The following is a 57,671-nucleotide window of genomic DNA, read 5'->3' on the forward strand; positions in this document are numbered from 1 at the left end:
TTTCCCGGCGGAGCGTTTCGGCAAGGACGATGGCATCATTGTGACCGGTTTCCGGAAGGAACAGAGAAAATTCTTCTCCACCCACACGGCCGATCAAATCGTTCTTTCTGCAAGTCTGCCTGATACATTTGGCAGCGCTTGAAAGGACCATGTCCCCCGCGCCGTGACCATAGGTATCGTTGATTCTTTTAAAATGGTCCAAATCCAGAAACAGAACGGAACAGGGGGCATCGGATACTTGCCCGGAAAGCAGCTTTTTTTCGGCTTCTTCGTAATAGGTGCGCGGGTTTAAGACGCCTGTCAAATCATCATATCTTGACAGGGAAAGGAGCTTTCGGTTTGTTTCCTCCAGCTGCTGCTCCAATTCTTTTGTCTTGGTAATATCCATCAATGCAACCATTTCCCCGATTGCATATCCGGTGTCGTTCCGCAGTGGGCGGACGGAGACATAGAAGGTTTTCCCCTCAATGACCACCTCATGGTCTGGGACCTCCTGATTGGCGTCAAACATACGAAAATCACGAATAATATTTCTGCCGCTCTCTTTGCTCATCTCTTCAACTTTTCGACCGATCAGCTCTTCGCTGCGGGAGCCGCTGATGGACGCAAGCGCTTGATTGACTGCTACATGTTCGCCATTTCGGTTGAGCAGCACCATTGCCACCGGCATGGATTCAAACAGCGTTTCAATTGAAATTGACGTATTCATAATTGTAATTTCTTTCATAACAGCACCCTTTTCCATTCGGTTCAAGGCTCATCAAAATTCCATTTATCGGCAGAAGTAAACGATTGCAATGATAAAAACGACTGTCAACCGTCATCTGAATGCTCTTATTCTACATCAATTCGGGAATGTGCGCAAGATTCGGAAATAATTCGTTGCTTATTTACGGATTGATCGCGCTGTATGACTGCGCAAAAAGGCTGTATGCAGCTCATTGCCATAAAAACCGGGCCGGGAGAAGCTCCCAATTAGAGAACTTTTCCCCGCCCGGCTCGCACTTACAGGGAGCAAACCGCGGCTTGCTCCTGCAATTCCGATATGCGGTGATACAGACCTCCCTGACGCATCAGCCTCTCCGGTGCGCCCGGGTCCACGTTCTACTGTGCAGGTGGCCCCATCGGAAATTGTACGTTTCAGAAGTTTCATGTGAATATAATTCCTCTTTCAACGGCAAGCCGTCCGGGGCTAAGACCTGTTACACCGCCGGTTGAATTGCCGCCATAAAGTAGCCCGCAAGCTCCTCCGGTGATTGCTCCATATCGTTTTTCAGCCACCACCGGACTACGCCCACAAAGCTGCCCGCGATGTGATCCATCAGAAAGTCTTCCGGCAACACAGCGCTCCTGCGCATACTCCCGCCGAGAATATGCCGGGTTACCAGCTCGTTGAAATACTCGTTAAAATAGCGCTGAAAAAGTTCCCCCTGCTCACAGGTTAAAAGAACTACCAGCATCCGCCCATGCTCACGCAGATGGTAGAAAAGATGGGTGACGATTGCCATTGGGTCACCCCGTGCCATGGAAAAATCGTGGGTTGGCTCCGCTTTGAGTGCTTTGGAAAAAACGTGGGCAAACATCTCTGCGCACATCTCCCGCAAAAGATCGTCCTTGGTGGGAAAATGCGCGTAAAAGGTGGTTCGGCCCACGTTGGCCCCGTCGATAATCTCCTGCACCGTAATCTGCGAATAGCTGCTGTGCAGCAGCAGCTCACTGAACGCATCAAAAATCGCATCTCTCGTTTTTCTCTGCCGTCTGTCCATATGTCCACCCTTTCGGAACAGTTTTATTGATTTATTCGGTAGCGCACATTCCGTAAAAACCGGTTCTTGTAACCGCCGTGTACGTTTGATACACTAACTAAAGAACAATCTGTTCGGTTACGAATTAATTGTACTGAAAATGAGTGGAATAATCAAGTGCCAATATAGGAGTGAGAGAATATGTTAAAAAAAACAAGTGATTTACTGACAGGATTAAAATGGACCCTTGTTTCCGGGGTATTTCTAGCATGCAGCCTGATTCTGCTGCTGACGAAAACGGAGCTTTCTGTGGATCCGGCGTGGGTAACGGTGGCGCTGTCCGGGTACCCGCTGGTGTATCAGGCGATTTTTAATCTCGCGTGCGAAAAACGGATATCCTCGGCGCTGTTGATTTCCATTGCTATGATTGCCTCTATTGCAATCGGAGAGGTCTTTGCCGCCGGTGAGGTGGCCTTTATTATGGCCATCGGCGAAATTCTGGAGGATAAAACCGTTGAACGGGCCAAAAAAGGCTTGAAAAAGCTGATTGGGCTGACGCCCGTACAGGGGAGAAGAATTCTTTCCAATGCGTCGGGAGACACGGAGGAGCTCATTTCGGCGGAGCAAATCCGCAAGGGCGATCTTCTTCGGGTTTTACCCGGCGAGGCCATTCCGGCGGACGGCGAAATCACGGTGGGAAACACCTCGGTTGACCAGTCCATTATGACGGGGGAATCCCTTCCTGTGGATAAAGGTCCGGGCGACAGCGTGTTTTGCGGAACCATTAACTGCTTTGGCGCGATTGACATTACCGCCGCCAGAGTTGGAGAGGATTCCTCTTTGCAAAAGCTGATTCGCATGGTGCAGGACGCGGAAAATAAGAAGGCGCCCATGCAGCGCATTGTGGACAAATGGGCGGCATGGCTTGTTCCTGCCGCGTTGGCCATCGCCGTGATTACCTTTATGGCAACGAAGGATATTATCCGGGCCGTGACGATTCTGGTGGTGTTCTGCCCGTGTGCGCTGGCACTGGCCACGCCGACCTCTATTATGGCCGCTGTGGGGCAGGCGACCAAGCACGGCGTGATTATCAAGTCCGGCGAAGCGCTGGAAAACATGGGAAAGGTAGACTGCATCGCTTTTGACAAAACCGGAACGCTGACCAACGGAAATCTTGTGGTGGCGGATATTCTCCCTCTGGTCGAAGAAGTCAGCCGGGAGAGGTTGCTGGAGCTGACCGCCGCCGCCGAGGCCTATTCCGAGCATCCGCTGGCAAAAGCGATTGTTGCCCACGCAAAGGAGCAGGGCGTTGTGGTGGAGAGCGCCGCTGATTTTCAAATGCTGCCCGGCAAAGGAATCACGGCCATGGTGGACGGGCAGGCACTGATTTGCGGCACCCTTGAGTTTTTGAAGGAAAAAGGCGTTTTGATGGACGAAGCCGTTGCCAGTCCGCTGGACGGGTTCTGCGCGCAAGGAAAGGCCGCCATTCTTGTTGGAAGGGAGCGGTCGCTGATCGGTGTGATTACCCTGTCGGATACCCTGCGGGAGTCGGCCCGGGATATGGTCGGAGAGCTCTGCGGTATGAATGCGGAGGTGGTGCTCCTCACGGGGGACCGTGCCCACACCGCGAAGTATTTTGCGGCGCAGGCCGGGATTCAGACGGTAAAAGCGGAGCTGCTTCCCCAGGGCAAGGTCGGCGCCATTGAGGAGCTGGAACGGCAGGGGCGAACGGTCTGCATGATTGGAGACGGCGTGAACGACGCGCCCGCGCTGAAAGCCGCCCGGGTGGGCGTTGCCATGGGCGGGATTGGAAGCGACATTGCCGTGGAGGCGGCGGATATTGCGCTGGTTGGCGACAACATTTCAAAGATTCCCTATCTCAAAAAGCTTTCCAACACCACGCTGCGGACCATTAAATTTAATATATCGCTGTCTATGACAATCAACCTCATTGCGGTGGTTCTCTCCATCGCCGCCGTGCTGAATCCGATTACCGGCGCGTTGGTACATAATGCCGGGTCCGTGCTGGTGGTGCTGAACGCGGCCCTGCTTTACGACCGAAAGCTTGCTTGAAACAGGGAAGGCAATGATAAACCTTTTCCCGCAGTTGCGGCTGACGGGTCCGAAAAATTTCTCACATACCGCAGGCAAGTGGGAAGGGAAGTCGGCACAAGTTGCGCCGCAGAAAAACGAAACCCGCCGCAGATATCAAAAAAGAAAGGAACCCTGATTTTTCAGGGCTCCTTTTTTATAAAGCTGGGTGCGGGAGAAAGGGTTTGTTATTGGAACAGATAGCTGGTCATGGAAAGCGAACCCAAGGTACAGGCGTCGTTGAAAACGGTCACGCGCTCCGCGTTTTCCGACGCGCCCAATACGTACAAAAGCGGCGCAAAGTGGTCCAGCGTTGGAACGGATATAGAGGCCGAAGAACCCGCCTGTTGATAATTGATCACGTTTTCATTTTGACGCGCCATCACATGTTCTTTAATATATGCGTCAAATTCCTCCGCCCAGGAATAGCCTCCATCCATGCCCCAATTCACCCGGGCAAGGTTGTGGACCACATTGCCGCTTCCAAAGATCAGAACGCCCTGCTCCTGAAGGGCGGAAAGCTCCCTGCCGATTTGATAATGCTCATGGGGGGAAATCCGGCTGTCGATGCTGAGCTGGAACACGGGGATATCGGCGTCCGGATAGATTCTGTGCAAAACGGACCACGTCCCGTGATCATGGCCCCAGGAATTATCAATCGTGACCTTGCGGGAGATCATGCTCTGGGTAAGGTGCGCAAGCTCCGGAGCGCCCTTGGCGGGATAGACAATTTTGTAAAGCTCGTCCGGAAAGCCATACATGTCATAGACGGTTCTGGGTGCCTGCGCGTCCGTGACCCGGCTGCCATTCGTAAACCAATGGGCGGACACGGCCAATATAGCGGTTGGCCGCGGAATTTTATTGCCAAGAGTTTTCCACTCTTCGACAAAGCGGTTTTCTTCAACTGCGTTCATAGGGGATCCGTGGCCGACAAATAATGCGGGCATTTACACACCATCTTTCTATACGATATACCAAAAGGGTAGCACAGATGAGTACAGAAATTCAAGCAGAAATTATGAACGACACCCCAATCGTTTCACAGTCTCCCATACTGAAAATAATGGAGGAGCCGTCCATGAAAGGGAGTGCCGTATAAAAAGCGCCGGTGCTGAATGAATGCGCGCCCTGTTCTGCGGAGTTGGAAAGAACGGCAGCGCGTTCAGCCCGGAAGTACCGGGACTTCTCAGCGCTTTAGCGATTACTTTATCGTATGTTCCAAAAGCGGAAAATACGCCGCTGCCGGAAAGGACTTGCCTGTCTACCCGGCCCAGCACCGTCCGGAGCATGGCGTAGGTCATGCCGCATCCTGTTTTTCCCATAGGGCGCCTCATTTCATGCCGGGTATTTCCGCTTGATCGGCCCGCTCATCCAGATAGTCTCGTTTGTAAAAGCCCAGTATCCCGGCAATCAGGGAAACCGGAAACATGCGGATTTCACGATTCAGCTTGGCCACGTTGTCGTTGTAAATCAGGCGGCTGGTGCGCACCATGCCCTCAAAGGTCTGCACCGCGCCCATGGTTTTGAGATAGCTCTGGTTTGCTTTCAGCTCCGGATATTGCTCCGTCACCGTGGAAATCCTGCCAAGGGCTTCAGAAATAACTCCCTCCTGGCGCTGCACCTCCTCCGGTGCAGATTTTGCCGTGATCACGTTTCTTTTGGATTTGATGGTTTCCATCAGCGTTTCGCTCTCATGCTTTGCATAGACCTTTGTCAAATGCAAAAGCGCCGTCAGCGCGTCGAATTGGCTGGACTGCTGCACGTCGATCTGGCTCATGGCGTTGCTGATATTTTCATCCAGCACCACCAGTCTGCGCTGGGTGGACACCGTCCATAAGACAAGCATTCCGGCAATGATAAGGACCGCGATGAACATTGACTGCATCGTGTGTTACCTCCCCGTTCTGTTTTTCAAAAGGCAGGGAGCCCATTGGACCCCCTGCCGGTTCCGGTCGGACAAAGACGCCGTCCGCAATATCTTTGCAGCCTGATTACGCGACGCCCATTGCGTCAAGGAAGCATCCCAGAGTTTCATCATAATCATCCGCCAGCGTGGATGCTGTTTCCAGCTTTGACGCGCCATTTTCCTTGCTGGCTTCATAGAGTATTTGCTGATATCCCGCAAGGGACTCTGCGCACGCGGTGAGCGCCGCCATCAGTACCGGTAATTTTTTACGTTTAGTCCTCCGTCTTCTATAAGGTCATGTATTGGAAATATTTTCTGACACTCAATTTATCAACTATTTTCCTGAGAATCCGCTTAGCGCATGAAACATGATTTTTTTGACATGAATCATTGTTTCGAAGCCTTGATTTTTAAAGGCGGAATCAAGCTGGAAAACAGAAGCACGGCAAAGGGGCGCTCCGCTGACGGAGCGCCCCTTTTATTTTGGGAGATGGGTATGTACTTCCGGTAGTCTGTTTAGCTGACGGGCTGGCCAATGGGACAGGAATCGTCGGCGAATAAAACCTTGCAGTCGTCCTGCTCCGGCACATCCACCGCAATCAGCATTCCCTCGCTTAAAATGCTGCAAAATTTGTGGGGCTTCAGGTTGACCAGCACAACGATTTTTTTACCCACCAGTTCCTCCGGCTTGTAATAAGAGCGGATGGTAGACATGATGGTGCGCCGGCGCTGCCCATCATCCACCGTGAGCTTCAAAAAGTTTCTGCTTTTCGCAACCTCTTCGCATGCGATGACTTGACATACCCGAAAATCGAGCTTCTGGAAATCCTCCAGTTCGATTTCCAGCTTAGTTTCCTCCAAAATGACTTCTTCCATAACTACCTCCAAGCGTTTATTTTTCCAGACGAGATTGGTCTATCTTGCGGTAAAGTGTACGAACGCTGATGCCCAGGGTCTGGGCCACCTGCGCTTTTCCGTTGGAATCCCAGCCATATTTATTCAGAAGATCGCGAATAACGCCCCCTTCGGCCTCTTTCAAAACCGGGAGGGGTTCCGCTTCCACTTCCCTGAGAAAATGCGGCGGCAGATCGGGCAGCTGCACAATGTCGCCGTCGGCCATATTGATACAGTACTCAACGATATTTTCAAGCTGGCGGATGTTTCCAGGCCAGCTATAACGGTTGAATTGCTGAATCACGCGTTCGTCAAATCCCTTCACGGATGCGTGGAGGCGATAGTTATATTTACTGAGAAAGGCGTCCAGCAGCTCGGGCAGATCTTCCATCCGGTCCCGCAGAGGCAGGACCTCTATGCTGATCACATTGAGCCGGTAAAAAAGGTCCGCGCGGAAGCGGTCCTCTTCAATTCGCTGCTGAATGTTCGCGTTGGAGGCGGAGATGATTCTGGTATTCAGGGCGATGTTTTTCGTCCCGCCCACATGCTCGAATTGCCGGTCCTGCAATACGCTTAAAAGCTTTGCCTGCATGCTCATGGGCATTTCGCTGATCTCGTCGAGAAATAGCGTGCCCCCCTCGGCAAGCTCCATTTTCCCGGACTTTCCGGTTTTCAGCGCCCCGGTAAACGCGCCTGCCTCGTAGCCAAACAGCTCGCTTTCAAACAGCGATTCCGGAATATTGGCACAGTTGATAATGATAAAGGGCTTGTCCCGGCGATTGCCCTCGTAGTGAACGGAGCGCGCCAGCACGCCTTTTCCCGTGCCGGTTTCGCCGGAGATAAAGACGGAAGAGGGGCTGTTCACAATCTTCCCCATCCGCCTGCGCACGCTTTCCATGTGAGGCCCGCCGCCGCGCATTTTTTCATACTCCGGGACCTTGGAGGCGGGGGAAAGAACCGCCTGCTTTGCAGTCAGGCGCACGGCAAAACCGCCGGAGTCTCCAAGAGGGCTGAAAACAGGCGCGGAGGAAAGAGCAACCGTCAGCCCCTGGCGAATTTCAACCGCCTGATTGACGACATGCCGCCCGCTCATCACTTCCTCGCTTAGCTCCGCTGGAAGAAAATCCCGAATGGACTTTAAACACGTGCCGCTGAGAATGTTCAGCGCGGCATCGTTGATGTCCAGAATATTGCCATCCACGTCCGTGGTCAGAAGACCGTCCGGGAACAGGGAGGATATGGCGGAAAACTGGTTTTTATCGGTTGGGAAGGCATTGCTTTTGGCGTTTTTCAAAACGGCAGCCAGTAAATTGGAAAAGTCCGCGATAATTTGCTTGAAGTAGTCAATCCGGGTGATGATCTCGTCATGCTCATCCTCTGAAAAAGCGGAGAAGGACAAAACGCCCACGGGGATGCCCTCGTTTGTAATCCGCTTAAGCAGCTCCAATGTGGCAGGACAGTTGCTGCTGAAGCGGCAGCCGATACAAGATTCCATCTTGCCGGGACACAGAACAGTGACCTCGTCGTTTTCGATGACCTCGGCAATGGAGGGCTTATGCACGGTGGTGCCCTTAATCTCCAAATATTTTTCGCTTCCGGCAATCAAGACCGCGCCGGTATCAAACACGGCAGCTTCGATTCCAAACAGGTGATGAATTGTTTGCAGCACCAAGGCAATTTCGGAAACATAGCCTGAAAGTCCCATAACGCAGCTCCTATCAAAGAAATGACGATCTTTTACTTAGTATAGCTGCGTTTTGTGATAAGTCAATCTCTGAAAACGAAATTTTGACAAACATGACAATAAAAATGACAAAACAGACAATTTTGCGGGCGGGTGACTTTCAGGAACCCCGCTTGGCGCAGTACAGCAGGCCTGCGATTTATGCATGTTGCTAAAAATGCGGGTGCGCATTTAACAAGATGTTGTGGTATCCGGATAAAGTAATAAATTAACTGCCGCTTTCTGAATTGTGGAGGGAAAATTGCTCTAATACCGGTAAGCGGCTTTACGACTTACGATTGCAGAAGGAAAAAGGAGGCGTAAAACATGGTCGATTTGAAGAACTATCTGGATTTATCCGGAAAAGTCGCGGTGATTACATGCGCCGGCAGCGGCCTACTGCGCGGTATAGGACGGCATTGCGTAGAAATCCTTGTTAATCCAGTATTCACAATAAGAAAGGAACATTGAGATGAGTGTAAAAGGATTTAAAAGTCATCCCTACATCCCAAACTCGGTGCCCGAGGTGGAGCAGGAGATGCTGCGGGAGCTGGGCCTGCATTCCATTGAAGAACTGCACGAGGAGGTGCCTGACGAAATCATATTAAAGGAAAACATGAAGCTGCCGGAGGCGTTTGGCTCGGAATACGAGTTGCGCCGCCATGTGGAGGGCCTGCTGAAAAAGAACAAAAGCTGCGCCGATTACCTGAATTTCCTCGGCGCGGGCTGCTATCAGCATTATGTACCCGCAATCTGCGACGAAATCAACGGCAAGGGCGAGTTCCTCACCGCTTACGGCGGCGAGTCCTACAATGACTTCGGCCGTTTTCAGACGCTGTTTGAGTTTGAAAGCATGGTTGCCGAGCTGGTGGATATGGAAGTGGTCAACGTCCCCACCATGGACTATTCTCAGGCTGCCGCCTCTGCAATCCGCATGGGCTGCCGCGTGGCAAACCGCACCGCCGTGCTGGTTCCTGCGGCGATGGACCCCGAAAAGCTGGCGGTCATTAGAAATTACTGCACGCCGGACCTTCTGATTGAGGAGGTTGCCGCGGACAATGAAACCGGCTGCATGGATTTAAGCGATCTCAGGGCCAAGCTCAGTGAAAGCGTGGGCGTTGTTTATTTTGAAAACCCTGCTTATCTCGGAATGCTTGAAGTAAATGCCCGCGAGATCGCGGAGGCGGCGCATCAGGCGGGCGCACAGTGCGTGGTGGGCGTGGACCCGATTTCCCTGGGTGTCATCGCGCCCCCCCGCGCGTATGGCGCGGATATCGTCTGCGGCGATGTGCAGCCGCTGGGCATACATATGAACTACGGCGGCGGGCAGTGCGGCTTTATGGCAACGATGGACGACCCCAAATACGTGCTGGAATTTCCGTCCCGCCTGTTTGGCATCTGCCGGACCAAGGAGCCCGGGGAGTACGCCTTCGGGGACGTTGCCTACGACCGCACCTCCTTCGGCCATCTCCGGGACAAGGCCAAGGAATACGTCGGCACCCAGACCGCCCTGTGGGGCATTACCGCAGGGGTATATCTGGCCACAATGGGGCCCAAGGGCATGCAGGAGGTGGGCCAGACCATCATGCAGAACGCACAGTACGCGGCGGGGCGGCTTGCGGCGCTCAAAAATGTCTCCCTGCGGTTTGACACGCCGTTTTTTGAGGAGTTTGTGCTGGACTTCGGCAGGACCGGAAAAACGGTGGCCGAGATTAACCAGGCGCTGCTTGCGCGGGGGATTTTTGGCGGAAAGGACCTGTCCCGCGAGTTCCCCCAGCTTGGACAGTGCGCCATGTATTGCGTGACCGAGGTCCACACTAAGGAAGATATGGACACGCTGGTTTCCGCGCTCAGCGAGATTCTGTGAGAAGGAGGAGAGACAGAAATGAAAAAGATTGACAGAAGCTCTAAGGTTCGCACCGGCTTTCATCAGGCAAAGTGGGACGAGCCGGTGATTTTTGAATTGACGCGGCCCGGCGAGCGCGGTATTCTGGTGGGCAAGGCTGGCCAAAAGGTAGTATCTTCCGTACAAGGCACCAAGGCGCTTCCCGCGTTTTTGCAGCGCAAAACCGCTCCGGCGCTTCCGGAGATTTCACAGCCCCGCGTGCTGCGCCACTATGCGAGGCTTGCGCAGGAGACGCTGGGCGCAGACGTGAACATCGAGATTGGACAGGGCACCTGCACGGTGAAATACAGCCCCAAGGTCAACGACCAGCTTGCAAATCTGCCCCAGCTTCGGGAGCTGCATCCGTTGCAGGATGAAAGCACCTGTCAGGGCATTATGGAGATCATGTATCAAACGAATCAGTACATGTGTGAAATCTCCGGCATGGACCGCTTTTCCTTCCAGCCCAGCGGCGGCTCTCAGGGCGTTCTGGCCATGGCGTCGCTGGTGTATTCCCATTTCAAGGCCCTTGGTGAGGAACAGCAGCGCAACGAAATCATCACCACCATCTACTCCCATCCGTCGGATGCGGCCGCGCCCCACGTCAAGGGATTCAAGATCATCTATCTGCACCCGGATAAGGACGGCTACCCGGATTACGAGGCATTTAAGGCGGCTGTGGGCGAGCACACCGCGGCGTTTTTCGTGGCGAATCCCGAGGATACCGGCGTTTATAACAAGAATGTCCTCAAGTTCACTCAGCTCATGCATGAAAAGGGCGGCCTGTGCGCCTACGATCAGGCCAACGCAAACGGCCTTCTGGGCGTGACCCGCGCCCGCGACGCAGGCTTTGATATGTGCTTTTTCAACCTGCACAAGACCTTCTCCACGCCCCACGGCTGCGGAGGCCCCGCCTGCGGCGCCATTGGCTGCGCACAGTTTTTGGAAAAATTCCTGCCCGCGCCGCTGCTGCAATTTGACGGGGAAAAATATTACTACGACTATGAAACGGCCAGCAACGCCGACGGCATTGGGAAAATCCGCCAGTTCAACGGGGTGGCCCCGGTGATTCTCAAGGCCTACGCATGGATTCGCTCCATGGGTCCGGACGGGTTGTATCAGGTAGCCAAGACGGCGGTGCTTAACAACAATTATCTCTTCAAAAAGCTGATGGAGCTGCACTGCGTGGACGCGCCCTATATCCCCGGCAAGCAGCGCATTGAGCAGTGCCGCTACACCATTGAAACGCTCTTTAAGGAAACCGGCGTGGGGACCGCCGACATCCAGCGTCGCATGATGGATTTCGGCCTGCATTACTGGACCAGCCATCATCCCTATTACGTCCCCGAGCCCATCACGCTTGAACCCACGGAAACACCGTCAAAGGAGGACATTGACGAGTATATCGAAACCCTCAAGTACATTTTCGACGAGGCGTATCAGAATCCTGGCCTGTTTCAGAACGCGCCGTACCGGAGCGTTTGCCACCGGCTGGACGAGTCCAACATGGACGACCCGGCGCAGTGGGCCGTAACGTGGCGCTGCTACCTTAAAAAGTTCCGGTGAAAACAGTCGGACTGATCGTCAACCCCATTGCCGGACTGGGAGGCAGCGTGGGATTGAAGGGAACCGACGGCGTTGCGGAGGAGGCAATCCGCCGCGGGGCGGAGCCGCGGGCGGCAGCGCGGACGGCAGTGGCACTAAAGCGGCTGCTTCCCATAAAGGACGAATTGCGGCTGCTGTGCCCCTCCGGCGAAATGGGCGAACGGCTTGCCCGGGAACTGGGCTTTGACATAGAGGTGGTGTATGTCTGCGGGGATAAAACGTCGCAGCGGGACACCTTGGGCGCGGCAAGGGCGATGGCAGGGGCGGACCTACTGCTGTTTGCCGGGGGAGACGGCACTGCCCGGGACATCGTGTCCGCCGGGATTTCCTGTACGGTGATCGGCATCCCGGCAGGCGTGAAGATTCATTCACCCGTCTATGCCACCCGCCCGGAGCGGGCCGGTGAACTGGCGCTGCGGTTTTTGCAGGGTGGCTGCTGCCATACCCGGGAGGCGGAGGTGGTTGACATTGATGAAGCGTCCTACCGCGACGGGCGGGTGTGTACCAGTCTGTACGGCTATTTAAAGGTCCCCGACGACCGGGATTTTTTGCAGCACGGAAAAGCGCCGTCACCTGTCGGCGAGCGGGCGGAGCAGGAGAGCATTGCGGCGGAAATGATGGGCCGAATGCGGGAGGATGTCTACTATCTCATCGGGCCCGGCTCCACTACGCGGACGCTGATGGACAGGCTGGGGCTTACGAATACGCTGCTGGGCGTGGATTTGGTCTGCACCCGGACGCTGGTACAGGCGGATTTGTCCGAGAGAGACATTCTTCGTCGGCTGGAGGAACGGGAAACACATCTGGTGCTCACGCCCACCGGCGGACAGGGCTATCTGCTGGGGCGGGGCAATCAGCAGCTCAGCGCGCAGGTGCTGGGAAAAATCGGCAAGGAGCGGCTTCACATTCTGGCCACCCGGGAAAAGCTGTTTTATCTTGAGGGAAGGCCCCTCCTCGTCGATACCGGCGACGCAGAAACCGACCGGATGCTCAGCGGGTATGCCCGCGTGATTGTGGGCTTTATGGAAGAACAAATGTGCCGCATCGGCGGCGAATAAAAAGGAGAACGTTTTATGTTAAAGCAGGATTACAAATTTGAGTCCCGTGCCCTGTATCCCGAGCTGAAAGGAAAGCGCGTTGTGGTGACCGGCGGAGCCTCCGGTATCGGTAAGGCCACGGCAAAGCGCTTTGCGCTGGAGGGCGCCAAGGTCGTTGTGTTCGACTATAACGAAAAGGCATTTGACGCGCTGCGGGAGGAAATTCCCGGCCTTGCCGGAGCCGTAAAGGTGGACGTGAGCAGCGAGGAAAGCGTAAAGTCCGCCTTTGTCCAAATGGATGAGCTTTTGGGCGGAATTGATATTCTCATTTCCAATGCCGGTATCTCCATCCGCAAGAAGTTTATCGAGACGGATTTTTCCCAGTGGAAGCGGGTGATGGGCGTCAATCTCGATGGAATGTGCCTGTGCATGTTGGAGGCCCTCAAGCGCATGCAGGGAGAAAAGACCAGGGACAACGCGGGCGTGATTCTCTGCACCGCGTCCACCAACGGCATGGAGGGGCATCCGTTCTATACGGACTACAACGCCTCCAAGGCGGCGGTGATCAACCTCGTGCGCAGCGTGGCCCTGGAGCACGCGCCGTGGGTTCGCTGCAACTGCATTTGCCCCGGCTATGTGCTGACGCCCATGCAGGAGGCTGAGTATACGCAGGAAATGTTTGATGAATGCAACAAGGGGATTCCCATGCAGCGGCACGCCGATCCTGCGGAGGTGGCGGCGCTGTATGCCTTCCTTGCCTCGGACGAAGCCAAATATATTACCGGTCAGCATATTCCTCTGGACGGCGGCGAAACGGCCTGATTGGTCCAAAGCATTGCCGCAAAAACACGTTGTTCAATACTTTTGACGTTCGGAAAAAACTGTTAGCAGGTGGGTGTGGGTTCTTGAAGTACAAGAAAGTTGAATGAAAACAACTGATAAGAGGAAGGAAAAATACTATGGAAGAAGCAAAAACGCTGTTCCGCCCGAAGCTTTGGGTAGCATTGGCAAGTATGGTATTCCTGATTGCGGCAATGTGCTGTGCGATTTTTTTGACCGGGCAGCAGCTCCACATCACTATGATGACCTGTCTTGGGTTCACCATCCTTCTGCTGGTACTTACCGGCTGCCCCTATGCCACCATTGAAGAAGCGATTCTTCACGGCGGCAAGCTTCTCATTCCCACACTGGTGATTCTTTACTGCATCGGTGGGCTGATGGGCTCGTGGATTGCCAGCGGCACGGTTCCCATGGTTATCTATTGGGGCCTCAAGCTGATCAGCCCCAAAATATTCCTGACCACCGCGTGCCTGGCCTGTGTCCTCACGTCCATGGCCACCGGCAGTTCCTGGTCCACGGCCGGAACCGTCGGCGTTGCCCTGATGGGCGTGGGCATGGGCCTTGGCGTTAACCCGGCATGGACGGCGGGCGCCGTGGTGTCCGGCGCTGCGTTCGGGGACAAGATGTCCCCCATGTCCGACACCACAAACGTTGCCCCGGCCGTTGCCGAGGCGGACCTGTTCGACCACATCAAGGCCATGTGCTACACCGGGGGACCCGCGATTGTGCTGGCGCTGATCGGCTTCACGATAATGGGATTTTCCACCAGCGGCAGCGTAAACAATGAGACAGTAAGCCAGATACTTTCTTCTCTTGACAGTATGTTTAAGATGAACTTTATCGAGCTGCTTCCTATCATTATCGTGCTGGCCCTCGCGTTTAAGCGCTTCCCCGCATTCCCGACCCTGCTGATTTCCGGTCTGGTGGCGGCGGCAATCGCCGTTTTGCATCAGGGTGTTTCGATTTCCAGTATCATGAGCATTATGGAAAGCGGCTTCGTCTGTGAAACGGGCATCTATGACATCGACAAACTTCTCTCCCGCGGCGGCATGTTTTCCATGAACTACACAGCATCTCTGTCGGTCATCGTCATGGTGTTCGGCGGCGTGATCGAAAAATGCGGCATCCTTGACGTGCTGCTGGAAAAGATCAAGGGCCTGACCAAAACGGTGGGTACGCTCGTACTTACCACCGTTCTTGTTGAGATTGCGCTCAACCTCGTCACCGCCTCCCAGTATATGACCCTGATTCTGGGCGGAAAGCTGCTCATGCCCGCGTACCGTGAAAAGGATATGCTCCCGCAGTGCCTGTCCCGCACTCTAGAGGATTCCGGAACCGTTACCTCTCCGTTGATTCCGTGGAACCTGTGCGGCGCATTTATCGGCGCGGCGCTGGGGGTCAACGCGTTCACCTATCTCCCCTTCGCCCTGTTCTGCTGGATCTGTCCGCTCGTCGCCATCCTGTGGGGCTTTATGGGGAAGTTCCAGTGGAAGACCGGGGAGATCCCCAGCAAGAGGACCTATCGTCCGGTGGAAGAAGCGGTTGTGAGCGAAAAGCAATAAATTTTGGGAAAGGAGTGACCAATGTTTAATTCTACGGCCTATATAAACGGCAAGGTATACACCATGGAGCGGGAGGGGGCGGTGTGCTCGGCATTCGCAGTGCGCGACGGTAAATTCATTTACTGCGGCGCGGACGACGAGGCCCGGCGCATGGCTGATGAAACCGTTGACCTGCGGGGGGCGGTGGTGCTTCCGGGACTGATCGACACCCATGAGCATCTCTATTCCTATGCCGGCAACTTTGAAAAGCTGATGCTGGGCCACGTCGGGTCCATGGAGGAGCTGAAGGAGACGCTTCGGAAGTATGCCGAAAATGTCCCGGCAGGCGAGTGGATTTACGGCTTTGGATTTGACAATGAGTTCTTTACAGGCAGCAAGGCAATGCCCACCCGCTATGATCTGGACGAGGCCTGCCCGAATAACCCGGTGCTGCTCTCACGAAGCTGCATGCACTTCTTCTCGGCCAACTCTCTGGCGCTGAAAGCGGCGGGCATTGACAGGAACTTTAAGCCGGAGGTGGAGGGCAACGTCCGGTTTGATGCGGAGGGAGAGCCGACGGGCGTTGTCTGCGACGCCGCGGGCGCAAGGCTTGCATCGCTGGTGCCCGACAAGCTTGCGTCGCTGGAGGCCAAGAAAAATGTGTTGGAAAAGGCCATTCATGAGCTGAATACCCACGGCCTGACCGGTGTGCACGCAATTCAGGGCAGGCATGTGGATCTGATGGAATATACAAACGCTTATCAGGAGCTGAGTCTGGAAGGCCGCCTGACCGCGCGGATTTACCTCGGCTATGACGAACTGCCCAACTGCTGCATCCGCACTGGCCTTGGGGACGACATGGTAAAATACGGATTTTACAAGCTGTATGCGGACGGCAATTTTGGCGGCTATTCCGCCGCCCTGCTGGAGCCTTTCAGCGACAGGCCCGACACCTGCGGCCAGGCCAATTATACGCAGGAGGAAATGACCGCCCGTATCAGAGCAGCCTATGAGCGCAATATTCAGGTTGCTGTGCACGTCATCGGTGACCGGGCCGCGGACATGCTTACCACCGCCATTGAAACGGTGTATCGTGAAAATCCAAAGCCCGACCCGCGCTTCCGCATGATTCATATGTCCGTCCTGAATGAGGACGTGATCCAGCGCATCAAAAAGCTCCCCGTTATGGTGGATATACAGCCCATGTTTATCCACACGGATATGCCGTGGATTGAAGCGCGCGTCGGCGCGGCCCGCGCGCCGTACGTCAATCCGTTTGGCAGGCTGCTCAGGGAGGGGATTCTTCTCACCGGCGGCTCGGACGCGCCCGGAACGCCCCACGACCCGTGGGAGGCCATTTATGCCGCTGTGACCCGCAAAAATCTGGAGGGCAAGCCCGAGGGCGGCTGGTACCCGGAAAACTGCATCAGCGTGTACGACGCAGTGTGCATGTACACAAAAAACGCGGCGTATTCGTCCTACGAGGAGAATATTAAGGGGACCGTCACAGTCGGAAAGCTGGCGGACTTTATTGTGCTTGACGAGGATGTTTTTGCCATGGACCCCATGAAAATTAAAGACATTCAGGTCAGAAGTACGTATCTTGGCGGAAAGCTGGTGTACGAGAGAAGCGGGGTATAACCGCCTGCGCGTTGTCTCATAGCATTTTCCATTCAGGTCCGTAGTATCGGATCTAAATGTCCGGGTCAACACGACGGCGAGGGCCGACACGTTTATGTGCCGGCCCTCGCCGTTTAGATTGCCTGTAAACCGGATGAACCGGGTTACCTGCGCAGCAGATTGTAAAGCACCTGCGCCATCTGTGCACGGGTGGAGGAGCTTTGGGGCAGGAGATATCCGTTTTTGCCGCCCACAACCCCGGCTTCCACCAGATAGGCCATGGCTTTTTGCGCGTAGGGCGCGACGCTGCCGCTGTCCGTAAAGTCGGAGAGCGCCTTGTCGGAATCGTCTTCGGGAAGCTTGGCCAGCGCGTTTAGTGCGTTATACAGCAGGGTAAACATCTGCTGGCGGCTGATGGTCTGGGTTGGTGCAAAGTTGTTGTTACCCACGCCGCTTGTAATGCCAAGCTGCTTTGCCGCCGCCAGATAGCCGGTGTAGTAGGTGCTTCCGGCATCTGCAAAGTTATCCTCTGTGCCGTTGACTGCTTCAATGCCGTATGCCTTCAAAAGCAGGGTGATAAATTGCCCGCGCGTTAGTGTCGCGCCGGGGGTGAAGGTTGTGTCCGTCGTGCCGCCGGTAACGCCCCGGGCGGCGAGATAGGTGACGGCGTCAGCGTACCACGCGGAATCGGACACGTCGGCAAAAGTCACCTTGTTGTAGCCCACGGAATACTTGGAAAAGTGGGTGGTGGTGAACGTCACCGTGCCGGTGGCCGCGTTATAACGGCCGCTCAAGACGGTTTCCAGATTACCGCTTGCGTTGAGATAGCTGACAATCACGGCGTTGGGGTCCTCGCCCGCGCCAAGGGTATAGGGCACGGAAACGGTAGCGACGCCGCCGAGCTGGGAAATTGTCTTGCCGCCGCCGGTGACAGTGAATTCATACACCGGGCGGCTCCCCACAAGAGCCTGAACCGCCGCAGGCAGTGCGGAGGCATCCACCCGGGCGGCGGACACTGTCACGTCGCCGGAAGATGCGCCGGAAATGGTGGTCAACGCCGCCGCGTCGAAGGTGACGGACGCAAGGCTGCTGGAAACGGTCAGACCGCCCACATTACCAGAGACAAGAGATTTTACGGATTCCTGCGGAATGGTTGCTGCCACGCTGGAAACACCGGAGGTGCTTTGCAGTTTGATTTCAACCTTTGGCATTTCACCGGAGGCTTTTGCTGCCTTCTGCGCCTGCTCCAGCGCGCTTGTCACCTGAGATGCGGGGACAGAAGCCGTTGCCGCGCCGTTTTTCACGATGGGGGTCACGGTTGTGGTTGCGGTGGAGCCGGAGGTTGTGGGCGCGGGAGTTGAGGAAGCGCCACCGCCGGAGCTACTGTCTTCGCCATTGCTGTTCCAGTTTGCCGTCACGGTAACGTTCTGCGCGGGCATGGTAAAGGTGGTCGCGGCATTGCCCGCATTTGTGAAGGACACACCGCCGGAGGAGGTCCATCCGGCAAAGGTATAACCGCTGCGGCTGCCCGCGTCAATGGAGACCGGCGCGCCCGTACTGTAGCCGCCTGCACCGGAAACAACCGCGTAGCTGTTTACGACGATGACGGTATACCCCGTCGGCCCGGGGGCCTGACCCTGCGGATCAAAGGAAAAGAATGTAGTCAGGGAGCTGTCATAGCCCACCACGGAGGCCACGGAGGACATCTGATTGTAGTAGCAGTACAGCGTTGTCAGGCTGGACAGGCCGGAGACATCCAGCCCCGTCAGACGGTTGCTGTAGCAGTACAGCGTTGTCAGGCCCGACAGGCCGGAAAGAGACAGTGAAGTCAGCTCGTTGGAGGAGCAATCCAGATATGTCAGGCTGAACAGGCCGGAGAGAGTCAGCGAAATCAGCTCGTTGTCGTTACATAAAAGCTCAGTGAGGTCCGACAGGCCGGAGACATCCAACCCGGTCAGGCGGTTGCTGCAGCAGTACAGCATTGTGAGGCCCGACAAGTCGGAGACGTCCAGTGAAGTCAGCTCGTTGGAGGAGCAGTTCAGCGAGGTCAGTCCGGGCACACCGGAAAGGTCGAGTTCGGTCAGCCCGTTGGAGTCACAGGAAAGCATAGTGAGATTGGATAGGCCGGAGACGTCCAGTGAGGTCAGCTCGTTGGAGTTGCAGAAAAGTGTGGTGAGGCCGGACAGGTTGGAGAGATCCAGCGAAGTCAGATTATTGTTGTTGCTGGAAAGTGTTGTGAGGCTGGACAGGCCGGAAAGATCAAGCTCGGTCAGCTCGTTGAAGTCGCAGGAAAACGCTGCAAGGCTGGCTAAACCGGAAAGATCAAGCTCGGTGAGCTGGTTGAAGCCGCAGGAAAGCGTTGCCAGGCTGGACAGGCCGGAAAGGGTCAGCGAGGTGAGCTCATTGGAGGAACAATTCAGATATGTGAGCCCCGACAGACCGGAGACGTCCAGCGAGGTCAGCTCGTTGGTGGAGCAGTACAGCGTTGTCAAGCTGGACAGGCCGGAGACGTCCAGCGAGGTCAGCTCGTTGGCGGAGCAATCCAGATATGCCAGGTGGGACAGGCCGGAGAGAGTCAGCGAGGTGAGACGATTGGCGCTGCACCTCAGCGAGGTGAGGGTAGACGGCAGGTTGGAGCTGTGAAGCGAGGTAAGATTGTTGTAACTGCAGTCCAGTGACGTAAGGTTTGGCAGGCCGGAGAGGTCGAGTCCGGTCAGTTCGTTACTGCTGCAATCCAGCGTTTCAAGGGTGGACGGCAGATTGGAGCAGCTAAGCGAGGTAAGATCATTGTTTTTGCAGTTGAGCGTTTTCAGAGAGGTTAAATATTGGAGCCCGTCAAGACTGGTGATATGCCGGTTGGCGATGTTGAGCTCCGTGATCCGGGATACCTCGTATTGATGAACCGGGATTTCTGAGGAATAGCCCAGCGTATACCGTATCATCGACAGAAGGTTGGGGTCAGTAAATGCCGAGGTAATGTCTGTGTCGGTGATTTCCATGGAGCCCTGCCAACTAAAATTGGTGCCATTGTAGTTCCCTCCTTCGATAAAAGCCCATAGAGACAGCGTTCCGGGCCGAACAGCGGTCAAAACGCCGTTCTCAATTGATGCTTTCACGAAATTTGGGATGTCAACCTCAAAGACAACCTCATTGCTGGTGGCATCCGCCGGGAAAACGGTCACTGAGAGAGCCAGCGGTATTCCGGCCACATGAGAGGACGGAAGTTCCACTGTGATCTCCAAAACGGCACAGATGCCTGGATGCTGCGTCCCGTATTGCTCCTCGTTAATGGTGCCTGAGACGGAGGAAATACCGGTCATCCAGTTATAGGAACAGTCAATTGTTTCCAATGTTCTGGACGGCAAGACCAGCCCGGTCAGCCGGTTATTCCAGCACAGCAGTGTACTGAGGCCTGGACTGCCGGACACATCCAGCGCGCCGCCAAGCATGTTATTGGAACAGCTCAAATTTCTGAAAGCAGGCAGGCCGGAGATGTCAAAAGAGGTCAGACGGTTGTCGTTGCAGTACAGATTTATAAGAGCGGATTGGCCGGAGACGTCCAGCAAGGTCAGCTTGTTGTAGGAGCACTCCAGCGTTATGAGGCCGGACAGGCTGGAGACGTCCAGCGAGGTCAGTCTGTTGCTCCTGCAGTACAGATATTTGATGGCCGTCAGTCCGGAGACGTTCAGCGAGGTCAGCTCGTTGATGGCGCAATTCAGAGTTATGAGGCCGGACAGGCCGGAGATGTTCAACGAGGTCAGTCTGTTGTTGTTGCAAAACAGCGCTGTGAGGCCGGACAGACCGGAGACGTCCAGCGAGGTCAGTCTGTTGTTGTCGCACCTGAGAGACGTCAGCCCGGTAAAGTACTGAATACCGTTAAGACTCGCGATACTTCGGTTGGATACGTCAAGGCTTGTAACCACGGAAAGCTCCGAGGCGAAGATGCCGTCCCCGTCCTCTTTGTTCAGCAGTTCGAGCACCGCCGCACGGAAGTTGTCGTCGGTAAAGTAGCGTGAAAGATCGCCCGAACTGTCGCCGGTCAGACGCAGCGTGTTCAAGTCGTTTGCCGCTACCGTCGGGTTTCCGGAATAGTTGGTGCCGTCCAAAGTAAAGGAAATAGGCGTCACTCCTGTGGGCAGCCAGAGATAAAGGTGGCCGGAGGAGTCGGAGACGGCTCCCGTGAGGTTGTAGCCCGCGGGCGACGTACTTACGGAAACCGTTTTGTTTGCGGGCAGTCCGGTCAGCGTGACAAGGTAGACGGGAGAGTTGCCCCCGTTTTTGGGCCGCGCGCTGAACGCGCCCGACGTCCCCGACAGATCGACGCTGCCGCCGGTGATGACGATTTCACCGGCCTGCACGGCGTAGGTTCCGCCGGAGAGATTGACCGTGCCGCCGGAAATGGTTACGACGCCTCCGGCGCTGACGGCTGGGCCGCTGTCAGAGGAAAGATTCACCGTACTGGCGTTAATGAGGACGTTGGTGGCCGCACGAACAGCGTAGATTGAGCCGGAAAGGGCAACTGCGCTGCCATTGATCAAGACGTCGGCGGCGGAATTGATGGCGTAAATGCCACCCCCGCCGGTCACAGAGCTGTTTTCTTTGATTTGAACGCTTTGGCCCGCCTGAATACCGGCGGGGGAAACCGCGAAGGATGCGCCGGTGATCTGAAAGCCGTTGTTGGGTGCGCTAATTCCCAGACCGGAGCCGGAGGATGTCCCTGTGATGTTATAGGAACCGCTGTCTCCGATGGCGAGCATCTGTGTGCCGCTGTCGTATGACCAGCCGGAGCCGCTTGGTGTCGTGCCGAGGGTGGACAGGTCGATGGTGGCGTCCGCCGCAAATGCCGTTACCGGCAGAAGCGTCAGAAGCATAGAGAGCGCGAGGAATGTGCCGCATAGTTTTTTTAAGTGTTGTTTCATTCGGAAAATACCTCCTTATTCGTTTGGGGTTTCCTGCTTTGTAAGCAGGCTTAAAATTTGATCCAGACCGATTCTGGGGCCGTCCCGCCAGTAGACGCTGCGTCCGTCAGTGTCGGGGCGGGGCAGTAGCTCCATCGCCCGCAGGCAGTCGTAGCGGAGGTCTGCCTCCGGCAGCCGCCGGGTGTCAAACAGAATTAGGTGGCCGTTGCTCAGCTCAATATCCAACGTCTGTCCGTCCAGAATATCCACCCGGGTGATCTGCGGCATATGTATCACCTCCGTTTCCGCTGCGGTTGCTATCTTTTTTGTATGCTCTTATTGTAGAGGAAGAATCTCCCTGCGTGTAAAAGGTAAAGATTTCTTTACCGGGTTTTAAAATGTTTTGGAACGCTGGATTTTTACCCGGGGATGTGGTACTGTGGGCTTGAAGATGGAGGCGATGAGATGAGGAAGGCAAGGCTGCTGCTTGTTGAGGACGAGGCCGACGTGCTGGAAATTAACCGGGAATATTTTAAGGGCAAGGGGTATGAAACCGTTTGTGCCCCCACGCTTGCCGCCGCGCGGTTTGCACTGGAGGAGCACGCGCCGGATCTCATTTTGCTGGACGTGATGATGCCGGACGGTTCGGGCTTTGATTTCTGTGCCGAGCTGCGGGCAAAAACCAACGCCCCCATCATCTTCCTGACTTGCAGGAATGAAAATGAGAGCGTGGTAAAGGGCCTTTTACAGGGCGGAGACGATTACGTCACCAAGCCCTATGATCTAAATGTTTTAAGCGCGCGGGTCGCGGCGCAGCTTCGCCGCAACGGCTTTCTGTCCGCCGGAGTGATTGAGCTGCCGCCCCTGACGGTGGATTTTCTGGCGGGAATGGCCGTGCTGGACAGAGAGCGGATTCCGCTGACGCTGAAAGAATTGCAGCTTTTGGGCTGCTTTGCCCTGTTTGCCGGGCAGCGGCTGGGGTCGGAGGATATCTACCGCCGGGCGTGGGGTGAGCAGTCTCCCAGCGCGTCGGGAACCGTGAAGGCCCATGTGGCAAATCTGCGCCGGAAGCTCCGACTGGACGAGGGCGGCTGGTTCGAGCTGGCAAGCGCAGGGAAAAGCGAATATATTTTCAGCAAGGTTCGGTATTAGCGGCAGGCAGGGTAAAGAAAACAGACGTGCCGTGGCCCTCAAGGCTTTCAATCCAAATAGCGCCCCCGTGCTGCTCCACGATATGCTTGCAAATATATAACCCCAGTCCGGTGCCGGTGTCTTGACCGGCGCCGGATGTTTCTTTTTGATAGTATCGCTCAAAAATGTGGGGAAGCCGTTCCGGGGCAATGCCCGCGCCGGTATCCGACACGCGGATCAGAACTTGATTCCCGTCCTGCCCGCCAAAGAGGCTAATCTCTCCGTCGGAAGTGAAGCGGACGGCGTTTGAAATCAGGTTTACAATTACCTGCGAGATACGGGTGGGATCGGCATAAAGGTCGGGCAAGCCCCGGTCAATCCGAATGCGCAGGCGGTTTTGGTTCTTGTTGAGCACGGGGTAATGGGTGGTGACGGCGGAGTGGACGATTTCGTCCAGATGGCAGCGCACCGGCTCCATCACCATGCGCCCCTCCTCCATGCGGGTTACGTCCAGCACCTGGCCGATCATGAGGGAGAGACGCTCCGCCTCGGAGGAAATCAGGGCCATTCGGCGGGACACTTCGCTCGAGAGGGGCGGGGGAAGCTGCTCCGAAAGCTGATTCGTGGTTTGCGCATAGCCGGACATGACGGTGAGGGGTGTTTTCAGCTCGTGAGAGACGTTGCCGAGGAACTCTGTTTTCATCCGGTCCAGCTTTTCCAGTGCCGCCTTGTCCGCCGCAAGGCGCTGCTCTGCCTTCTTGGATTCAGCCAGCACCCGGCTGTTCATGAAAAACAGGGAAACGGTCTGCGCCACGGTGAAAATCAGCATAGCCGCTTCGGAAGTGGGGGCGTTGGGATAGACGGCTCCGAACAGATCGCGGTACATGGCGATATCGCTTACGGCGGCGAGGTAAAACACCGCGATGCCGTACAGCACGGTCGCTTGCTCCCGGCTGGGGCGGCGCATGTTCCAAAACAGGCCCGAAGTGCCGCAAACGATGCACACAACAAGCCATAGCTGATAAAATTTCAGCAGGCTGGTATATAGCAGCGAGTCTCCCAGAAGCGTTATCCCGCCGTACACCAGTGAACCGGCTATGGCGGCAATTTGAATGCCCCGCAAAATCGGCCCTGCGGCGTATTGCCCCAAGTATAGGGACAAAAAGATGGTCAACAGCGCCACGCTGAGGTATTCGAGCATGAACGCGGTATTCCCGTCCACGGGGAAATAGGTCCATGCCTGACTTTGCACGCATTCCCGCAGCGCCATAGCAAGGCAGGCCAGCGCAAAATACAGCGTCGCCTTTGTGTGGGAGAGGAACAGATAGACGCTCATGAGAAGCGCAGCTGCGCATAAAAGCGCGCCCGTCATCGCCAAACCCTTCAGCGGCTCGGAAAGGCGGGGGGTAACGGTTTCGGCAGCCTTTTGAATGGTGAGTGTCGCCAGATTCGCGCCGCCCCGGGCGTGGTAAAACTGCGCGCTGTTTATAAGGATGTCCATTTTGCCGTTTTTGGGGGAGGCGGGGATGGTGATATGATTTTCCCACACCTCGGTGTCCTGCTTTGTGGTTCCCACGCGGCCCGTTTCTCCCGCCAAAGTGCCGTTCACATACACGCGCATGGCGTGCCGTCCGGAGAGCTTAAATGTCAGTGTATACGCGTCATTGGTGTCGGGCAGGCGGAGCACAAAGCGTTGGGAGAGGTAGTCCGCCCGCAGCGCGGCAAGTTCGTCTGTGCTGACGGGCGTGGCTGCGTCGGCGGTTTCCGGCGTCAGCAGAGTGTTGGGATAGTAAGTTGAGCCGGGGAGTAATATAATGGCGCGTTTATTCCAGCTTGTAATCTCGCGTAGATCGTATCCGGCGCTTTGCTCCGCAAGCGTAACGGTGTTGAGCGTGTCTCCGTGCAGATTGGGAAGCCGGACCAGCAGCGTCAGGGCGGCCAGCGTCAGTATCGCCGCGAGGAGGATTGCCGTCAAAGTATGCCGCTTGATGATCGCTTGCATGAAAACCACCTCCCACCAGAAACAATTCTTGGTTTATTTTAGCTGTAAAAGCGCCCGCATGCAAGGTGCAAAATGCGGGGAAGCAAGCGCCGGGCAGAATGCAGACAAAAAAGCCGGGGCAAGTGCCCCGGCCTTTTTATAGACAGTATCAAGAAAGATTCGTAAATTGGGTTGCAGTCCCTGAGAGAATAGAGTTACCCGGCAATGGAACAATCCTGCACTTGCGCGGTTATTGAGGCAAGAGCGTACGCGTTCACTCAATAATGTTCTCAATATTATGTATTTTCATCTTATATTGCTTTGGCGTTAATCCATACATCTTTTTAAAAATAGCAATAAAATAAGAAATATTTAGATAACCCAAATTAAAGGCTACATCCGTAACGCTAATATCCCTAAGCATTTCTTTTGCCTTTTCCAATTTTATTTTTGTAAAATATTTATTTGGGCTCATCCCGGTTATCTTTTTAAAATACTGGCATAAGGCTGATTCTGACATGCCTAGATTATATGCAATCTCTTTGATACACACCGGCTTCGTATAATTGCTGTGCATATATCTGATTGCTTTATTTACGGCATTATTGTTATCTAACAATAATTGCCTGATTGCTTCATTCTGAATTAAGTGATAAACAAGCTCCTGAGTATACAAATCAATAATAAAATCAGATCTGTTATCTTTGCATAGCTCCACTCTGATTTTACTTAAGAGTTCGTCAAAATTATTGCTTCCCAAATAAAATTTTTCATTTAGAAAGAAGGAGAGATTCAAAGAGTACTCATTAGAAATTTCTTCACTCACGCGGTCAATGACGATATTGTTAAGCTCATAAACAATTGCTTTTGTGGGTTTATATATTTTCATTCCTATTTTTGCCTGAGATGGCAGAATGAGAATTTTGCTGGAATCATATTTTAGGGTTTTATTGTCAACGGAAATGCATTTTTCTCCCTGCGTGATTGTGCATAATCTAGTATATTCGTAAGTCCTATAGCAATCCTGATAACCGGAAGGAAGGTCGTAGCACAGGGTCCTGATGCTGTCCGCTTCCAAGCCATTCAATGACTCCAGATCACTTCTGAAATTCGACAACATAATTATCACCTATCCTAACAGGTAATTGACAGCAAGGAGCAATCCTCCAAAAGCGTGTAATCACCAATTGTTTACGGAATAGCAAGCTTGAAAATTACTCTCTCTTTCTTTAAAGAAGAGCCCCCAATCATGTTGGAAGAAAACCCAGCCGAAAGGAGTTGGCCGCTATCTGCCGACAGGAACGCATTTATGGGGAACTTGGGCGATCATTATTTTTTTCGTCTAAAACTGGTAGCGTTTTTCTTTCTTCAATGTGGCAAAAATTCTTATTCAGGTGCTGCCGCAGGAATGACCCGGCGCGACAGCACGGAAAAACTTCTTGCCCCTGCAAGGAGTCTGCATGTGATCGGTCAACTGTTTTTAATGATGAGCGCCGCAGTAAAGTTTCACCGAATCGGGGTTTCGGTCGTCACTTCTGCGGCGTCTTCTTTTCCGATTGTGCTTCCCGTGACTCCGGGGATTCATCAACCCTCCTTTTTTGTGGCACTCATCTTACAGCAGAACGTCGGCTCTTTGCTCCTCTTTGCGATCTCAGACAGAGGGCCTGCTGCTGAAAAAGGGTACGAATGTGAATTCCACCACCATCACTGCCTCGTCCCCTTCAAAGAGCCGCGTAAGTATTCGTCAGATCGAACATTTTGTTTGCACCGGCAAATCTGGTCCCGGCTGACAGGCGCTGCCTGTCGGCCTGATTCGGCTTGTCTCTGCTATCAAGCGGCGCCAATCCATGGCGGCCTGTTTTCAGAGGCTGGCGCGAAAATTTTTATTCTGTTATGCGGTACTGCCGCAATTATCTCAGCAACCTAGAAATTGTGTAGGTATATTTCACATTCTACTGCGCTTTTTTAAATAAATCAAATTTTTTTTCGTAGCTCCCAATGCAAAAAAGCCCAACGGCATAAGAACGCAGATATTTACAGCAATCTGACAATCGCAAATTTTACGATAAGATTGATTCTAATGTCGAATCAACCGATATATTTGTCTGGAAATCTAATACTACGATTATTTTTTTGCAGGAAAGTAATTATTGTTTAGCAATAAATTTTGAATTAATATATAAATTTTGAGTTAGATTAATTTTTGGTTTTTAGATATTATAGCTATACCGCTGGGTTCGGAGGCCTGGAAATTTGAATAAAAAACCGAGCAGCTATCCGGCGCCGGGGTGCCGGAGTCCACGGAGCAGAGCTCCGAAAAGGCGGGACCACAGATTGAGTTCACAACCGTAGCCTCGTTGGACAGGTCTTACGGGTTTTGCAGCAGATATTGCCACAGCATCAGTTCCGGATGGTGGGGAACGGCATCTTCATTGATGCGCTGTGGTATGGAAGAAGAAACGGAAACCAGTCACTCCAGCGTGTGACAAGTCATGAATAAGGGTGTCCTGCTGAAATCGTCGGTTTCACGACTGCGCGCTTTTTGGATTGAAAAGAAAGGAGACGATAAAATCATCCAAGTTAAAAAATTCACAGCAAAAACAGGTGCAAATTGAAAAGGGAGGCATATTTATGGCAAACGCATTATTAATTAATTCGGTAGAAGCATTCGAGCAGGCTCTTCCTATCATTCGCGCTTCTCAGGAGGAGTATGCTACCTTTACACAAGAGCAGGTAGATACTATCTGTGAAAAGGCCGCCATGGCGGTGTCCAAGATGCGGATTCCACTTGCTAAAATGGCCTGCGAGGAAACAGGCTACGGCATTGTTGTGGACAAGGTAACAAAGAATCAATATGCTTCCGAGCATATGTGGAATTATATGCGTCACGCGAAAACCTGCGGCATTATTGAAGAAAATCGTGCCTTTGGTACCAAGCGGGTGGCCTCTCCCAAGGGTGTAATCGCAGCCGTTACGCCTACCACCAATCCCACCTCTACCACCATTTTTAAAATGCTGGTTGCCCTGAAAACCAGAAATGCCATCATCCTCTCTCCGCATCCCCATGCTGTGAAATGTTCCATCGCCGCCGCTAAAATTATACGGGACGCCGCCATTGAGGCAGGGCTTCCGGAGCACGTAATCAGCTGGATCGAGACGCCCACCCTGGAAATTTCCGATGCGCTGATGAAGAATGTAGACCTGATTATGGCTACCGGCGGCGCCGGCATGGTTCATGCAGCCTATTCTTCCGGCACACCCGCCATCGGCGTGGGTCCCGGCAACTGCAACGTCGTCATCGACGAAACGGCAGATCTGCGGATGGCTGTGGAATCTATTATTCACTCCAAAACATTCGATAATGGAATGATCTGCGCCACAGAGCAGCATATCACGGTGCTGAGCAGCGTCTATGACGAGGTGAAGGCCTTACTGAAAGATGCCCGCTGCTATTTCCTGAATGATGAAGAGGCCGCCAAGGTGGCCAAGGTGTTCTACAATCCTAAGAATCACGGTGTAAATCCTCCCGCCGTTGGTCAGACCGCCGCTCGCCTTGCCGAGATGGCCGGAATTCAGGTGCCATATGATGCCAAGGTTCTGATTTACGAGACAAACGACACCTCCCACGAAAATCCCTGGGCCAATGAAAAGCTGACCACTCTGCTGGGTATGTTTAAGGCCGACACGCTGGACGAAGCCTTTGAGATCTGCGCAAAGCTGGTCTACGAGGGTGGCGCAGGCCATTCTGCCGCGCTGTACATAGACCCCACGGAAGAAAAGAAGATTGACCGCTTCGCCGAAAAAATGAAGGCCGGGCGCATCCTCATCAATACGCCTACCGCGTTTGGCGGCATCGGTGATCTGTATAACTTCGATATTGCTCCGTCGCTGACGTTAGGGCCCGGCTCTGTGGGTCACTCCGCGTACATGGGCAACACCAACTTCGAACAGTTGCTGGACATCAAGGTTGTTGCCAACCGGAAAGAAAATATGCTGTGGCTTCAGCTGCCCAAAAAGGTTTATCATAAGACCGGCTGCACCCCCGTGGCCCTGCGGGAAATGAAGCACGTTTATGATTTTAAACGCGCCTTTATCATTACCGACGCCAACCTCTATCAGATGGGCGCCTGTGATGCCATTCTCAACCAGCTGCATGATCTGGGGATTGAAACTGCTGAGTTCTTTGATATTCAGGTGGACCCGCAGATTCAAGACGCCATGAAGGGTCTGCCCAAGATGCACGAGTTTGAGCCTGATGTCATCATCGCTGTGGGCGGCGGCTCCGCAATCGACACCGCCAAGATCATGTGGATCATGTATGAGCATCCCGAAGAGGCGTTTTTGGATATGGCGACCATCTTCCTGGATATCCGCAAGAGAGTCCGCTTCTTCCCGCAGATGGGCGAGAAGGCCAAGTTGGTCTGCATCCCCACCACAGCCGGTACCGGTTCTGAGTGCACGCCGTTCACTATTATCTCTGACGCCAACACTGGCATGAAGTGGCCTCTGGTCGGCTATGAGATGATGCCTGAAATGGCCATTATCGATGCAGAGAACATGATGGCGCTTCCTCCGAGAGCGACCCAGGCCTCCGGCTACGACGTGCTGACGCACGCGGTGGAAGCCTATGTCTCCACCTTTGCCACCGAGTATACCGACGGCTTCTGCCGGGATGCCACAAAAATGGTATTCAATTATCTGCCGCGGGCCTATCGTTCTGCGTTCAAGGGCGCGAAGAGCGACCCCGTTGCCCGTGAGAAAATGGCCGACGCCTCCTGCCTGGCAGGCATTGGCTTCGCCAACGCATTCCTCGGGATCAACCATTCCCTGTCCCACAAGATCGGCGGTTGGTTCCACATCCCCCACGGAACCGCCAACGCGCTGCTGTTCCCCTATGTCTGCCGCTTCAATGCCCAGAAGCACCCCTATCATATGGGGACCTTCTCCCAGTATAAGTACCCGCAGGCGTTTGAGCGCTATGTCCAGCTGGGTGAACTCATCGGCGTCAAGGGTGCAACCGACGAGGAGACCTTTGAAAACTGGATCAAGGCTGCCGAACAGCTGAAAAAGGACGTGGATATTCCCGAGACGATCTGCGACTGGCTGGTGGAAGCACACCCCGAGAAGAAAGCCAAGGCGTGGGAAGCGGACTTCCTGGCCGCCGTCGACCAGATGTCCGAGTGGGCGTTCCACGACGCATGCACCGGCTGCAATCCCGTATACCCCAAGATTGAAGAGCTGAAGGCCTGTTACCTGAGAGCCTTCTACGGTAACGAGAAGTTCATTGAGAAGTTCGGCGATGTCCTGGAAGTAGCGGTCACGCTGCCCCTCGATACGCATGCAGCCTATCCCATGGGACTCTCCGCAGAAATCGGCGTGGACAAAGTCGGCGGGTTTATTTGATCACCAGCAATTTCTTTGCCGCCTCAATTTCTCAGGAAGCCGGCGCCTGCCGGCGCCGGCTTCCTGACCGTTTGGTAAGTTGGAGGATATCCGATGAATATGTTGAATCTTCCCAAAAAGGTTTATTTTAAGAATGGCTGTGCAAATGTGGCTTTGCGGGAACTAAGCGAAGTCTATCATATGAAGCGCGCGCTTCTGGTATCAAATCCGAGACTGTATCGGAATGGCATCGTTTCTTCGATTGGTCGGCAGCTGCGAAAGCAGGGCATCCGCACGGCTGAATTTTTCTCCATAGGCGCCGTGCCGTCCTTTGCCGACCTCCGCAGCGGCCTGCCAAAGCTGTTGGAATTCGAGCCGGACGTGATCGTGGGCATCGGCGGCGGCGCGGCGATGAGTGCCGCCAAGGCGCTCTGGCTGCTGTATGAGAATCCGGAATTAGATTTGGCGGCGGCAGCAGAATCTCCCGCCCGCATTCGTACCGGCATGAAAGCAAAGCAGGTGCTGGTGGCCACTTCCTTTGGCAGCGGGGCACAGAGCTCCCCATTTTGCGTGCTGAAAAATGATTCCGGGGATATCTGCGTTATCAATAGTTTCGAGCTGCTTCCGGAAATTTCGGTCACGGATGCCCGTTTCACCGAAAGTCTGTCTCCGGCGCAGATCAAGGCCTGCGGACTTGCCACGCTCTCGCAGTCGATTCGGGCATTTGCTAGCCCCGATTGCTGCGAATATACGCAGGGATTGTTGGGGCAGGCAGTAAGGGCGGTGCTAAGCAATCTGAAGGCTGCTGAAGGCGGTTGTCCTGTCGCGCTGGAAAAGCTTCATAACGCGGCGGCGCTTGCAGGTGCGGCTTACGGGAACGGGATGGAATCTATTGATTTCGCAGCGCCGTTTTATCCGTTGACCACAGAAAAAGCCACCCAGCGGGATCGCATAGAAACGCTGGCCCATGACCTGAACTTATCAGGGATTCAAACGCTGTGGGAGGCCTGTGAGGCGCTTTTCTAAAAGATTGCAGGCAAGCTGGCGGCCCTATTACCGTCCATCCTATGGCGTCCAGACGTATGCACTACTCTGAAAGGTCTATCACTATGAACTATCCGTATAAAACACGGGAGGGCGGGGCAACAATCACGATTTTTGTTCCGTATGACTGCCGCAACCACTGTCCCTTTTGTATCAACAAGGGCGAATATGCAAATCCGGACGGTTTTTCTGTTGAAAAAATCTGCCAGAGCATTGAGCGGATGAATGCCGTCACACCTCACTGCGACTATGTGTTTACGGGGGGAGAGCCTCTTGCCAATCTGGATTCTCTCCAGATAATGCTGGATAAGATTCCTGCCACACACAAGGTCTACATCAATACCACACTTCCTGTGTCCGAGTATCAGTCCGAGGAGGACATCGTGGCGTTTACCCAGCGGAACCGGGAGAAAATCACCTGCATGAATGTCTCCCGCCATATGCAGCGGTATGTGGTGGAGTCCAACGATCAGCTGCTGGCCAAGCTGGCGGTTCCTTTCCGGATTAACTGCGTCCTCTATCAGGATTATCCTGTGGCGGCTCTGATCCCCTATCTGGACCGGTTCAGCAACATTCCCGGCAGCTCTGTCCAATTCCGGTTTGACTACACCGCCACCACGCCCGATAACCTTTACGAGGAGACGGGCGACCAGATTTTGCAGGATTTGAAGAGAATTGCCGTCTACACCGGACTGGAAGGCTGCCGGATGCGCTGCGGTTTTCATTTTGATTACCGCGGTCTGGAGCTAACCTACCACAAGACCCTCCCATATAGCACCATTGTAGAGCAGGACCCCAGGAGCGGTGTGACCTACGCTGTTTTGTACGATATCCTTATCAAACAGAACGGCGACATTCACTCCGACTGGGACGGCACACCGCTGAACCTGGAAGCGTACCGCAGCGCCGTGTTTGAGCCTCATGATCTGAAGTGGCTGGCCCGAATTGCATAAGCAACTGATAAACGCGGCGCAGCAATGCTGCGCCGCCTTTACCTGAACTTTGGTATCTTGACAGGTTTAAAGCTGTCCGCGCATGACGAACTCCCCGGAACGTAACTGTCGGCAGGTTCCGGGGAATTTTTTTGCTCTAAAGCGAGGCATTATTGGATGTACCTGTAATTTACATCTAAAATTTTTATATTTCCCAACTCAACGCTTTCAAAATAATATGGGTTTTCAGACAAGTTTCCTCTTACCAGAACATCATAGCTCATCTCAATTTCGATGGGAATAAGCTTTTGGGAATAGGTGTCAACGACATCAATAAACAGCACTGAAGTTCGGCTGTGCTTTTGAAACAGCTCCGGCGGAATATAATTTGAGGAGGTATCGGATAAGGATACATTCAGCAGGACAAGAGTATTGGGAACCTTATTGTAATTGAGAAAATCAAGCAGCTTCTTCTCAGATCCCTCCGTTAGCGTAAAATGGGAGTGGCCCATGTAAAGGCCGGTTTCACCGTCGAAAACATCAAGAAAACTATCTGTTATTTTGTTGTACATTACATCGCCCCCTTAGTATCAGGATATATGCGACTGGCCTTCAGAATAAAATGCTTTTCTCTTTTTAAGGCACGTATGTAAATAATGTGGCGGCGCTTTTCCGCGTAGCTGGCGGGTTCCCGTGGCAGAGGTTTTAAAGTTTCCGTTAAGAACCTCACTGCCGAGAGCGAGGCGAAGAAATAAATCAATCCCCCGTAGGAGCCGGCCGGTTCTTGCGGGGAAATTTTTTGTGTGCAATTCCGTGTCCAAATTCGTGTGCAATTTTTAAGATTTTGTGTGCAAATGCTTTAACGTGTGAAATTAAACAGTTGCCATTGCTAAAACCGCCAATCCATTGCCGTCCTAAGTAAAAATAAAAGAAGCCCTGATTTCTCAAGGCTCCTTTTTGGTGGAGGTGGGGGGAGTTGAACCCCCGTCCGAAAACACTTTAACGAGACGTTCTCCGGGCGCAGGCGGTTATTTTGGAAGTCTTTCTCTCCCAGTTCCCCTCTCCGCCGGCAAGCCGTCACGCCGGCGGGTCAGGTGAGCTTCATAATTTATGGTACGCGCAAAGCTTTGCGTACGCACATTTACCGCTAAACGACGCCCTTCCCGGCTCGCGGTCCTTCCGGGTCGGACGGCTGCCTAATTAGGCAGCGTAAGCAACAGTATTATTGTTGTTTAATTTATAATTTGCCCGTTTTTTGGATGACAGGCGCATCCGCCCGCTGGTCCCGCCTCCATATCCCCGTCGAAACCGGTACACCCCCATATATTGCCGCGCGGCGCGCCCTGCCAGCCGCTCCACCACGGCGGCGAAAAACAATGGCGCGAACCCTCGCAGACAGTTAGAATGGGTGCTTGGATCTGAATGCGGATTGCTCTTTTGAAATTATAACATACTCCCACCCGGAAGTATGTTACAATTTCATGAAATTTATGTCTTTGTCAGCTTTGCCATCAGTTTCATCGGGGTCAGCTTCGCCGCCAGCCGGTAAAACTTATAAAACGCCGTGGGGGTATAGATGCTTCTGCGGCGTTTTGCCGCCAGCAGCGCACCATGGGCCACCCGCACCTGATCGCAGTAGGGGAGGAGCTCAAACATTTTCGAGTTGCCGGTGATTCCGCCCGTGTCACAAAACTCCGTGGCCATGGGGCCGGGACACACGGCGGTGACAGAGATGCCGCGCCCGCGAAGCTCCTCGCCCAGCCCCACGGTAAAGTGGGAGACAAACGCCTTGGTAGAGGAGTAGACCGTCATCCGGGCGTTGGGACAGAAGGCGGCGATGGAGGACACGTCCAGAATCCGCCCGCCCCGGGGAACATAGGGAAGCGTCAGGCCGGTGACAGCGGTGAGCGCCCGCAGGTTCAGATCGATCATGCGGGTTTGAAGCACCGTGTCCGTCTCGCCCAGATTGCCCCAGTAGCCCACGCCCGCGTTATTCACCAGCAAAAGCACCTCCGGCTGCTCGGATAAAAGCTTTTCCTGCAACACGGTAAAGCTCATGGGGTCGCACAAATCCAGCCCCAGACACAGCGCCGGACGGGGCAGGGACTTTGCCAGCTCCTCCAGCCGGTCCCGCCGTCGGGCAATGAGCCAGAGCTGCTCCACCTCCGGGTATTCGGAGATAAGCTGGCGGGTAAACTCCCGGCCCAGCCCCGAGGACGCGCCGGTAACGATGGCGATTTTCATAAAACGCGCTCCCTTTCCTTGAAAATCAGGCAACCGCCGCGCTTAGCGCTCGGCCTTTTTCTCCGGAGCGGGATATTCCACGCCTTGGGTATCCACCCGGATGGAGGCAATGACCTCCGGGGTTTGGGGCTTGTCGCTGAAATCCACCTTCACCTTGGAGATGCGCACGGCCTCGTCTGCGCCCTCAGTCACCTTGCCAAAAGCGGCATACTGCCCGTCCAGATGGGGCGCGTCGTCCACCATGACGAAAAACTGGCTGCCCGCGGTGTTGGGAGCCATGGTCCGGGCCATGGACAAAACGCCCAGCGTGTGAACCACATCGTTTTGGGCAAAGCCGTTGCCGGAGAACTCGCCGGCGATGGAATAGCCGGGTCCGCCGGTGCCGGTGCCCTGAGGGCAGCCGCCCTGAATCATAAAGCCGGGAATGCAGCGATGGAAAATCAGCTTGTCGTAATAGCCGGAGTTGGCCAGCGCGATGAAGTTATTCACCGTGTTGGGGGCCTTGTCGGGATACAGCTCTGCCTTCATCACCGCGCCGTTTTCCATGGTAATAGTGGCAATGGGATTTTTCATTTCAGACATATTAAAAATTCCTTTCTTTCATTGGGTTTTCAATCAAGTGCCGCGTGCCGAGGAGAGCAAGTGACTGCGCAGCCGGGAACTCAGCGGTTCCGCTCCTTCATGTGGCGGTCCATCTCCCGTTCCGCGTCCCTCTTGGCAATGGTTTCGCGCTTGTCGTAATTCTTCTTGCCGCGGCAGGCGCCGATTTCAAGCTTCACCCTTGCATCCTTGAAATAGACGGACAGGGGAATGAGAGTATATCCGTCCTGCTTCACAAGTGCCTGAAGCTTTCGGATTTCCGACTTGTGCATCAAAAGCTTCCGGACCCGTTCGGGGTTGCGGTTAAAGATGTTGCCCTTTTCGTAGGGAGAGATATGCATGCCGTTGACAAACAGCTCGCCGTCCTGAATGGAGCACCAGGCATCCTTCAGGTTCAGCGTTCCGGCCCGGATGGACTTCACCTCCGTGCCGAACAGCTCGATGCCCGCCTCGAATTTCTCCTCCACGAAGTAATCGTGGTACGCCTTGCGGTTTTGGGCCGCAATTTTGATTCCCTTCTTCTCCGTGGAAAGCGCCTCCCTTCGGGTTCCGTTCTGTAAGATGATGGTAGTTTAGCATAATCCTGCCCAATCTTCAAGTAAAAGAAACGTTGTCATCCCTTTGGTTCTTTGCTATAATGGCTAAAGATAATAATAAAGAAGCGAAGGTGCCTTTAAAATGGTTGAAAATCTGGAAGAAACAGTCCTCTCCCGGCAGGATGTATTTACCGGGAAGCTGCTGAACGTCCATGTGGATCAGGTGCGTCTGCCCGATGGGAAGACCGCTTTCCGGGAGGTGGCGGACCATTGCCCGTGCGTCGCCGTGGTAGCGCTGGACGGGGCAAACAATGTTTTGACCGTGATACAGTACCGCTATGCCTTCGGCAGAACGCTGCTGGAGATTCCGGCGGGAAAGCTGGAGGAGGGCGAGGAACCGGCCGCAGGCGCCCTGCGGGAGCTGCTGGAGGAAACGGGCGCGGTTCCGGATGAGCTTTTGCCCATGGGAAAAATCCTGCCCTCCCCGGGCTGTCTGGGAGAGGAGCTGTATCTCTTCCTAGCCCGGGGCCTTACAATGGGCGAGGCCCGGCCCGACGAGGACGAGTTTCTCCGGCTGGAGCGCATTCCCATGGAGGAGCTGGCGCACCGCTGCCTTCGGGGCGAGATTGAGGACGGGAAAACCGTTGCCGCCGTTTTGAAGGCCAAGCTGTTACTGAACCTTTGACAAGCTGAGAGAGGAGACTCCATGGAACCGAAAAAGACAGTATTGATCGTGGAGGACGAGAAAAATATCGTGGACATCATCTGCTTTAACCTCCAGCGGGAGGGCTATGCCACGCTGGAGGCATACGACGGGGAGGACGGGCTGGAAAAAGCACAAACAGAAAAGCCGGACTTAATCCTTCTGGACGTGATGCTGCCCAAGATGAACGGCTTTGACGTGTGTCGTGCCCTGCGGGAGAGCCGTAACAACGTACCCGTGGTGATTCTCACCGCACGAGAGGAAGAGACAGACAAGGTTCTTGGCCTTGAAATCGGGGCAGACGACTATATCACAAAACCCTTTTCCATGCGGGAGCTGATTGCCCGCGTGGGTGCGAATATCCGAAGGCTTGGCATGGCAGCTCCCCTTGCGGCCTCCGCCGCCGAGGCGGCCATGACCGTGGCGGGGGATTTGGCCATCAATACCGACAGCCATCAGGTGTTCCGCAGCGGGGAGGTCATCGAGCTGACCCAGCGGGAATACGAGCTGTTGACCTTTCTTGCAAGCCACCCCAACAAGGTATACGCCCGCATCGATCTGATGGAGCAGGTGTGGAACTATGGCTACGTGGGTGACGACGCCCGCACCGTGGACGTGACTGTCCGGCGTCTGCGGGAGAAAATCGAAACGGACCCGGCAAACCCCCGCTACATTCTCACCCGGCGCGGGGCGGGCTATTATTTCGCGACATAAAGCCGGAAACGGTCCCTGAAACAGGTGGGGAATATCCCGGGGCAAGGCCCCCGGATTTCCGGAAGGAAGAGAGGCGCCAGCCGTGTTCAAAAGTCTCCACATGAAGCTGATGCTGATTATGCTGCTGTTGATTACCTCGCTGATGGCCACGGTGGGCGCATTCCTCACCACCAACGTCGCCAGCTTTTACATCGACAGCTTTTTTGAGCAGATGAACGATATGTTCGGCTCCACATCGGAGGCGGACGGCGTTGCTGCGGCTAAAAATGCCAGCTTTATGGCGGACCTTCTGGCCGCCGCCGACGCGCCGGAGGGCGCGGTCCAGATGCAGAAAATTCTGGAGGCCAACGCCGGAAGCCTCGGCATCGACTATCGCTCCCGGAACTATTACGTGCTGGACGGAGCTTCCGGCGCGGTGCTGGCGGAGTCGGGGGAGAGCGGCGGGATTCTCGCGTCCACGCCAAACCTAATTAAGGCCCTCAACGGCGAGGTGGGGGACCGCAGCGACCTGACCGAGGACTACATGGATGTGGCTATCCCCATTTCCGGGGAGGAAGGGCGCTACATCATCTATATACTGGACAACCGGGACACCGTGTCCAACCTCAATAGTCAGCTTTTTACCATCATCATGCAGGCGTTGGTGATCGGGCTTTTGATTTCCGTGCTGTTCAGCTATCTCCTCAGTAAAACCCTCGTCGGCCCCATTGAAAAGGTGACGGAGGGCGCGGAGCGGCTGGCAGGGGGAGACTTTGGAAACAAGCTGCCGGTGGAATCGCCGGACGAAATCGGGATTCTCACCGGAACCTTCAACCACATGGCGGACGTGCTGCAGGACAGCCTGAACGCCGTGGAAAACGAGCGGAACAAGCTCGATACCCTCTTCCTGCACATGACCGACGGCGTGGCCGCCTTTGACCACGACGGGAAGCTGATCCACTGCAACCCCGCCGCCACGGCGCTTTTGCAGCGCTCTGTGCCGAAGGAAACGATTTACGACGAGCTGTTTGGTGCCGTGTATCCGCTGGAGCAGATACTGGCCCTTCAGCGGCCCAACTATGCGGATACGGAGATGGTGGTGGGGGAGAAGACGCTGGAGGCATACTTCGCCCCGTTTTCCGATCAGGTGAGCGGTGGCGTGCTGGTGGTTTTGCATGACGAGACGGAGCACCATCGCAGCGAGGAGCGGCGCAAGGAATTTGTGGCCAATGTCTCCCATGAGCTGCGCACCCCCCTCACCAACGTGCGGAGCTATGCCGAAACATTGCGGGACAGCGGGGGAGATATCCCCCAGAACACCGCTGACAATTTCCTGGACATCATCATCAACGAGACGGACCGCATGACCCATATCGTGCAGGACCTGTTGACTCTTTCCCGGCTGGACGCGGGGAACACGGAGATGAGCTGCGCCCGGTTCGACTTTGGTGATGCCATCACCAGTGTGGTCCGGGCCAACGCGCTGGAGGCGCAGCACCACGGCCACGAGCTGAAGCTGGAGCCGGCCCAGACCCTGCCCATCATCGAGGGCGACCGCCAGCGGCTGGAGCAGGTGATGATGAATATTTTAGGCAACGCCATCAAATACACGCCCGACGGCGGATGCATTCTGGTTACTGCCGGGACCACCGAGGAGCATGTGTGGATGGAGGTGGCGGACGACGGTATCGGCATCCCGGAAAAAGACCGGGAGCACGTGTTCGAGCGGTTTTACCGGGTGGACAAGGCCCGCTCGCGGGAGTCCGGCGGAACAGGCCTGGGTCTTTCCATCGCCAAGGAGATTGTGGAGCGGCATCAGGGCACCATCCGGCTGGTTCGCCACGAGGGGCCGGGCACTACGGTCCGGCTGACGCTGCCCCTCCGCCAGACCCGGCGGGAGGCATGACGCAAGGAGACAGGAAGGAGGGCGGACATGGACCAAAGAGCGAAAAAGCGGCGGAACCGTTTGCAAAATATCGCCATCGTCCTGCTGAGTGTCTCCGCCGTGGCGCTGTTTGTCCAGACGCAGCTGTTTAACCTGCGGACTGACGGGGGCTATCTCTCCGACCTGTTTTCCTCGGGCTCGGTCGAAAAAACCCAGAGTGTTTCCGGGCTGACGGATCTTGAGCTGCCCGCGCGGGTGGCCGTTACAGGAGCTTACGGACGCTGGGCCGGACTGGCCCTGACCACCGGGGATGAGGATTTTTCAAAGCCGGGAAATCTTTTGATGGAGGCGCTGGGCTCTGCCGGAACAATGAAAAAGTGCGGCGTGGAGGATTTCCGCGCCGCGCTGCGAATGGGGACGGATGCCGGCGGCTCCATCTATTATGACTTTGGCGGCGCACTGCCATTGTCCATCTTGTCAGGGGTGGTAGGCGCACAGTGGAGCGGAGGGGAGATCTCCGCCCGCCGGGTGCTGGTACAGGTAAATGAAAACGTGGTGCGCCTGTTCGCATGGGACGGGGAGAGCGCCTGCTTTGTCTGCACCACGGCCATTTCCACCGAAGCCGTGAGAGAGCTGGTGCGGGAGTATTCTCTTGGAAGTGCATGGTTTGCTTTTGACCGTCCGGAGAGTGACGGGCATGTGGCCGACTTTTCTCTCTTTTCCGACCAGCTTGACCCTCCTGTAAATCTTTCCGTCTCCGCCGGGATTGCGGATCCCGACGCAGTGCTGGAGGCCCTGTCCTTCAACCCTCACACCAACGCCCGGTATCCGGAGCCCTCCGGCGCGGAGGTGGTGGTGGAAGGAGATCGAAACCTGCGCATCTACCCCGATGGAGCGCTTTCCTATCAGGGCGGCAGCGGAACGCTGCGCATTGCATCCGAGGAAGAGGCCCCCACGGAGACGGAAACCGTGGTGGGCGTTTATCAGCTTCTGAATGGGCTGCTGCCCGACCAGAGCAGCGGGGCATTGTTTTTACAGGAGTTTGCTGCCGCCGAGGATTCCGTCACGCTGCACTTTGGCTATCAGTACGCGGGGATTCCCATCCGCTTTGCGGACGGGGGTTTTGCCGCAGAGGTGACGCTGGAGGGGGCGTCGATTGTCCGGCTGACCCTGCGGGTGCGGCAGTATACCCCCGCCGAAAGCGGAGAGAGCCTGCTGCCGCTGGCGCAGGCGCTGTCCATCGCCCGGGCCTGGCCGGGGCGGGAGCTTGCCGTCCGTTATGTGGACGGGGGGAGCACTGCTGCCGCCCAGTGGCTGGCAGAGTAAGAAACAGGGAGAGGAGCGGAGAATTATGGAGACGCATCGCCTGAAAAGTATCATCATTCTCACGCTTTTGCTGATGAACGTGTTCCTTCTGGGAACGCTGGGAATGCGTCAGGTGCAGCAGACCGCTGCCCGGCGGCAGGCCACGGAGGAGCTGGTGAAGCTCTTTGCCGCCGAGGGCATGACCCTCAGCGAAGCCGCCGTTACCTTTGACCCGCCTCCCCCGACACTGACACTGGAGCGGGACGCGGAGGCGGAGAAGTCCGCCGCCGCCGTTTTTCTTGGCACGGAGCTGATTGTCGCGGATGAGGGGGGAGGCATTTTGACCTACACCTCCGCGCTGGGACGGGCGGTTTTCCGCGCCTCCGGGGCGTTTGAAATTGTGGGGGAGCTGGGAAAAACCCCCGCCAACCTGGTTCGCCGCTTTTGCCGCAGCTATGAATGTGAGGCACCGGACGAGTGGCTTGATGCCTCCGGCAGCGGCTCTGTCACCGTAAACCGGCTGTGCAGGGGCTATCCAGTGGAGGCCTGCACCGTCACATTTTTAGCGGAAAACAATGTTCTGCGTTCCGTCAGCGGCACCTTTCTTCCTCTGCACTCCACGGCGGTGCAGGGAGAGAGCCTGCTGACCGCTTCCACCGCCCTTACCGCGTTTTTGGAGGCGCGGCGGACCTCCGGCGCGGTGGTCAGCGCCGTCAAGGGGCTGACACCCTGTTACGAGCTGCAAAATACCGCCTCCGCCCTGACGCTGACGCCCCTGTGGCGTGTGGATACAGACGCGGTGGATTACTATGTGAACTGTGTCACCGGTGCCGTGGATCACGCGTAAAAATTGGAATAAAAAGGGAACTTTTGTCGAAGCGAAACACCTCTTGAAGAGCTTGAAAGTTTTGATTGTGTTTCTTGAAATGTGTGGTAAAATGTGTTATGGTAACTGTGCGCCGGGCGCACCGCGCCTGCCTGCGGCCGCTTTGTGGCTATGGCGGGGAAAGCCTGCTGAGACGGGCGGCGCGGACGTGAAAAAATTGACTTGTTTTGGACCCTGTTTTCGGTATGGAAGTCCCATCTGGGGGTACAATGAACACAGACGGTCCGTTTTGACGTAAAAGAGAGGGTTTTGGGTTTGACAAAATATATCGTTCGGGGCGGCAAGCCCCTGTTTGGCGAGGTGGAGATCAGCGGCGCGAAAAACGCGGCTGTTGCCATCCTCCCCGCCGCGCTTTTGGTGGAGGGAGTGTGCCGCATTGAAAACATCCCTCAGATCTCCGACGTGCATTTGTTTTACACCATTTTGGACGAGCTGGGCGCGTCTGTCCGCGCAATTAATCCCCATACGGTAGAGATTGACTGCACCCATATCCGCTCTACACGCACCTCCTATGAGATGGCGCGGCGCATTCGTGCGTCCTATTACCTGATCGGTGCGCTGCTGGGCCGTTTTGCCCGGGCCGACGTGGCCATGCCCGGCGGATGCAATTTTGGCGTGCGGCCCATCGATCAGCACATCAAGGGATTTAAGGCGCTTGGCGCGGACGTGACGGTGGAGGGCGGCTTTATTCACGCCTCCTGCCGGGAGCCCCGGCTTCACGGAGCCAACATTTATCTGGATGTGGTTTCGGTGGGCGCTACTATGAACATTATGATGGCTGCCGTTCTGGCGGAGGGCCCTACTGTGATTGAAAACGCGGCGAAGGAGCCCCATATCGTGGATTTGGCCAACTTTTTAAACTCTATGGGGGCCAATGTCCGGGGTGCGGGCACCGACACTATTAAAATTCAGGGCGTTTCCCGTCTTTTGGGCGGAAGCTATGCCATTATCCCCGACCAGATTGAGGCGGGTACCTACATGGCGGCGGTTGCCGCCACCGGCGGACAGATTCTGGTGAAGAATATTATTCCCAAGCACATGGATTGTATCACCGCCAAGCTGCAGGAGTGCGGCGTGGAGGTGGAGGAACGGGAGGATACGCTGCTGGTCCGGCGCAGCGAGCCGCTGCACCAGACCAACGTGAAAACCATGCCGTATCCCGGCTTTCCCACGGATATGCAGCCGCAGATGACCACGGTGCTCTCTCTTGCCGAGGGAACGTCGCTGGTGACGGAAAGCGTTTGGAACAACCGATACCGCTATGTAGACGAGCTCAAGCGCATGGGTGCGTCCATTCAGGTGGACGACAAGACTGCGGTGGTTCAGGGCGTGGACTATCTCACCGGCGCGCCCATTCAGGCCTGCGACCTGCGGGCGGGCGCGGCGCTTGTCATCGCGGCGCTGGCCGCCAAGGGTGAGTCCGAAATCAGTCAGGTGCAATATATCGAGCGGGGCTATGAGCGCATTGTTGATAAGCTCCGCAGTCTGGGAGCCGACATTCGCGTGGTGGAGGAGCCGGGAGAGAATGAGCAGCTGGAGGCCCACATCGGCTGAGCCGTCCAGATCAGAAGTGCATAACGCATCAGGCGTTTTATGGAGTTACTACCGCGTCCGCGATGGAGGTCGCCGACTTTCGTCGACACTCTCCGTCACGGACGCATTTTTATCACCGGGCGGGCGCCGCCCGAATTCAACACGCACGGGGGACTTTTTTTGACGATTTTACATACGCTTGCCAGCGGCTCTTCGGGAAACGCCGCCCTGCTGGAAAAGGACGGCGTTTGTCTTCTTTTGGACGCGGGCATTTCCTGCCGCCGGATTACCTCCGCGCTGCGGGAGCTGGGTCGGTCGCTGGACGACCTGTCCGGCATTTTGATTACCCACACCCACGCGGATCATATTGCCGGGCTGCAAACTCTTTTAAAGCGGTGGGACGGCCCGGTATACGCCAGCGAAGCGGCGGGGCGTGACCTGCGGCGGCGATTGGCGGGCATTGAAAACCGCCTGTCACCCTTTGTCATGGGCGATCGGTTCACCGTGGACGGCTGCGATGTGGACGCATTTCCCACCTCCCACGACGCCCCCGGCTCCGCCGGTTTCCGGGTGGGGGACTTCGGCCTGTTGACCGACACGGGGATTGTCACCGACGAGGCCGCGGAGGTGCTTTGCGGCGTACCGCTGCTGATGCTGGAGGCCAATCACGACGTAGATATGCTGCGGGGCGGGGCATACCCCTATTTCTTAAAGCGACGGATTCTTGGCGATGAGGGGCATTTGAGCAATGAGGCGGCGGCCCGGTTTGCCGTCCGCTCGTGCCGGTCCGGGACGGAGGAGCTGGTTCTGGCGCACCTGAGCCGAGACAACAACACGCCGGAGACGGCTCTTTGTGCCGTGTCCGCTGCGCTGGCGGAGGCAGGGGAAGGCCCGGCGCTGTCCGTTGCGGAGCGGGAGTGTACAGGCCCCTGCCATCAGGTGACGGAGGGCGTATGCAAAAGGTAAGCATTCTGTGCGTGGGGAAGCTAAAGGAGAAGTTCTACGCGGACGCGGCGGCGGAGTATTTGAAGCGTCTGTCGCGGTATTGTAAGGCGGAAATCGTGGAGCTGCCGGAAGCGCGGCTCAGAGAAGCGCCGTCCCCGGCGGAAATTGAGCGGGCGCTTCTTGAGGAAGCAGGCCGGGTGGAGGAGAGGCTCCCCAAATCCGGTGCGCTGATCGCCCTGTGCATCGAGGGAAAAACGCTTTCCTCCCCGGCTTTTGCGGAGGCGCTGGGCGGTTTTGCCGTGTCCGGCGCATCTCAACTCACCTTTTTGATCGGCGGCAGCGTGGGGCTGCATCAAAGCCTGAAAGACAGAGCTGATTTGCGCCTGTCCATGTCGCCCATGACCTTTCCCCACCATCTGGCCCGGGTGATGCTGCTGGAGCAGCTGTACCGGGCGTATCAGATTCAAGCAGGCGGACGATATCACAAGTGAGTTAACTTTTATTCCTAATAAATTTTTGATTTTGCAGAAGGAGGGACCCAATGAAAAACGAGAACAACTGGGGTCTGCGCCAAAGTGACCTGCCGGAGGGTTGGCCCACAGGATCGAACGGAGAGCCGGAGCGGGCGGAGCTGCTGATTTCTGCACAGTCGGAGCTGGGGGGCGGCGCCGACGTGCTGCTGTCCATGCTGAATGGCTGTGGCATTCCCGCATTTAAATCCGGCACACTTGGTAAGGTGATTTTTGGCTTTGCCGGACGGGGCGTGGATATCTACGTGCCCCAATCCCTGCTGGAGGACGCTAAGGCGATTCTGGACAATCCGGCCCAACCGGTCGACGAAGAATAAGGAGGAAAATTTCATGGAGTTCATGCGGGAATATGAAAAGTGGCTGAACAGCCCCGCCTTGTCTCAGGCGGAAAAGGACGAGCTGTCCGCCCTGAAAAACGACGCCAAGGAAATCGAAGCCCGGTTTTACGGCCCGCTGGAGTTCGGCACCGCCGGACTGCGTGGGATTATGGCCGTGGGCCTGCATAATATGAACGTCCATGTCATCCGCCATGCCACCCAGGCCTTCGCCCAGGTGATTCTGGCGGAGGGCGGTGATGCGGCGAAGCGGGGCGTCGCCATTTGCATGGACTGCCGGGAGGGCTCTGTGGACTTTGCCCGGGAAGCGGCGGGGGTCTGCGTTGCAAACGGGGTGTCCGTGCGGATTTTTGACGCGCTGCGTCCTACGCCAGAGCTGAGCTTCGCCGTGCGGGAATACGGCTGCATCGCGGGCATCAACGTCACCGCCAGCCATAACCCCAAGGAGTACAACGGTTACAAGGTCTATTGGGAGGACGGGGCCCAACTCCCGCCCCACCACGCGGCGGCTGTTGCAAAAAAGATGACGGAAATTGATATCTTCACCGGCGTGAAGGCGCTGGGCTGGGACGAGGCGCTGGCTACCGGGCTTGTCACCGTGATGGGGGAGGAGACGGACCGGCGGTTTATGGAAGAGGTCACCGCCATGATCAATGACCGGGAAACCGTCGCCAAGGTGGCGGATACCTTTAAGCTGGTATACACCCCGTTCCACGGCTGCGGCTACAAGCTGGTGCCGGAGGCCCTGCGGGCGCTGGGGGTAAAGCACATTCTGTGCGAGCCAAAGCAGATGGTGATTGACGGGACCTTCCCCACCGTGAAATCCCCCAATCCGGAGAACCCGGAGGGGTTTTATCTGGCGGTTGACCTTGCCCGGGAAAACGACGTGGATTTCATCGTGGGCACTGACCCGGACAGCGACCGGGTGGGCATCATGGTGCGGGATAAGGACGGGGAGTACCGCCCCGTCACGGGGAACCAGACGGGCGTGCTGCTGCTGGACTATCTCATCGGGGCAATGCGCCGGGCGGGACGGCTGCCGGAGCGGCCCGTGGCGCTGAAAACCATCGTTACCACGGAGATGGCGCGGAAGGTTGCGGAGTCCAACGGCGTGGAGTGCTTTGATACTTTCACCGGCTTCAAGTTTATGGCGGAGAAGAAGAACGCGCTGGAAGCGGCAGGGGAGGGGAAGGTCATCTTCTCCTACGAAGAATCCTACGGCTATATGCTGGGCGATTACGTCCGGGACAAGGACGCGGTGACGGCCTCCATGCTGCTGACCGAAATGGCCGCGTGGTATGCCGCGCAGGGAATGACGCTGTTTGACGCGCTGGAGAAGCTCTATGAAAAGTACGGCCAGTATGGGGAGAAGACCTATAATCTGGTGATGCCGGGGCTGGACGGATTGAAGGACATGGCGGAGCTGATGCGTGGCCTGCGGGAAAATCCGCCTGCCGCCATTGACGGCGTGAAGGTGGCGGTGCGCAAGGACTATGCCGACGGGTCCGTGGTGGACTGCGCAACCGGGACAAAGACCGACATGGAGCTGTCCGGGTCCAATGTGCTGCGCTTTGAGCTGGCGGACGGAACCACGATTCTGGTCCGCCCTTCCGGCACGGAGCCGAAAATCAAGGTGTACATCCTGACACAGGGGGCCAATCGGGCCGATTGCGACGCGAATATCGAAAAATATGGCGCTTGGGCCGCGTCACTGCAAAAGTGATGGCGGGAGGGGAAGAATCCGGCGTCAGGCTGCGGCTGTATGCCTCCGAGTGTCCCCGAAACGACTTTTATCTGGAACGGGTGGAGCAAATGGCCCGAGAACTGGGCCTTGCGTGCACAGTGGAGAAAATCATGGACGAGGCGGATATTGCGGCTCATGGATTTGACAGCGTGTGCCAGCCCTCCTACTGTCCCGGCTGCCGGGCAAACCACATGACGCTGGACGACCCAGACGGACTGTATCTCCCGGTTCTTACGGGGAACGAAAAGCCCCTGTTCTGGAATGTCCCCCCGTCGGACGAAGCGCTTCGCACCGCGCTGGAACAATTTCTGTAAAGCTGAAAAGCCGGGACCTGCCAACACGGCAGGTCCCGGTTTTTTGTATGTGAAGTTTTGTGGGATTACGATTTCTATATAGAGTTCGTGCTAAAGACGCGGGGCGGAGAGATTGCCAATTGTCTCTCCGCCCATCAGTGGACAAGAAACCGGGCAGGGACGAAAGTCCCTGCCCGGTAAAAAGTGCTCAGTTCAAAAAGTCCTTCAGCTTCTTGCTGCGGCTGGGGTGGCGCAGCTTGCGCAGGGCCTTGGCCTCGATCTGGCGGATACGCTCGCGGGTGACGTTGAATTCCTTGCCGACCTCTTCCAAGGTTCTGGCACGGCCGTCCTCAATGCCGAAGCGCAGCTTCAAAACCTGCTCCTCACGGGGGGTCAGGGTGGAGAGCACATCCATCAGCTGCTCCCGCAGAAGCTTATAGGACGCGGCCTCGGACGGCTCTGACGCGCCCTCGTCGGGGATGAAGTCGCCAAGGTGGCTGTCCTCCTCCTCACCGATGGGGGTTTCCAGGGAAACCGGCTCCTGCGCAATCTTCAAAATCTCACGGATGCGGTCCACGGCCCGCTTCTTCTCGTCTTCCCGGACCTTTTCCCATGCGGCGGGGCCGCCGTTCATCTCAATGGCAATTTCCTGAGGACTGGGATCGTGGCCCAGCTCCTGCAATAGCTGGCGGCTCACCCGGATGACCTTGTTGATGGTTTCCACCATATGCACCGGAATGCGGATGGTGCGGGCCTGATCCGCGATGGCGCGGGTGATGGCCTGACGAATCCACCACGTTGCGTAGGTGGAGAACTTAAAGCCCTTTGTGCAGTCAAACTTTTCAACAGCTTTGATCAGGCCCAGATTGCCCTCCTGAATCAAATCCAGGAACAGCATGCCCCGGCCCACATACCGCTTGGCAATGGACACCACCAGACGGAGGTTTGCCTCCGCCAGCTTTTGCTTGGCAAGCTCGCCGCTGCGGAAAACCTTTTTGACGGCGGCTTCCTCTTCCTTGGAGAGGGCGGGTTCCTCACCCTCCTCTTTCTGACGGGCCAGCTCCTTCAGCTTTTCCTCCGCCTCTGCGCCTGCGGCCATGCGCTGGGCCAGGTCCACCTCCTCGTCGGGGGTCAGCAGGGGGACCTTTCCGATTTCCTTCAGGTACATCCGCACGGGGTCGTCGATGGCAAAGTTCCCAACCAACGTGTTGGGGTCCACCAGCTCCTCTTCCTCCACGTCGGCAATTTCCTCGGCGGCGGGGCCGTCGTCGGGCAGCTCGGGGAGAATATCCTCGTCGGTACTGATATCAATATTCAGCGCCTCCAGAGAATCATAAAGCTGATCCATCTGGTCACCCTCAAGATTCAGGGTGTCCAGCGACTCCGCCAGCTCGCCGGAATCCAGCTTGCCCTTTTTCTGGGCCCTATATAAAAGCTCGCGCAGCTTTTCATTGCCTGCCAGCCATGCGGAGGCGGGCAGGGATGCCACCTGCCTGTCGTCCAGACGGAGGATACCGGCCTTTTTGGCCTCCTCGTCGGTCATGATGGGAGCGGTGTCCTGACCGGACTTGCCGCCGGCTGCCGCCGCTCTCTCCGCCCCGTTTGTCAATCCGGCTTTCAGCAGGGCATTGGCCTCCTGCTCCAGCCGCTCCTCAGGGGTGGGTTCTTTCTTCTTAGACATGTCGCTTTCCTCCGTCGCTTTTTTTCTGATCTTTCAATTCTTCCATTTTTGCCAGCAGCGGGTCCGCTGTGCCCGCGCCGGCTCGCTTTTCCGCCTCCCGGCGGACAATTGCTATGTAATCGGCCAGCGCCTGCCGCCCGTTTGCGGCGGACTCCGGTTTTTGGCACAGATTTGTAATGTGGCTCATCTCCTCGCCGGACAGCTCTCCCGCGAGAAACGAGAGCTTGGGCGCGCTGCGCTGCTCCCGCTGCCGCCACAAAAGGGAGAAGACCCTGCCAAGCAGCGGAGAGGAAAATTCCTTCTCCTGCAGGGGCGGCGTTTCCGGAAACAGGCTGTCGTCCAGCAGCAAAAGCCGCAAAATGCCCTCCTCCGCCATGGCGGAGCGAAGGTTTGTATAGCGCAGGTCCCGTCCCTTGGGTTGAAGCTCCGCCGCCGGATTCAGGTCCCGGCGCTCCCGTGCCCGCCGCTCCTTACCCATCCGGCGCTTGAAGGCCCGTTGCACCTCCAGCTTCATGGCCTCCGGCGTCAATTTGGCGGCCTCCGCCGCCCGGACAGTGTAAATGTCCCGCTCCACGGGACTTTCAAGGCCTGCCAGAAGCGCGCTGACCTCCTCGGCGTAGGCAAGGCGCTGGCGGTCGTCCGTCAAGTCGTATTTCCCGGAAATCTGGGCCAGGCGGAACTCCACGCCGTTTTCGCTGCCGGTGAGCAGCCGCTCGAACGCGTCGGGGCCGAAGACCTTGATAAAATCGTCCGCGTCCTGCTTGCCCATGGAGCCGTCCTCCATCCGTTTGTTCGGCAGACGGAGAACCCGGACGGTAAATTCCGAGTTGTTCAGAATCTGCAATGCCCGTTCTGTGGCGATTTTACCGGCGTTGTCGTTGTCGTAGCACAAGACGATTTCCTTGGTGTACCGGCTCAGAAGCCGGGTCTGCTCCTGTGTCAGCGCCGTGCCCATGGAGGCCACGGCGTTGTCAAATCCCGCCTGATGGAGCGTTACCACGTCGATGTTGCCCTCGCACAGAATGATGTTAGGGCGCTTGGACTTTTTCGCCAGATTCAGGGCGTACAGTTCCCGGCGCTTGCTGTAAACCGGGGTTTCCGAGGAGTTCATATACTTTGGCTCCGCATGGTCCAGCACCCGCCCGCCAAAGGCTACTACGTCTCCCCGCACGTTGATGACGGGGAACATCAGACGGTTTCTGAACTTGTCGTAAATGCCGCCGTTTTTGTTCTGCACCGCAAGGCCCGCGCCCAGAAGCTCCGACTTGGTGTAGCCCTGGCGGGTCATGGCGGTGATGAGCGCGTCCCACCGGTCGACAGACGCACCAAGGCCGAAGCGGACCGCCGTGGCCTGCCCGATCTGCCGCCGGTCCAGATAGTCGCGCATGGCGCGGCCCTCCGGTTCCTGAAGCTGCTGATAGTAAAACCGGGCCGCGTCGCGGTTCAAATCCAGAAGGCGCCGCCGCTTCTGCTCCGCCTCGCGGTCCCCCGTCTCCTCCGGAACCTCCAGCCCGGCGCGCCGGGCGAGAAACCGCACCGCGTCCGGAAAGGGGAGGCTCTCCTCCTCCATAATAAAGTTGATGACGCCGCCGCCCCGTTTGCAGCCGAAGCAGTAATAAATCTGCTTGTCCGGAGAGACGGAGAAGGAGCCGGTTTTTTCGCTGTGAAACGGGCAGAGGCCAAAGTAGTTCGCGCCTCGTCTCGTAAGCTGGACATAGCTGCCCACCACATCCACAATGTCGCTGCGGGCTGTCAGCTCGTCCAGAAAATTTTGCGGAAACGGCAACGGAACATACCTCCCTCCCGGTGAGTTTTACCGGATTTGTCCCGGGTCATACCCGGCAAGTCGGTTCAAGTCACTCTATTTATACCCCGTTGGGCTGAAATTTCCTCTTTTTTTGCGAATTTTCAGAAAACTTTTCTTTCCCGGCTTTACAGTTTTGTATTTGGCGGCTAAAATAAGTGTTCAGAGAGATAGAGAGAAAGAGGTGGGGCAATGGCAGTGGAGCTTTGGGCCGCGCGGTTGGATCGTCCGCTCAGCGAGCGGGAGAACGACGCGCTGCTGGAAATGCTGCCGCCTGAGCGGCGGGCGCGGCTTGCCCGGGTTCGTGACACCGAACGGTGGAGGGAGCCGCTTTGCGCCTATGCGATTCTGCGCCGCGCGCTTTGGGAAAAATACCGGTGGCGGGAGCTGCCGGAGATCGCGCTGACTACCCAGGGAAAGCCGGGATTTCCCGCTTTTCCGGAGGTGTGCTTCAATTTAAGCCACACGCCCGGGGCGGTGCTGGTGGGCCTATCCGGTGAACCGCTGGGTGTGGATATTGAAAAGATACGTCCCGTGTCCCCAAGAGCCATGAAGCGGCTGGCGGACGCGGCCTCGGAGGAGGCATTTTTCCAGAGCTGGGTTCGGCGGGAGGCGCGGTTTAAGCGCAGCGGCGCGGGAGTGAGCATCATGCGGGAGGGGGAGGCCCCTTTGCAATACGGAGAATATTTCTATTACGTGGAGACGTTCCCCGGGTATGTTGCCGGAGTGGCCACCCGCAGCGCCGAGGGCGTGAGCAGGATTCAAAAGTTCTCTTTGGAGCAGATGGTATAGCCGCTGGAAATTTCCGGGGCCGCGTGTCTGAAAGGCCGGTGCCCCGAACTGCGGATGTTTTAAAAGGTAAGCGCATCGCCCGGGCGCGGTGCGGGAGAAGTCCCCGGGAAAGCAGTTTCCCGGGGACTTTTGTATTTACAACCGTTTATCCCTTCAACAGAGCCTCTCCTGCCCGGTAGATATCCCCCGCGCCCACGGTCAGGATCAAATCTCCCGGCTGGGCGATGGCACGAAGCCGGTCCGTCACCTGCTCCAGATTGGAGCAATAGACGGAGCCGGGGACCTTTTTACACAGATCATTGGAACTGATGCCCACGGTGTTGGTTTCCCGGGCGGCGTAAATCTCCGCCACAATTGCCACATCCGCAAGCTTCAACTCCTCCACAAAACGGTCGAACAGCTTGGCGGTGCGGGAATAGGTATGGGGCTGGAACGCCAGCACTACCCGCTTGTAGGGCAGCTCTTTGGACATGGCCAGCAGGGCGTGGAGCTCATCGGGATGGTGGGCGTAGTCGTCGTAAACGTCCGCGCCGTGAAACACGCCCTTGCGCTCAAAGCGCCGGCCCGCGCCGGTAAAGTCCACAAGCCCCCGCTCCACGGCAGAGCCGGGCACGCCCAGTACATAGGCTGCTGAAGCCGCCGCCAGCGCGTTGGACACATTGTGTCTGCCGTGGACGGGCAGGGACACGCTGGCATAGGGCTTGCCGTATACTGTCACGTCGAAAAGCTGTTTCCCGCCTTCCTCACGGAGGTTTTCGGCGGTGCAGTGGGCGGTGCGCTCCAGCCCGAAGGTAAACACCGGGCGGCCTAAGTTTTTCAGAGCCGCCATGGCCCCGTCGTTGTCCGCGTTGGCCACCACCCGCCCACCGTCCGGCACCAGCTGGGCAAAGCGGCGGAAGGAGCGCTCAATGTCCTCCAAATCCTTGAAAAAGTCCAGATGGTCCTCTTCTACGTTGAGAATCACCGCCACGGTGGGGTAGAAGGAGAGGAACGAGTTACAATACTCGCAGGATTCCAGAATCATGGTGTCCCCGTTGCCCACCCGGTAGGCGGAGTTAAGCAGGGGCAGCATGCCGCCGATCATCACGGTGGGGTCTGCCTCCGCCGCCATAAAGATGTGAGTGCACATGGAGGTGGTGGTGGTTTTTCCGTGGGTGCCGGAGATGCACAGGGCGTTGGGGTAGCGGCGCATGATGGCGCCCAGTGCCTGCGCCCGCTCGTAAACCGGGATGCCCCGGGTCACCGCGCCGGAAATTTCCGGGTTGTTGTCGTGGACGGCGGCGGTGCGGATCACAAAGTCGCACTCGCCCAGATTTTCGGCGCTGTGGCCGATGTCCACGTGGATGCCCGCGGACCGCAGATGGGCCACCGCTTCGCTTTCATGGATGTCGGAGCCGTGGACCGCAAGCCCCATCCCCAGCAGGATTTCCGCCAGCGGAGCCATGGATACGCCCCCGATCCCCACCAGATGAACCTGCTTGCCGGGAACCATGTAAGCGCTGATGGGCTTTGGATTATTCATCATAATAGTTGCTCCTTCTCCTGCAATGACTTGCAAATGGGACGCCGTTTATTGTATGATACTGTATTATAACTGCGGCGCCGGAATTTATAGCGCCCCGGCAAATTTTTTACATTCAGGCGGGGGCGATTGACTGTCCTTCTCAGAAAAGGTATTATACTATGCAAGAGTGGAAAATGCAACCGAAAAGGCGCGGCCCGCTATGAGGAAACCGGCTGTGGCCCGCTGATTTGAAAAGAGAAAGTAAGGTGAGCAGGTGAACATTCCGGAGCCGGTGAAACGCATATTAAAGGCGCTGGAGGAGCATGGCCACGAGGCCCACTGTGTGGGCGGCTGCGTCCGGGATTCCCTGCTGGGACGGGAGCCGGGGGACTGGGACGTGGCTACCTCGGCCCTGCCGGAGGAGACAATGGCGCTGTTTTCGGGTCGGGCTGCGCCCACCGGACTGCGCCACGGTACCGTGACCGTCCGGGAGGGGGGACTTTCCGTGGAGGTCACTACCTTTCGCACCGACGGAAAGTATACCGACCGCCGTCGCCCCGACACGGTGGCGTTTACCCGCTCCCTGCGGGACGATTTAAGCCGCCGGGATTTTACGGTGAACGCCATGGGAATGGACCTGCGGGGAACGCTGACAGACCCCTTTGGCGGGCGGGAGGATTTGAGAAATAAGCTTCTGCGCTGTGTGGGATTGCCCGAGGAGCGGTTTCAAGAGGACGCGCTTCGGATTCTGCGCGGGCTGCGGCTGGCGGCGGTGTTGGACTTTTCTGTGGAAGAGGAGACGGCGCGGGCGCTGCGGGCGTGCAGAAAATTGCTTTGCGACGTGGCCGCGGAGCGGATACAGATTGAGCTGACGAAGCTTTTGTGCGGCCCCGCCGCGGCGGAGGTCCTGCGGGAATTTCCGGAGGTGGCGGGAACGGTGGTGCCGGAGCTTTTGCCCATGGTGGGCTTTGACCAGCACAGCCGCTATCACTGTTATGATGTATGGGAGCATACGCTTCATGCCCTGAGCGAGGTCCCGGCGGAGCCGATTCTGCGCTGGGCTGTGCTGCTGCACGATGTGGCAAAGCCCCGGTGCTACACCCGGGACGAGCGGGGCGGACACTTTTACGGGCATCCGACGGTCAGCGCGGAGATGACGGACGCGATTTTGCGGCGGCTGAAATTTGACAACGCAACCCGGGAGGCGGTGGTCACGCTGGTGCTGTGGCACGACAGGGAGATTCCCCGGACGGAAAAAAGCATCCGCCGCGCGCTGCGAAAGCTGGGGGCGGAGCGCCTGCGGCAGCTGACCGAGGTGAAGCGGGCGGATAATCTGGGGCAGGCTCCGGCCTACCGCGCCCGGCTGAAGGACGTGGAGCAGATACAAAGGATGATGGAGGACCTGCTGGCCCGGGACGAATGCGTATCACTGCGGCAGCTGGCGGTAAACGGACAGGATATGCTGGCTCTGGGGCTTCGGGGTTCCGAAATCGGCGCGGCGCTGGAGGAGCTTCTCTCCGCCGTGGTGGACGGGGACCTGCCGAACCAGCGCTCTGCACTGCTGCATGCGGCGGAGGGCCGGGCAGACCGGCAGAAAGAAACAAAACACCAAAATTTTTGAATATGATTGGAGATGGGCATATGAATCACGAGGAGCATCAGTGCGGAGCGTGCGGCGGCGGGGCCTGCGGCACGGACGGCGGCTGCGATGGATGCAGCGGATGCAGTGCAAGGGCCAGCGTATGGATGGGCGAGGGAGAGCTGGAGCTGCTGCAGGACCTGGCCCAGACACCGTTTTTACCCATCGCCCGGCGGGAGGGGTCCCAGGACCCGATTTATCTGGAGGGCGCAAGATACACCCCCGCGGAGTATGGCCAGATTATCACGTCGCTGGCGCAGAAGCGTCTGGTCCGGTTGGACTACGATCTGCCGCTTTCAAATTTTGACTACACGGCCTACGAGGGGTTCCCTTACAAGGGCAGCATGGCCCTCACCGCCGCCGGACAGCACGCCTTGGAGCTGCTGGAGATTCAGGGCGCGTCTGAGGAGTGACACTGTTTTCGTCGGATAAGAAATCCCCGGCGGCGCAATTTGCGCCGCCGGGGATTTGCCGATCAAAGAACCCGTCCCCCGGCAGGCATCTCCTTCCCGATGGAAAGAGGATGCTTGCCGGGGGACGGGGATTTTAACGTCGATGGGAATTATCCCTTTTTCTTTTTGGGAGGCTCTGGCTCCGCCAGACGGTCAATCACTCGGGCATAGCCCTCCGCGCCGTAGACCAGGCATTTCCGCACGCGGGTGATGGTGGCGGAGGAAACACCGGTTTTTTCATTGATGGCGTTGAAGGTTTCTCCGTCCTGAAGCATCCGGGCCACCATCCACCTCTGGGCCATGACCTGAATCTCCCCGACGGTACACAAATCGTCAAAAAAGCGGTAGCAGTCCTCCTGGTCCTTCAGGGAGAGAATTGCCTGATACAGATGGTCTACCATTTCCGATTTCATTCTGCTTTCATACATCTTGCAGCCCCACTTTCAAAATCAGGCGCCGCCGTGTGTCGGCTCCGGCGGCAGGATTGCTTTTATACGGTAACAGGGTATCCTATGGCCAAGAATAGCAGACTTTTCAGTCACTGTCAATCTACTTTCCCCTGCCGCATGTCAATTTTGCCAAACATCGGCAGGCATTTAAGCTTTAAAAGTCCGCATGATAATACACTACCCCCGTATCTTGCTAATACGCTACCGATATACTGTGATAATGAACAAAAAACTATATTAAAATTAAAAAATAAATGTTGATTTCGTACAAAAACAATGCTATTATGTGTTTGTGCGAAAACGTTAAACCGACCAGCGCACAATACAGACAGGATTGCGGCAGGCTCACCCCTGGGCAGGGTGAACGGCGCTTCCGGCGCGAGAGTGCCGGAAGCGCGCCTGACCCGAATCATGGAAACCATTTCTCACATCTCACAGGACCTGTAAATGCAGCTTATGGCGCATCCTTTTCCGGCTGTGACTCTCGGGGCGGACGCTTTTTAAAAAGACTGATATTGCAGGGCAAAAATTTGAAGCGAGGTAACGATTAAAATGATTATGAAGCCTTCTGAAATAAAGCATGTCGTTGTTGACGGACACAGCCTGACGCTGGAGTCCTTCGTGGCCGTCGCCCGTTATGGCGCGACGGTGGAGCTGGCTGCCTCCGCGCTGGAAGCCATGAAGAAGTCCCGCGCGCTGGCGGAAAAAATTGTGGCGGAGAACCGCGTTGCTTACGGAATCACCACCGGCTTTGGAGATTTCCAGAAGGTGGCCGTGCCTGAAGAGATGAGCAACGAGCTGTCCACCAACCTGATTCTCAGCCACTGCACCGGCACCGGCGATCCCTATGCCGACGAGGTGGTGCGCGGTATGCTGTTGCTGCGGGCAAACGCGCTATGCGTGGGTGTTTCCGGCATTCGCCCCATTCTGGTGGAGATGATGCTGGCCATGCTGAACGCGGGCGTTACTCCCGTGGTTCCCCAGAAGGGCTCTTTGGGCTCTTCCGGAGATCTGGCCCCGCTGGCCCACATGACGCTGCCCCTGCTGGGCAAGGGCTTGGCAAACTACAAGGGCGAAAAGCTCACCGGCGCGGAGGCCATGGCCAAGGCCGGCATCCAGACGTTGGAGACGCTGGTGTGCAAGGAAGGCCTTGGCATGACCAACGGCACCTGCGCCATGACTTCTGTTGGTTCTCTGGCTCTGTTTGACACCATCTGCGCCGCCCAGTTGGCCGACGCCATCAGCTCTTTGGATTTCGAGGCCCTCACCGGTCTGCGCAACGCCTTTGACGCCCGCATTCACGCCGTTCGCGGCCAGAAGGGCCAGATTATGGTGGCTGCCAATATGCGTAAGCTTCTGGCCGATTCCGAGATTCTGGACAACTGCCAGAAGGACCGGGTGCAGGACGCATACGCCCTGCGCTGCATCCCCCAGCTCCACGGCGCCGTCCGTGACGCGCTGGAGTATGTGCGCGCCAAGGTGGAGATTGAGCTGAACGCCGTCACCGACAACCCGCTGCTGTTCCTCGATGACGAGGCGGTTATCTCTGGCGGCAACTTCCACGGCGAGCCCATGGCGATTCCCTTCGACACGCTGGGCATCGCGTGCAGCGAGATTGCCAACGCCTCCGAGCGCCGCACCGAGCGCATGGTGAACGCGGCTCTGTCCAACGGACTGACCCCGTTCCTCACCACCAAGCCCGGCGTGAACTCCGGCTTTATGATCGTGCAGTACTCCGCTGCTTCCATGGTTTCCGAGAACAAGGTTCTGGCGCATCCCGCGTCGGTGGACTCCATTCCCTCTTCCGCCAATCAGGAGGATATCGTCTCCATGGGCACCACCGCAGCGCGCAAGGCCGGCTGGATTGTGCAGAACACTCTGTCCGTTCTGGCGGATGAGCTGATGACTGCCTGCCAGGCTATCGACATTCGCCGCAACCTGAACACCCACGGTCAGGGCATGGCGCCTGTCCACGAGGCCATGTACAAGCACGTGCGCGAGAAGGTTGCGTTCTACGAGATCGACCGCGAGATTTGGCAGGACATTGCGGAGGTAGAAAAGATGGTCCGCAGCGGCGATCTGCTGGATATCGTTAAGAAGCACGTCCCCGACTTTGAATAAGTTGCATTTCCGTAAGTAGATGAGAGCCGCCGCACCGAACTTCGGTGCGGCGGCTTTTTTGAAGGTCTTCCCGCAGAAAGTCGTTCCTGTCCTTACAGACAGGCGTTGTCTTTTCACAAAGTGTGCTCCTTGGCGAAACAGGTCCTTTTGCCGTGAAGCACAAAACTATCGTTTCGTCACCTTGCCAGTGGGTCGAGAGAAAAGAAAATGAAGAAAAAAGCATGGTCGGCACACAGACTGTCCTGCGGTGGGTTTGATGCGTTCAGGCTGGCAGTCTTCTGCGGGGGTGCGGTGCGTTAGGGCGGCGAGGATGCTTTGCCGGGCAGGTTCGCAGTCCGTTAATTGTTTGCAGGGATATATTAAAGAGGCGGGAAAGACCTGCCTGCAGAGCCGCCTCTTTGTCAAAGTCGCTGCTTGGCGGAGCACACTGCGTTTCCACAGGGAAAGATAAAGGCTGGGGTCCGGTGAATACCGAACCCCAGCCTTTGGTATAGCTTTTGAATTTGGATCAGATAAGCTGAGAGACGATGATCGCGGCGATCATCAGAGGAATGTTGTAATGGATAAAGGTGGGTACGCAGGTATCCCAGATGTGGTTGTGCTGTCCGTCCGCATCCAGACCGGCCGTGGGCCCCAAGGTGGTGTCGGAAGCGGGAGAGCCGGCGTCGCCCAAGGCGGCCGCGGCGGACATCAAAATGATGGTGGCGGGCACGGAGAAGCCCATCTGCTGGCACAGAGGAAC

At 56.4% G+C, this 57,671-nt stretch carries 48 protein-coding genes and 1 other RNA gene (2 of these 49 cut by a window edge); 28 read left to right on the forward strand and 21 right to left on the reverse strand.

The window, feature by feature from the left end; all coding sequences use genetic code 11:
• On the reverse strand, positions 1-727 hold the 5' portion of the coding sequence (locus tag ABVS15_RS04880) for a diguanylate cyclase (RefSeq protein WP_369282633.1). 215 nt of this gene lie to the left of the window's left edge; only the first 727 of its 942 coding nucleotides appear in the window; it begins with the start codon at positions 725-727; the stop codon falls past the left edge of the window.
• A gap of 475 nt (positions 728-1,202) precedes the next feature.
• Entirely contained in the window at positions 1,203-1,766 is a 564-nt protein-coding gene (locus ABVS15_RS04885) for a TetR/AcrR family transcriptional regulator (protein WP_369282634.1), read from the reverse strand.
• Between the two features lie 180 nt (positions 1,767-1,946).
• On the opposite strand from ABVS15_RS04885, the gene ABVS15_RS04890 reads away from it, so the two are divergent.
• Positions 1,947-3,818, forward strand: a complete 1,872-nt coding sequence (locus ABVS15_RS04890) for a heavy metal translocating P-type ATPase (protein WP_369282635.1) — start codon at positions 1,947-1,949, stop codon at positions 3,816-3,818.
• Between the two features lie 206 nt (positions 3,819-4,024).
• Here ABVS15_RS04890 and ygiD read toward each other — a convergent pair whose 3' ends face one another.
• From ygiD to ABVS15_RS04915, 5 genes are all read right to left on the reverse strand, one after another.
• Positions 4,025-4,783: a 4,5-DOPA dioxygenase extradiol gene (ygiD, locus tag ABVS15_RS04895; protein ID WP_369282636.1), complete on the reverse strand. Its 759-nt coding sequence runs from the start codon at positions 4,781-4,783 to the stop codon at positions 4,025-4,027.
• 69 nt (positions 4,784-4,852) lie between these two features.
• Positions 4,853-5,158, reverse strand: a complete 306-nt coding sequence (locus tag ABVS15_RS04900; RefSeq protein WP_369282637.1) for a hypothetical protein — start codon at positions 5,156-5,158, stop codon at positions 4,853-4,855.
• Between the two features lie 8 nt (positions 5,159-5,166).
• Complete coding sequence (locus ABVS15_RS04905) at positions 5,167-5,721, reverse strand: LemA family protein (RefSeq protein ID WP_369282638.1); 555 nt, start codon at positions 5,719-5,721, stop codon at positions 5,167-5,169.
• Between the two features lie 537 nt (positions 5,722-6,258).
• On the reverse strand, positions 6,259-6,618 hold the full coding sequence (gene metG / locus ABVS15_RS04910) for a methionine--tRNA ligase subunit beta (protein ID WP_369282639.1): 360 nt from the start codon (positions 6,616-6,618) through the stop codon (positions 6,259-6,261).
• A 16-nt stretch (positions 6,619-6,634) separates the two neighbouring features.
• On the reverse strand, positions 6,635-8,341 hold the full coding sequence (locus ABVS15_RS04915; RefSeq protein WP_369282640.1) for a sigma-54 interaction domain-containing protein: 1,707 nt from the start codon (positions 8,339-8,341) through the stop codon (positions 6,635-6,637).
• Positions 8,342-8,686: 345 nt separating this feature from the next.
• Between ABVS15_RS04915 and ABVS15_RS04920 the strand changes: the two genes are divergently transcribed.
• The 7 genes from ABVS15_RS04920 to ABVS15_RS04950 all read left to right on the forward strand — a co-directional run bounded on the left by ABVS15_RS04920 (position 8,687) and on the right by ABVS15_RS04950 (position 16,908).
• Complete coding sequence (locus ABVS15_RS04920) at positions 8,687-8,830, forward strand: hypothetical protein (RefSeq protein ID WP_369282641.1); 144 nt, start codon at positions 8,687-8,689, stop codon at positions 8,828-8,830.
• Position 8,831: 1 nt separating this feature from the next.
• Positions 8,832-10,226, forward strand: a complete 1,395-nt coding sequence (gene gcvPA, locus ABVS15_RS04925) for an aminomethyl-transferring glycine dehydrogenase subunit GcvPA (protein WP_369282642.1) — start codon at positions 8,832-8,834, stop codon at positions 10,224-10,226.
• Positions 10,227-10,244: 18 nt separating this feature from the next.
• On the forward strand, positions 10,245-11,810 hold the full coding sequence (gene gcvPB, locus ABVS15_RS04930; protein ID WP_369282643.1) for an aminomethyl-transferring glycine dehydrogenase subunit GcvPB: 1,566 nt from the start codon (positions 10,245-10,247) through the stop codon (positions 11,808-11,810).
• Complete coding sequence (locus tag ABVS15_RS04935) at positions 11,807-12,907, forward strand: ATP-NAD kinase family protein (RefSeq protein WP_369282644.1); 1,101 nt, start codon at positions 11,807-11,809, stop codon at positions 12,905-12,907. Before gcvPB ends, ABVS15_RS04935 begins: the two co-directional genes overlap by 4 nt.
• Positions 12,908-12,922: 15 nt before the next feature.
• A complete protein-coding gene (locus ABVS15_RS04940) occupies positions 12,923-13,708 on the forward strand; it encodes an SDR family NAD(P)-dependent oxidoreductase (protein WP_369282645.1) in 786 nt (261 codons plus the stop codon).
• 137 nt (positions 13,709-13,845) lie between these two features.
• Complete coding sequence (gene nhaC / locus ABVS15_RS04945) at positions 13,846-15,288, forward strand: Na+/H+ antiporter NhaC (protein ID WP_369282646.1); 1,443 nt, start codon at positions 13,846-13,848, stop codon at positions 15,286-15,288.
• Between the two features lie 21 nt (positions 15,289-15,309).
• Positions 15,310-16,908, forward strand: coding sequence for an amidohydrolase (locus ABVS15_RS04950; protein ID WP_369282647.1), 1,599 nt, complete (start codon positions 15,310-15,312; stop codon positions 16,906-16,908).
• A 143-nt stretch (positions 16,909-17,051) separates the two neighbouring features.
• Here ABVS15_RS04950 and ABVS15_RS04955 read toward each other — a convergent pair whose 3' ends face one another.
• On the reverse strand, positions 17,052-21,806 hold the full coding sequence (locus ABVS15_RS04955; RefSeq protein WP_369282648.1) for a leucine-rich repeat domain-containing protein: 4,755 nt from the start codon (positions 21,804-21,806) through the stop codon (positions 17,052-17,054).
• A gap of 15 nt (positions 21,807-21,821) precedes the next feature.
• Complete coding sequence (locus tag ABVS15_RS04960; RefSeq protein WP_312635036.1) at positions 21,822-22,073, reverse strand: hypothetical protein; 252 nt, start codon at positions 22,071-22,073, stop codon at positions 21,822-21,824.
• Between the two features lie 177 nt (positions 22,074-22,250).
• Between ABVS15_RS04960 and ABVS15_RS04965 the strand changes: the two genes are divergently transcribed.
• Positions 22,251-22,937 (forward strand): response regulator transcription factor, encoded by a 687-nt coding sequence (locus ABVS15_RS04965; protein WP_369282649.1) that lies wholly within the window; start codon positions 22,251-22,253, stop codon positions 22,935-22,937.
• On the opposite strand, the gene ABVS15_RS04970 is transcribed toward ABVS15_RS04965, so the two are convergent.
• Together ABVS15_RS04970 and ABVS15_RS04975 are read right to left on the reverse strand one after the other, a co-directional pair.
• A complete protein-coding gene (locus tag ABVS15_RS04970; protein ID WP_369282650.1) occupies positions 22,918-24,918 on the reverse strand; it encodes an ATP-binding protein in 2,001 nt (666 codons plus the stop codon). The two genes, ABVS15_RS04965 and ABVS15_RS04970, sit on opposite strands and share 20 nt — an antisense overlap.
• Positions 24,919-25,171: 253 nt before the next feature.
• A complete protein-coding gene (locus ABVS15_RS04975) occupies positions 25,172-25,975 on the reverse strand; it encodes a helix-turn-helix transcriptional regulator (protein WP_369282651.1) in 804 nt (267 codons plus the stop codon).
• A 171-nt stretch (positions 25,976-26,146) separates the two neighbouring features.
• Here ABVS15_RS04975 and ABVS15_RS04980 point away from each other — a divergent pair, with 171 nt between their 5' ends.
• From ABVS15_RS04980 to ABVS15_RS04995, 4 genes are all read left to right on the forward strand, one after another.
• The gene (locus ABVS15_RS04980; protein WP_369282652.1) at positions 26,147-26,824 is read left to right on the forward strand and encodes a hypothetical protein; all 678 of its coding nucleotides are present in this window, start codon (positions 26,147-26,149) and stop codon (positions 26,822-26,824) included.
• Between the two features lie 704 nt (positions 26,825-27,528).
• The gene (gene adhE / locus ABVS15_RS04985) at positions 27,529-30,300 is read left to right on the forward strand and encodes a bifunctional acetaldehyde-CoA/alcohol dehydrogenase (protein WP_369282653.1); all 2,772 of its coding nucleotides are present in this window, start codon (positions 27,529-27,531) and stop codon (positions 30,298-30,300) included.
• A gap of 93 nt (positions 30,301-30,393) precedes the next feature.
• Positions 30,394-31,305 (forward strand): iron-containing alcohol dehydrogenase, encoded by a 912-nt coding sequence (locus ABVS15_RS04990; RefSeq protein WP_369282654.1) that lies wholly within the window; start codon positions 30,394-30,396, stop codon positions 31,303-31,305.
• 83 nt (positions 31,306-31,388) lie between these two features.
• Positions 31,389-32,276: a hypothetical protein gene (locus ABVS15_RS04995; protein ID WP_369282655.1), complete on the forward strand. Its 888-nt coding sequence runs from the start codon at positions 31,389-31,391 to the stop codon at positions 32,274-32,276.
• Positions 32,277-32,425: 149 nt separating this feature from the next.
• Here the strand turns inward: ABVS15_RS04995 and ABVS15_RS05000 are convergent, their stop codons facing one another.
• The 5 genes from ABVS15_RS05000 to smpB form a co-directional block, all read right to left on the reverse strand.
• Entirely contained in the window at positions 32,426-32,827 is a 402-nt protein-coding gene (locus tag ABVS15_RS05000) for a hypothetical protein (protein WP_369282656.1), read from the reverse strand.
• A 386-nt stretch (positions 32,828-33,213) separates the two neighbouring features.
• Positions 33,214-33,576: a transfer-messenger RNA gene (ssrA, locus tag ABVS15_RS05005) on the reverse strand.
• 167 nt (positions 33,577-33,743) lie between these two features.
• Positions 33,744-34,499, reverse strand: coding sequence for an SDR family NAD(P)-dependent oxidoreductase (locus tag ABVS15_RS05010; protein WP_369282657.1), 756 nt, complete (start codon positions 34,497-34,499; stop codon positions 33,744-33,746).
• 42 nt (positions 34,500-34,541) lie between these two features.
• Positions 34,542-35,072: a peptidylprolyl isomerase gene (locus ABVS15_RS05015; RefSeq protein ID WP_369282788.1), complete on the reverse strand. Its 531-nt coding sequence runs from the start codon at positions 35,070-35,072 to the stop codon at positions 34,542-34,544.
• Positions 35,073-35,161: 89 nt separating this feature from the next.
• On the reverse strand, positions 35,162-35,566 hold the full coding sequence (gene smpB / locus ABVS15_RS05020; protein ID WP_293008446.1) for an SsrA-binding protein SmpB: 405 nt from the start codon (positions 35,564-35,566) through the stop codon (positions 35,162-35,164).
• A gap of 211 nt (positions 35,567-35,777) precedes the next feature.
• Here smpB and ABVS15_RS05025 point away from each other — a divergent pair, with 211 nt between their 5' ends.
• From ABVS15_RS05025 to ABVS15_RS05075, 11 genes are all read left to right on the forward strand, one after another.
• A complete protein-coding gene (locus ABVS15_RS05025) occupies positions 35,778-36,320 on the forward strand; it encodes an NUDIX domain-containing protein (RefSeq protein WP_369282658.1) in 543 nt (180 codons plus the stop codon).
• A 21-nt stretch (positions 36,321-36,341) separates the two neighbouring features.
• Positions 36,342-37,052: a response regulator gene (locus ABVS15_RS05030; protein ID WP_369282659.1), complete on the forward strand. Its 711-nt coding sequence runs from the start codon at positions 36,342-36,344 to the stop codon at positions 37,050-37,052.
• Positions 37,053-37,134: 82 nt separating this feature from the next.
• On the forward strand, positions 37,135-38,937 hold the full coding sequence (locus tag ABVS15_RS05035; protein WP_369282660.1) for an ATP-binding protein: 1,803 nt from the start codon (positions 37,135-37,137) through the stop codon (positions 38,935-38,937).
• Between the two features lie 27 nt (positions 38,938-38,964).
• Complete coding sequence (locus tag ABVS15_RS05040) at positions 38,965-40,242, forward strand: hypothetical protein (protein WP_369282661.1); 1,278 nt, start codon at positions 38,965-38,967, stop codon at positions 40,240-40,242.
• Positions 40,243-40,267: 25 nt separating this feature from the next.
• Entirely contained in the window at positions 40,268-41,068 is an 801-nt protein-coding gene (locus ABVS15_RS05045; RefSeq protein WP_369282662.1) for a hypothetical protein, read from the forward strand.
• Positions 41,069-41,362: 294 nt separating this feature from the next.
• The gene (locus ABVS15_RS05050; RefSeq protein ID WP_369282663.1) at positions 41,363-42,661 is read left to right on the forward strand and encodes a UDP-N-acetylglucosamine 1-carboxyvinyltransferase; all 1,299 of its coding nucleotides are present in this window, start codon (positions 41,363-41,365) and stop codon (positions 42,659-42,661) included.
• 159 nt (positions 42,662-42,820) lie between these two features.
• Positions 42,821-43,606 (forward strand): MBL fold metallo-hydrolase, encoded by a 786-nt coding sequence (locus tag ABVS15_RS05055; protein WP_369282664.1) that lies wholly within the window; start codon positions 42,821-42,823, stop codon positions 43,604-43,606.
• Entirely contained in the window at positions 43,594-44,076 is a 483-nt protein-coding gene (gene rlmH / locus ABVS15_RS05060; protein ID WP_369282665.1) for a 23S rRNA (pseudouridine(1915)-N(3))-methyltransferase RlmH, read from the forward strand. The genes ABVS15_RS05055 and rlmH overlap by 13 nt, the downstream gene beginning before the upstream one ends.
• 50 nt (positions 44,077-44,126) lie before the next feature.
• Positions 44,127-44,432, forward strand: a complete 306-nt coding sequence (locus ABVS15_RS05065) for a hypothetical protein (RefSeq protein WP_369282666.1) — start codon at positions 44,127-44,129, stop codon at positions 44,430-44,432.
• A 13-nt stretch (positions 44,433-44,445) separates the two neighbouring features.
• The gene (locus ABVS15_RS05070) at positions 44,446-46,173 is read left to right on the forward strand and encodes a phospho-sugar mutase (RefSeq protein ID WP_369282667.1); all 1,728 of its coding nucleotides are present in this window, start codon (positions 44,446-44,448) and stop codon (positions 46,171-46,173) included.
• Positions 46,173-46,508 carry a hypothetical protein gene (locus ABVS15_RS05075; RefSeq protein ID WP_369282668.1) on the forward strand — a complete coding sequence of 112 codons (336 nt, stop codon included), beginning with the start codon at positions 46,173-46,175 and terminating at the stop codon, positions 46,506-46,508. The genes ABVS15_RS05070 and ABVS15_RS05075 overlap by 1 nt, the downstream gene beginning before the upstream one ends.
• Positions 46,509-46,695: 187 nt before the next feature.
• Here the strand turns inward: ABVS15_RS05075 and rpoD are convergent, their stop codons facing one another.
• Both rpoD and dnaG read right to left on the reverse strand, forming a co-directional pair.
• A complete protein-coding gene (rpoD, locus tag ABVS15_RS05080; protein ID WP_369282669.1) occupies positions 46,696-48,168 on the reverse strand; it encodes an RNA polymerase sigma factor RpoD in 1,473 nt (490 codons plus the stop codon).
• Complete coding sequence (gene dnaG, locus ABVS15_RS05085; RefSeq protein ID WP_369282670.1) at positions 48,161-49,954, reverse strand: DNA primase; 1,794 nt, start codon at positions 49,952-49,954, stop codon at positions 48,161-48,163. Before dnaG ends, rpoD begins: the two co-directional genes overlap by 8 nt.
• Before the next feature lie 210 nt (positions 49,955-50,164).
• On the opposite strand from dnaG, the gene ABVS15_RS05090 reads away from it, so the two are divergent.
• Positions 50,165-50,764, forward strand: coding sequence for a 4'-phosphopantetheinyl transferase superfamily protein (locus ABVS15_RS05090; RefSeq protein ID WP_369282671.1), 600 nt, complete (start codon positions 50,165-50,167; stop codon positions 50,762-50,764).
• A 145-nt stretch (positions 50,765-50,909) separates the two neighbouring features.
• Here the strand turns inward: ABVS15_RS05090 and murC are convergent, their stop codons facing one another.
• Positions 50,910-52,289, reverse strand: a complete 1,380-nt coding sequence (murC, locus tag ABVS15_RS05095; protein WP_369282672.1) for a UDP-N-acetylmuramate--L-alanine ligase — start codon at positions 52,287-52,289, stop codon at positions 50,910-50,912.
• A gap of 253 nt (positions 52,290-52,542) precedes the next feature.
• On the opposite strand from murC, the gene ABVS15_RS05100 reads away from it, so the two are divergent.
• On the forward strand, positions 52,543-53,889 hold the full coding sequence (locus ABVS15_RS05100) for a CCA tRNA nucleotidyltransferase (RefSeq protein ID WP_369282673.1): 1,347 nt from the start codon (positions 52,543-52,545) through the stop codon (positions 53,887-53,889).
• 20 nt (positions 53,890-53,909) lie between these two features.
• On the forward strand, positions 53,910-54,320 hold the full coding sequence (locus ABVS15_RS05105; protein WP_369282674.1) for a hypothetical protein: 411 nt from the start codon (positions 53,910-53,912) through the stop codon (positions 54,318-54,320).
• Positions 54,321-54,469: 149 nt separating this feature from the next.
• On the opposite strand, the gene ABVS15_RS05110 is transcribed toward ABVS15_RS05105, so the two are convergent.
• On the reverse strand, positions 54,470-54,787 hold the full coding sequence (locus ABVS15_RS05110; RefSeq protein ID WP_293009872.1) for a YerC/YecD family TrpR-related protein: 318 nt from the start codon (positions 54,785-54,787) through the stop codon (positions 54,470-54,472).
• A 573-nt stretch (positions 54,788-55,360) separates the two neighbouring features.
• Here ABVS15_RS05110 and hutH point away from each other — a divergent pair.
• Entirely contained in the window at positions 55,361-56,929 is a 1,569-nt protein-coding gene (gene hutH / locus ABVS15_RS05115) for a histidine ammonia-lyase (protein WP_369282675.1), read from the forward strand.
• 508 nt (positions 56,930-57,437) lie between these two features.
• Here hutH and ABVS15_RS05120 read toward each other — a convergent pair.
• Positions 57,438-57,671: the 3' portion of a Na+/H+ antiporter family protein gene (locus ABVS15_RS05120; RefSeq protein WP_369282676.1), read on the reverse strand. It continues 1,074 nt past the right edge of the window; the window shows 234 of its 1,308 coding nt (coding positions 1,075-1,308); the start codon falls outside the window, past its right edge — the gene reads right to left on this strand; its stop codon occupies positions 57,438-57,440.

The organism is Oscillibacter sp. GMB15532, from assembly GCF_041020825.1.
Lineage (GTDB): Bacteria > Bacillota > Clostridia > Oscillospirales > Oscillospiraceae > Oscillibacter.

Excerpts from the sequence above, each read along its gene's own strand:
- ABVS15_RS04890 (WP_369282635.1), top strand. The coding sequence starts at position 1,947 with ATGTTAAAAAAAACAAGTGATTTACTGACAGGATTAAAATGGACCCTT.
- ABVS15_RS04980 (WP_369282652.1), top strand. The coding sequence starts at position 26,147 with ATGTTGGAAGAAAACCCAGCCGAAAGGAGTTGGCCGCTATCTGCCGAC.
- ABVS15_RS04960 (WP_312635036.1), bottom strand. The coding sequence starts at position 22,073 with ATGCCGCAGATCACCCGGGTGGATATTCTGGACGGACAGACGTTGGAT.
- ABVS15_RS05015 (WP_369282788.1), bottom strand. The coding sequence starts at position 35,072 with ATGAAAAATCCCATTGCCACTATTACCATGGAAAACGGCGCGGTGATG.
- ABVS15_RS05045 (WP_369282662.1), top strand. The coding sequence starts at position 40,268 with ATGGAGACGCATCGCCTGAAAAGTATCATCATTCTCACGCTTTTGCTG.
- ABVS15_RS05090 (WP_369282671.1), top strand. The coding sequence starts at position 50,165 with ATGGCAGTGGAGCTTTGGGCCGCGCGGTTGGATCGTCCGCTCAGCGAG.
- ABVS15_RS05025 (WP_369282658.1), top strand. The coding sequence starts at position 35,778 with ATGGTTGAAAATCTGGAAGAAACAGTCCTCTCCCGGCAGGATGTATTT.
- ABVS15_RS04970 (WP_369282650.1), bottom strand. The coding sequence starts at position 24,918 with ATGCAAGCGATCATCAAGCGGCATACTTTGACGGCAATCCTCCTCGCG.
- ABVS15_RS05010 (WP_369282657.1), bottom strand. The coding sequence starts at position 34,499 with ATGAAAATCGCCATCGTTACCGGCGCGTCCTCGGGGCTGGGCCGGGAG.
- ABVS15_RS04950 (WP_369282647.1), top strand. The coding sequence starts at position 15,310 with ATGTTTAATTCTACGGCCTATATAAACGGCAAGGTATACACCATGGAG.
- ABVS15_RS04965 (WP_369282649.1), top strand. The coding sequence starts at position 22,251 with ATGAGGAAGGCAAGGCTGCTGCTTGTTGAGGACGAGGCCGACGTGCTG.
- ABVS15_RS05000 (WP_369282656.1), bottom strand. The coding sequence starts at position 32,827 with ATGTACAACAAAATAACAGATAGTTTTCTTGATGTTTTCGACGGTGAA.
- ABVS15_RS04940 (WP_369282645.1), top strand. The coding sequence starts at position 12,923 with ATGTTAAAGCAGGATTACAAATTTGAGTCCCGTGCCCTGTATCCCGAG.
- ABVS15_RS04885 (WP_369282634.1), bottom strand. The coding sequence starts at position 1,766 with ATGGACAGACGGCAGAGAAAAACGAGAGATGCGATTTTTGATGCGTTC.
- ABVS15_RS04915 (WP_369282640.1), bottom strand. The coding sequence starts at position 8,341 with ATGGGACTTTCAGGCTATGTTTCCGAAATTGCCTTGGTGCTGCAAACA.
- ABVS15_RS05070 (WP_369282667.1), top strand. The coding sequence starts at position 44,446 with ATGGAGTTCATGCGGGAATATGAAAAGTGGCTGAACAGCCCCGCCTTG.
- ABVS15_RS05075 (WP_369282668.1), top strand. The coding sequence starts at position 46,173 with ATGGCGGGAGGGGAAGAATCCGGCGTCAGGCTGCGGCTGTATGCCTCC.
- metG (WP_369282639.1), bottom strand. The coding sequence starts at position 6,618 with ATGGAAGAAGTCATTTTGGAGGAAACTAAGCTGGAAATCGAACTGGAG.
- nhaC (WP_369282646.1), top strand. The coding sequence starts at position 13,846 with ATGGAAGAAGCAAAAACGCTGTTCCGCCCGAAGCTTTGGGTAGCATTG.
- ygiD (WP_369282636.1), bottom strand. The coding sequence starts at position 4,783 with ATGCCCGCATTATTTGTCGGCCACGGATCCCCTATGAACGCAGTTGAA.
- ABVS15_RS04955 (WP_369282648.1), bottom strand. The coding sequence starts at position 21,806 with ATGAAACAACACTTAAAAAAACTATGCGGCACATTCCTCGCGCTCTCT.
- ABVS15_RS04920 (WP_369282641.1), top strand. The coding sequence starts at position 8,687 with ATGGTCGATTTGAAGAACTATCTGGATTTATCCGGAAAAGTCGCGGTG.
- ABVS15_RS05110 (WP_293009872.1), bottom strand. The coding sequence starts at position 54,787 with ATGTATGAAAGCAGAATGAAATCGGAAATGGTAGACCATCTGTATCAG.
- ABVS15_RS04900 (WP_369282637.1), bottom strand. The coding sequence starts at position 5,158 with ATGGGAAAAACAGGATGCGGCATGACCTACGCCATGCTCCGGACGGTG.
- ABVS15_RS05105 (WP_369282674.1), top strand. The coding sequence starts at position 53,910 with ATGAATCACGAGGAGCATCAGTGCGGAGCGTGCGGCGGCGGGGCCTGC.
- ABVS15_RS04905 (WP_369282638.1), bottom strand. The coding sequence starts at position 5,721 with ATGCAGTCAATGTTCATCGCGGTCCTTATCATTGCCGGAATGCTTGTC.
- rlmH (WP_369282665.1), top strand. The coding sequence starts at position 43,594 with ATGCAAAAGGTAAGCATTCTGTGCGTGGGGAAGCTAAAGGAGAAGTTC.
- ABVS15_RS05030 (WP_369282659.1), top strand. The coding sequence starts at position 36,342 with ATGGAACCGAAAAAGACAGTATTGATCGTGGAGGACGAGAAAAATATC.
- gcvPB (WP_369282643.1), top strand. The coding sequence starts at position 10,245 with ATGAAAAAGATTGACAGAAGCTCTAAGGTTCGCACCGGCTTTCATCAG.
- murC (WP_369282672.1), bottom strand. The coding sequence starts at position 52,289 with ATGATGAATAATCCAAAGCCCATCAGCGCTTACATGGTTCCCGGCAAG.
- adhE (WP_369282653.1), top strand. The coding sequence starts at position 27,529 with ATGGCAAACGCATTATTAATTAATTCGGTAGAAGCATTCGAGCAGGCT.
- rpoD (WP_369282669.1), bottom strand. The coding sequence starts at position 48,168 with ATGTCTAAGAAGAAAGAACCCACCCCTGAGGAGCGGCTGGAGCAGGAG.
- ABVS15_RS05065 (WP_369282666.1), top strand. The coding sequence starts at position 44,127 with ATGAAAAACGAGAACAACTGGGGTCTGCGCCAAAGTGACCTGCCGGAG.
- hutH (WP_369282675.1), top strand. The coding sequence starts at position 55,361 with ATGATTATGAAGCCTTCTGAAATAAAGCATGTCGTTGTTGACGGACAC.
- gcvPA (WP_369282642.1), top strand. The coding sequence starts at position 8,832 with ATGAGTGTAAAAGGATTTAAAAGTCATCCCTACATCCCAAACTCGGTG.
- ABVS15_RS04990 (WP_369282654.1), top strand. The coding sequence starts at position 30,394 with ATGAATATGTTGAATCTTCCCAAAAAGGTTTATTTTAAGAATGGCTGT.
- ABVS15_RS05040 (WP_369282661.1), top strand. The coding sequence starts at position 38,965 with ATGGACCAAAGAGCGAAAAAGCGGCGGAACCGTTTGCAAAATATCGCC.
- ABVS15_RS04995 (WP_369282655.1), top strand. The coding sequence starts at position 31,389 with ATGAACTATCCGTATAAAACACGGGAGGGCGGGGCAACAATCACGATT.